The sequence below is a fragment of the Candidatus Poriferisodalis sp. genome (assembly GCF_965219595.1).
GTDB lineage: Bacteria > Actinomycetota > Acidimicrobiia > Acidimicrobiales > Poriferisodalaceae > Poriferisodalis.
On sequence record NZ_OZ244781.1, the window covers coordinates 1,951,354 to 2,007,804 of the forward strand.

General features: G+C 67.0%; 53 protein-coding genes and 1 tRNA gene (2 of these 54 cut by a window edge). 38 read left to right on the forward strand and 16 right to left on the reverse strand.

Features of this window, described 5'->3' with window-relative positions; all coding sequences use genetic code 11:
* The 3 genes from ACOQPE_RS08700 to ACOQPE_RS08710 form a co-directional block, all read right to left on the reverse strand.
* Positions 1 to 210 carry the start of a hypothetical protein gene (locus ACOQPE_RS08700; protein ID WP_420608535.1) on the reverse strand. Its footprint begins 603 nt before the window's first position, so only the first 210 of its 813 coding nucleotides appear in the window; its start codon is at positions 208 to 210; its stop codon lies beyond the left edge, outside the window.
* Complete coding sequence (locus tag ACOQPE_RS08705; protein WP_420608529.1) at positions 161 to 571, reverse strand: hypothetical protein; 411 nt, start codon at positions 569 to 571, stop codon at positions 161 to 163. Before ACOQPE_RS08705 ends, ACOQPE_RS08700 begins: the two co-directional genes overlap by 50 nt.
* A gap of 413 nt (positions 572 to 984) precedes the next feature.
* On the reverse strand, positions 985 to 1,923 hold the full coding sequence (locus tag ACOQPE_RS08710; RefSeq protein ID WP_420608536.1) for a diacylglycerol/lipid kinase family protein: 939 nt from the start codon (positions 1,921 to 1,923) through the stop codon (positions 985 to 987).
* A gap of 188 nt (positions 1,924 to 2,111) precedes the next feature.
* On the opposite strand from ACOQPE_RS08710, the gene ACOQPE_RS08715 reads away from it, so the two are divergent.
* Together ACOQPE_RS08715 and ACOQPE_RS08720 are read left to right on the forward strand one after the other, a co-directional pair.
* On the forward strand, positions 2,112 to 2,891 hold the full coding sequence (locus tag ACOQPE_RS08715; protein ID WP_420608537.1) for an electron transfer flavoprotein subunit beta/FixA family protein: 780 nt from the start codon (positions 2,112 to 2,114) through the stop codon (positions 2,889 to 2,891).
* 72 nt (positions 2,892 to 2,963) lie between these two features.
* Positions 2,964 to 3,926, forward strand: coding sequence for an electron transfer flavoprotein subunit alpha/FixB family protein (locus ACOQPE_RS08720; protein ID WP_420608538.1), 963 nt, complete (start codon positions 2,964 to 2,966; stop codon positions 3,924 to 3,926).
* Here ACOQPE_RS08720 and ACOQPE_RS08725 read toward each other — a convergent pair whose 3' ends face one another.
* The 3 genes from ACOQPE_RS08725 to ACOQPE_RS08735 are packed head-to-tail and all read right to left on the reverse strand — an operon-like array spanning position 3,927 to position 5,897.
* Positions 3,927 to 4,700, reverse strand: coding sequence for an SCO1664 family protein (locus ACOQPE_RS08725; protein ID WP_420608539.1), 774 nt, complete (start codon positions 4,698 to 4,700; stop codon positions 3,927 to 3,929).
* A 58-nt stretch (positions 4,701 to 4,758) separates the two neighbouring features.
* On the reverse strand, positions 4,759 to 5,262 hold the full coding sequence (locus ACOQPE_RS08730) for a DUF3090 family protein (RefSeq protein WP_420608540.1): 504 nt from the start codon (positions 5,260 to 5,262) through the stop codon (positions 4,759 to 4,761).
* Positions 5,259 to 5,897 carry an MSMEG_4193 family putative phosphomutase gene (locus ACOQPE_RS08735; protein ID WP_420608541.1) on the reverse strand — a complete coding sequence of 213 codons (639 nt, stop codon included), beginning with the start codon at positions 5,895 to 5,897 and terminating at the stop codon, positions 5,259 to 5,261. The genes ACOQPE_RS08730 and ACOQPE_RS08735 overlap by 4 nt, the downstream gene beginning before the upstream one ends.
* Before the next feature lie 34 nt (positions 5,898 to 5,931).
* On the opposite strand from ACOQPE_RS08735, the gene ACOQPE_RS08740 reads away from it, so the two are divergent.
* Positions 5,932 to 6,753, forward strand: coding sequence for a uracil-DNA glycosylase (locus ACOQPE_RS08740; RefSeq protein ID WP_420608542.1), 822 nt, complete (start codon positions 5,932 to 5,934; stop codon positions 6,751 to 6,753).
* Between the two features lie 94 nt (positions 6,754 to 6,847).
* A complete protein-coding gene (locus tag ACOQPE_RS08745) occupies positions 6,848 to 7,354 on the forward strand; it encodes a hypothetical protein (protein WP_420608543.1) in 507 nt (168 codons plus the stop codon).
* A gap of 165 nt (positions 7,355 to 7,519) precedes the next feature.
* Here the strand turns inward: ACOQPE_RS08745 and ACOQPE_RS08750 are convergent, their stop codons facing one another.
* Entirely contained in the window at positions 7,520 to 8,704 is a 1,185-nt protein-coding gene (locus tag ACOQPE_RS08750; RefSeq protein WP_420608544.1) for a Coenzyme F420 hydrogenase/dehydrogenase, beta subunit C-terminal domain, read from the reverse strand.
* 118 nt (positions 8,705 to 8,822) lie between these two features.
* Between ACOQPE_RS08750 and ACOQPE_RS08755 the strand changes: the two genes are divergently transcribed.
* Positions 8,823 to 9,239, forward strand: a complete 417-nt coding sequence (locus ACOQPE_RS08755; protein WP_420608545.1) for a TIGR03668 family PPOX class F420-dependent oxidoreductase — start codon at positions 8,823 to 8,825, stop codon at positions 9,237 to 9,239.
* Positions 9,240 to 9,269: 30 nt separating this feature from the next.
* Here ACOQPE_RS08755 and ACOQPE_RS08760 read toward each other — a convergent pair.
* Positions 9,270 to 9,341, reverse strand: a tRNA-Arg gene (locus ACOQPE_RS08760).
* 156 nt (positions 9,342 to 9,497) lie between these two features.
* Here ACOQPE_RS08760 and argS point away from each other — a divergent pair.
* The 11 genes from argS (at position 9,498) to ACOQPE_RS08815 (ending at position 23,058) form a co-directional block, all read left to right on the forward strand.
* Positions 9,498 to 11,165: an arginine--tRNA ligase gene (gene argS, locus ACOQPE_RS08765; protein WP_420608546.1), complete on the forward strand. Its 1,668-nt coding sequence runs from the start codon at positions 9,498 to 9,500 to the stop codon at positions 11,163 to 11,165.
* 21 nt (positions 11,166 to 11,186) lie between these two features.
* Positions 11,187 to 12,563: a diaminopimelate decarboxylase gene (gene lysA, locus ACOQPE_RS08770; protein ID WP_420608547.1), complete on the forward strand. Its 1,377-nt coding sequence runs from the start codon at positions 11,187 to 11,189 to the stop codon at positions 12,561 to 12,563.
* A gap of 88 nt (positions 12,564 to 12,651) precedes the next feature.
* Positions 12,652 to 13,995: a homoserine dehydrogenase gene (locus ACOQPE_RS08775; RefSeq protein ID WP_420608548.1), complete on the forward strand. Its 1,344-nt coding sequence runs from the start codon at positions 12,652 to 12,654 to the stop codon at positions 13,993 to 13,995.
* A gap of 24 nt (positions 13,996 to 14,019) precedes the next feature.
* Positions 14,020 to 15,417 carry a threonine synthase gene (gene thrC / locus ACOQPE_RS08780; RefSeq protein WP_420608549.1) on the forward strand — a complete coding sequence of 466 codons (1,398 nt, stop codon included), beginning with the start codon at positions 14,020 to 14,022 and terminating at the stop codon, positions 15,415 to 15,417.
* 180 nt (positions 15,418 to 15,597) lie between these two features.
* Complete coding sequence (locus ACOQPE_RS08785) at positions 15,598 to 17,031, forward strand: hypothetical protein (protein WP_420608550.1); 1,434 nt, start codon at positions 15,598 to 15,600, stop codon at positions 17,029 to 17,031.
* Between the two features lie 67 nt (positions 17,032 to 17,098).
* Complete coding sequence (locus ACOQPE_RS08790; protein ID WP_323671809.1) at positions 17,099 to 17,356, forward strand: type B 50S ribosomal protein L31; 258 nt, start codon at positions 17,099 to 17,101, stop codon at positions 17,354 to 17,356.
* Between the two features lie 82 nt (positions 17,357 to 17,438).
* Complete coding sequence (locus tag ACOQPE_RS08795; RefSeq protein WP_420608551.1) at positions 17,439 to 18,524, forward strand: hypothetical protein; 1,086 nt, start codon at positions 17,439 to 17,441, stop codon at positions 18,522 to 18,524.
* Positions 18,525 to 18,569: 45 nt separating this feature from the next.
* Positions 18,570 to 19,655, forward strand: a complete 1,086-nt coding sequence (gene prfA / locus ACOQPE_RS08800) for a peptide chain release factor 1 (RefSeq protein WP_419917386.1) — start codon at positions 18,570 to 18,572, stop codon at positions 19,653 to 19,655.
* A 17-nt stretch (positions 19,656 to 19,672) separates the two neighbouring features.
* Positions 19,673 to 21,187: a peptide chain release factor N(5)-glutamine methyltransferase gene (gene prmC, locus ACOQPE_RS08805; RefSeq protein ID WP_420608552.1), complete on the forward strand. Its 1,515-nt coding sequence runs from the start codon at positions 19,673 to 19,675 to the stop codon at positions 21,185 to 21,187.
* 135 nt (positions 21,188 to 21,322) lie between these two features.
* The gene (locus ACOQPE_RS08810) at positions 21,323 to 22,204 is read left to right on the forward strand and encodes a DNA adenine methylase (RefSeq protein WP_420608553.1); all 882 of its coding nucleotides are present in this window, start codon (positions 21,323 to 21,325) and stop codon (positions 22,202 to 22,204) included.
* Between the two features lie 2 nt (positions 22,205 to 22,206).
* Entirely contained in the window at positions 22,207 to 23,058 is an 852-nt protein-coding gene (locus tag ACOQPE_RS08815) for a DUF7687 domain-containing protein (protein WP_420608554.1), read from the forward strand.
* A 203-nt stretch (positions 23,059 to 23,261) separates the two neighbouring features.
* Here ACOQPE_RS08815 and ACOQPE_RS08820 read toward each other — a convergent pair whose 3' ends face one another.
* The gene (locus ACOQPE_RS08820) at positions 23,262 to 26,801 is read right to left on the reverse strand and encodes a DUF4062 domain-containing protein (protein WP_420608555.1); all 3,540 of its coding nucleotides are present in this window, start codon (positions 26,799 to 26,801) and stop codon (positions 23,262 to 23,264) included.
* Between the two features lie 446 nt (positions 26,802 to 27,247).
* On the opposite strand from ACOQPE_RS08820, the gene rpiB reads away from it, so the two are divergent.
* The 3 genes from rpiB to ACOQPE_RS08835 all read left to right on the forward strand — a co-directional run bounded on the left by rpiB (position 27,248) and on the right by ACOQPE_RS08835 (position 30,828).
* Positions 27,248 to 27,721, forward strand: coding sequence for a ribose 5-phosphate isomerase B (rpiB, locus tag ACOQPE_RS08825; protein ID WP_420608556.1), 474 nt, complete (start codon positions 27,248 to 27,250; stop codon positions 27,719 to 27,721).
* 64 nt (positions 27,722 to 27,785) lie between these two features.
* Positions 27,786 to 29,045, forward strand: coding sequence for a serine hydroxymethyltransferase (gene glyA, locus ACOQPE_RS08830; RefSeq protein ID WP_420611377.1), 1,260 nt, complete (start codon positions 27,786 to 27,788; stop codon positions 29,043 to 29,045).
* Between the two features lie 727 nt (positions 29,046 to 29,772).
* On the forward strand, positions 29,773 to 30,828 hold the full coding sequence (locus ACOQPE_RS08835) for a hypothetical protein (protein WP_420608557.1): 1,056 nt from the start codon (positions 29,773 to 29,775) through the stop codon (positions 30,826 to 30,828).
* Positions 30,829 to 31,505: 677 nt separating this feature from the next.
* On the opposite strand, the gene ACOQPE_RS08840 is transcribed toward ACOQPE_RS08835, so the two are convergent.
* Positions 31,506 to 32,297: a recombinase family protein gene (locus tag ACOQPE_RS08840; protein WP_420608558.1), complete on the reverse strand. Its 792-nt coding sequence runs from the start codon at positions 32,295 to 32,297 to the stop codon at positions 31,506 to 31,508.
* 108 nt (positions 32,298 to 32,405) lie between these two features.
* Here ACOQPE_RS08840 and ACOQPE_RS08845 point away from each other — a divergent pair, with 108 nt between their 5' ends.
* From ACOQPE_RS08845 to ACOQPE_RS08895, 11 genes are all read left to right on the forward strand, one after another.
* The gene (locus ACOQPE_RS08845) at positions 32,406 to 32,765 is read left to right on the forward strand and encodes an AtpZ/AtpI family protein (protein WP_420608559.1); all 360 of its coding nucleotides are present in this window, start codon (positions 32,406 to 32,408) and stop codon (positions 32,763 to 32,765) included.
* Entirely contained in the window at positions 32,762 to 33,199 is a 438-nt protein-coding gene (locus ACOQPE_RS08850; RefSeq protein ID WP_420608560.1) for an ATP synthase subunit I, read from the forward strand. The genes ACOQPE_RS08845 and ACOQPE_RS08850 overlap by 4 nt, the downstream gene beginning before the upstream one ends.
* Positions 33,196 to 34,014, forward strand: coding sequence for a F0F1 ATP synthase subunit A (gene atpB / locus ACOQPE_RS08855; protein ID WP_420608561.1), 819 nt, complete (start codon positions 33,196 to 33,198; stop codon positions 34,012 to 34,014). Before ACOQPE_RS08850 ends, atpB begins: the two co-directional genes overlap by 4 nt.
* Positions 34,015 to 34,123: 109 nt before the next feature.
* Entirely contained in the window at positions 34,124 to 34,375 is a 252-nt protein-coding gene (atpE, locus tag ACOQPE_RS08860) for an ATP synthase F0 subunit C (protein WP_420608562.1), read from the forward strand.
* Positions 34,376 to 34,384: 9 nt separating this feature from the next.
* Positions 34,385 to 34,921 carry a F0F1 ATP synthase subunit B gene (atpF, locus tag ACOQPE_RS08865; protein ID WP_420608563.1) on the forward strand — a complete coding sequence of 179 codons (537 nt, stop codon included), beginning with the start codon at positions 34,385 to 34,387 and terminating at the stop codon, positions 34,919 to 34,921.
* 102 nt (positions 34,922 to 35,023) lie between these two features.
* Positions 35,024 to 35,551 carry an ATP synthase F1 subunit delta gene (atpH, locus tag ACOQPE_RS08870; RefSeq protein ID WP_420608564.1) on the forward strand — a complete coding sequence of 176 codons (528 nt, stop codon included), beginning with the start codon at positions 35,024 to 35,026 and terminating at the stop codon, positions 35,549 to 35,551.
* Positions 35,548 to 37,110 (forward strand): F0F1 ATP synthase subunit alpha, encoded by a 1,563-nt coding sequence (atpA, locus tag ACOQPE_RS08875; RefSeq protein ID WP_420608565.1) that lies wholly within the window; start codon positions 35,548 to 35,550, stop codon positions 37,108 to 37,110. Before atpH ends, atpA begins: the two co-directional genes overlap by 4 nt.
* 18 nt (positions 37,111 to 37,128) lie before the next feature.
* Positions 37,129 to 38,097 (forward strand): F0F1 ATP synthase subunit gamma, encoded by a 969-nt coding sequence (locus ACOQPE_RS08880; protein WP_420608566.1) that lies wholly within the window; start codon positions 37,129 to 37,131, stop codon positions 38,095 to 38,097.
* 39 nt (positions 38,098 to 38,136) lie between these two features.
* Complete coding sequence (atpD, locus tag ACOQPE_RS08885; protein WP_419854286.1) at positions 38,137 to 39,594, forward strand: F0F1 ATP synthase subunit beta; 1,458 nt, start codon at positions 38,137 to 38,139, stop codon at positions 39,592 to 39,594.
* Between the two features lie 44 nt (positions 39,595 to 39,638).
* Complete coding sequence (gene atpC / locus ACOQPE_RS08890) at positions 39,639 to 40,022, forward strand: ATP synthase F1 subunit epsilon (protein WP_420608567.1); 384 nt, start codon at positions 39,639 to 39,641, stop codon at positions 40,020 to 40,022.
* Between the two features lie 75 nt (positions 40,023 to 40,097).
* On the forward strand, positions 40,098 to 41,432 hold the full coding sequence (locus ACOQPE_RS08895; RefSeq protein WP_420608568.1) for an ammonium transporter: 1,335 nt from the start codon (positions 40,098 to 40,100) through the stop codon (positions 41,430 to 41,432).
* Positions 41,433 to 41,446: 14 nt separating this feature from the next.
* On the opposite strand, the gene ACOQPE_RS08900 is transcribed toward ACOQPE_RS08895, so the two are convergent.
* Positions 41,447 to 41,884: a phosphoribosyl-AMP cyclohydrolase gene (locus tag ACOQPE_RS08900; protein WP_420608569.1), complete on the reverse strand. Its 438-nt coding sequence runs from the start codon at positions 41,882 to 41,884 to the stop codon at positions 41,447 to 41,449.
* 3 nt (positions 41,885 to 41,887) lie between these two features.
* A complete protein-coding gene (gene glpX / locus ACOQPE_RS08905; RefSeq protein ID WP_420608570.1) occupies positions 41,888 to 42,928 on the reverse strand; it encodes a class II fructose-bisphosphatase in 1,041 nt (346 codons plus the stop codon).
* Between the two features lie 71 nt (positions 42,929 to 42,999).
* Between glpX and lhgO the strand changes: the two genes are divergently transcribed.
* Positions 43,000 to 44,211: an L-2-hydroxyglutarate oxidase gene (gene lhgO, locus ACOQPE_RS08910; protein WP_420608571.1), complete on the forward strand. Its 1,212-nt coding sequence runs from the start codon at positions 43,000 to 43,002 to the stop codon at positions 44,209 to 44,211.
* 25 nt (positions 44,212 to 44,236) lie between these two features.
* Here lhgO and ACOQPE_RS08915 read toward each other — a convergent pair whose 3' ends face one another.
* Together ACOQPE_RS08915 and ACOQPE_RS08920 are read right to left on the reverse strand one after the other, a co-directional pair.
* Positions 44,237 to 44,815, reverse strand: coding sequence for an alpha/beta family hydrolase (locus ACOQPE_RS08915; protein WP_420608572.1), 579 nt, complete (start codon positions 44,813 to 44,815; stop codon positions 44,237 to 44,239).
* 40 nt (positions 44,816 to 44,855) lie between these two features.
* The gene (locus ACOQPE_RS08920) at positions 44,856 to 46,442 is read right to left on the reverse strand and encodes an MFS transporter (RefSeq protein WP_420608573.1); all 1,587 of its coding nucleotides are present in this window, start codon (positions 46,440 to 46,442) and stop codon (positions 44,856 to 44,858) included.
* A 95-nt stretch (positions 46,443 to 46,537) separates the two neighbouring features.
* Between ACOQPE_RS08920 and murA the strand changes: the two genes are divergently transcribed.
* On the forward strand, positions 46,538 to 47,818 hold the full coding sequence (gene murA, locus ACOQPE_RS08925; protein WP_420608574.1) for a UDP-N-acetylglucosamine 1-carboxyvinyltransferase: 1,281 nt from the start codon (positions 46,538 to 46,540) through the stop codon (positions 47,816 to 47,818).
* 42 nt (positions 47,819 to 47,860) lie between these two features.
* Positions 47,861 to 48,826, forward strand: a complete 966-nt coding sequence (gene meaB / locus ACOQPE_RS08930; protein WP_420608575.1) for a methylmalonyl Co-A mutase-associated GTPase MeaB — start codon at positions 47,861 to 47,863, stop codon at positions 48,824 to 48,826.
* A 73-nt stretch (positions 48,827 to 48,899) separates the two neighbouring features.
* Here the strand turns inward: meaB and ACOQPE_RS08935 are convergent, their stop codons facing one another.
* Positions 48,900 to 50,057: an SRPBCC family protein gene (locus ACOQPE_RS08935; protein ID WP_420608576.1), complete on the reverse strand. Its 1,158-nt coding sequence runs from the start codon at positions 50,055 to 50,057 to the stop codon at positions 48,900 to 48,902.
* 182 nt (positions 50,058 to 50,239) lie between these two features.
* Between ACOQPE_RS08935 and ACOQPE_RS08940 the strand changes: the two genes are divergently transcribed.
* From ACOQPE_RS08940 to ACOQPE_RS08950, 3 genes are read left to right on the forward strand one after another with little or no spacing between them, the layout of a single operon-like run.
* The gene (locus tag ACOQPE_RS08940) at positions 50,240 to 51,385 is read left to right on the forward strand and encodes a cysteine desulfurase family protein (RefSeq protein ID WP_420608577.1); all 1,146 of its coding nucleotides are present in this window, start codon (positions 50,240 to 50,242) and stop codon (positions 51,383 to 51,385) included.
* Positions 51,382 to 52,482 carry a tRNA 2-thiouridine(34) synthase MnmA gene (gene mnmA / locus ACOQPE_RS08945; protein WP_420608578.1) on the forward strand — a complete coding sequence of 367 codons (1,101 nt, stop codon included), beginning with the start codon at positions 51,382 to 51,384 and terminating at the stop codon, positions 52,480 to 52,482. Before ACOQPE_RS08940 ends, mnmA begins: the two co-directional genes overlap by 4 nt.
* Complete coding sequence (locus ACOQPE_RS08950; RefSeq protein WP_420608579.1) at positions 52,479 to 52,934, forward strand: hypothetical protein; 456 nt, start codon at positions 52,479 to 52,481, stop codon at positions 52,932 to 52,934. The genes mnmA and ACOQPE_RS08950 overlap by 4 nt, the downstream gene beginning before the upstream one ends.
* Here the strand turns inward: ACOQPE_RS08950 and ligA are convergent.
* Positions 52,931 to 55,228, reverse strand: coding sequence for an NAD-dependent DNA ligase LigA (gene ligA / locus ACOQPE_RS08955; protein ID WP_420608580.1), 2,298 nt, complete (start codon positions 55,226 to 55,228; stop codon positions 52,931 to 52,933). The two genes, ACOQPE_RS08950 and ligA, sit on opposite strands and share 4 nt — an antisense overlap.
* A gap of 125 nt (positions 55,229 to 55,353) precedes the next feature.
* On the opposite strand from ligA, the gene ACOQPE_RS08960 reads away from it, so the two are divergent.
* Positions 55,354 to 56,223: a hypothetical protein gene (locus tag ACOQPE_RS08960; RefSeq protein WP_420608581.1), complete on the forward strand. Its 870-nt coding sequence runs from the start codon at positions 55,354 to 55,356 to the stop codon at positions 56,221 to 56,223.
* A gap of 26 nt (positions 56,224 to 56,249) precedes the next feature.
* On the forward strand, positions 56,250 to 56,451 hold the 5' portion of the coding sequence (gene gatC, locus ACOQPE_RS08965; protein ID WP_420608582.1) for an Asp-tRNA(Asn)/Glu-tRNA(Gln) amidotransferase subunit GatC. Its footprint extends 110 nt past the window's final position; only the first 202 of its 312 coding nucleotides appear in the window; the start codon lies at positions 56,250 to 56,252; its stop codon lies beyond the right edge, outside the window.

A 56,451-nucleotide genomic window follows, 5' to 3' on the forward strand; every position in this document is an offset into this window, starting at 1 on the left:
GTTCTGCATGCTGCTCGCCCACGTCGCGCAAGGGTCAGTGGTCGTGGTCGTGGAGCTACCGCCTCCTGAGCCGCTGCCCGAACCCGAGCCCGAACCCGAGCCCGAGCCGCCGGTGCCGGAGCCGCTGCCCGATCCGGTGCCGGAGCCGCTGCCGTCATCTTCACCCTCCGTCGTCGCCTGAGCTGCCCCCGCCATCGTCGCCGGAGCCACCCGAGCCGGAGCCTGAGCCGCTGCCGTCGCCGCCGGAGTCGTCGTCGCCGCCGGAGTCATCGCCGCCGCCGCTGTCGTCGTCTTTGTCGGCGTTGGGGTCGTGGTTCTCGTTGGTGGACGGGGCCGGGTAGCAGTTCGGGTAGGTGCCGAGCATCCCCTCGCCGCATGTCAGATTTCGCTGTACGGGCGTGTGGTAGTGGTTGTAGCTCGTCTCGTTCCAGCACTGATTGCCCGCGAACGGGTCATAGGCGCAGCGGCGCACGGTGACGCCGTGAGCGCCGGCGGGCGCTGCCGCGATGACAGTGAGCGTGGACGCGGCGACAAGCAGCGCCGCCAGCGCCGCGAGGGTTCGTTTGGTCATGGCGGGAGTCCTCCGTTGCCAATGCAGGTGGTTGTGTGTGATCCACGGCCGCGTCGCCCGATACGGAGGGACCCATGCATCTGTGCCGTCCGTGCGGCCGGCGCGGCCGTGAATCGTTCGTTTTGCGAGCGCGCAAAACGGGCCGCAACGCATGCCTGGGGGCCGTCGGCTGCGTGACTCGGCCAGCAGGGCGTGTCGGCGCGGAAACCCAGCAGCTAGGCGGGTGCTGGTCCCTCGGAGCGCATCGCGCCGAGTCGCGGCGCAGCAGCAGTGCGACCGGGTTGCGGGGCCTGTTGGGGCCGGTTACTATACGAACGTTTACCGACCGGCCAGAAACAGCCTCTGACCAGTGGCTTTAGGTCACAACGAGTCGGAGCTTCGCTCGGTTGTCTGATGCCGGAATGCCGCCGGACTCAACGAGATGTCGTGGGGATGGCTAGGCGCAGCACGTCGGGAACCCACTCGAGCTGGAGCTCGTTGACGGCACCGAGGTGGTCACCGTCGAGCTGGTGACCGAATGGGTGCATCCCTGTCACGGTGACATCGCGCACGTCGTCGATGCGCTGCACGACGCTCGGATCGGTGTCGCTCAGGCTGCCGTTGGCCCGGAATACCGCGGAGAGCACGTCCAGCGCGTCGGCGAATCGGAGCGACCGCAGTCCCACTACCGACAGTCCGGTGCGCAGCGTTGCTGCGGGAGCGATCCGCACCGGACGGCTCCCGAGGAACGTGTATGGGTCGGTGTTCGCCGCGACGACAACGAAGCATCCGTCGATAGTCGCGGCTGCCGGCGCCGTCGTGCGCACGCTCAGCGTGCCGGTCCGGCGGTCGTAGCGGCGCAGCAGCGTGTCGATGCCCGCGAGCAGGAATAGCGGGTGGCCGAGGTAGCGCTTGAGCGTCGGGTGCCGCTCGACCTGCTCCACGATCGCAGCGTCAAGTCCCATGCCGCAGTGGAATAGGAAATAACGGCCCGAAGTGCGTCCGAGCCCCGCAGAGGTGATGCTGCCGCGCTCGAATGCGTCAAGGACGGCCTCGGTCGCCGCCAGCGGGTCGTCGGGTGTGCCGATCGTCCGTGCGAACACGTTGGTGGAGCCGCCCGGCAACGCGGCAAGCACACAGTCGGTGCCGGCGACGCCATTGGCGGCTTCGTTGAGCGTGCCGTCGCCGCCGAGCACCACCACTGCGTCGGTGCCGGTGGTCGCCGCCCCCCGTGCCAGGCGAGCCGCGTGCCCTCGCCGGTTGGTGAAGGCCACCTCGGTGTCGTGCCGCTCCGAGAGCGCCGTGTGGATGAGCACGCGGGTGCGGGCCGTTGTCGACGATGCCGAATCGTTGACCAGCAGCAAGACACGCACCGCGCAAGTCTCGCCCCGACGCGAGCCGGCGAGCGCCATCAAGCAACGAGTTCGGCAATGAGGCCGAGAGTGAATGGGCTGTTGGGCTGACGCGAGCCTGCGAGCGCCACGAGACAAAGCTGGAGCTTGCGAGCGCCATCAGACAACGGGTGTGGCATCGAAGCTGTGAGTCGGCAGACTCTCGCCCCATGAAGGTCGTTGTGTGCGTCAAGCAGATCCCAGACCCGGCTATCCCGGGCGAGTTGGTTCCCGAGACCGGGACGCTGAACCGGGACGACAAGCTGATCCTGGACGAATCTGACTCCTACGGCGTCGAGATGGCGCTGCAACTCGCAGAGGCGGCTGGCGGTGGCCAGGTGTCGCTGGTGTCGATGGCACCCCGTTCGGAGACCAGCGGTCTGCGGACGGCGCTCGCCATGGGCGCCGACGACGCGGTGCTCATCAGCGACGACGCACTGGCTGGCAGCGACGCGCTCGGGACGGCCAAGGTTCTCGGCGCCGCGATAGCCGGGCTCGAAGCCGACCTCGTGCTCGCCGGCGTCGAGTCCAGCGACGGGTACACCGGCACCGTTCCCGAGATGATCGCCGGCGTGATGGGGCTGCCGTCGATCACGTTCGCAAAGCAGATCGAGATCTCCGACGGCGTCGCCAGCGTCCAGCGGCAGACCGAGGACGGTTACGACCAGGTCGAGTGCGCCCTTCCGGCCGTCGTCTCGGTGACCGCGGGCGTGGTCGAGCCTCGCTACCCCTCGTTCAAGGGGATCATGGCAGCCAAGAAGAAGCCGGTCGACTCGAAGGATCTCGCAGCCCTCGGCATCGATGCGGCCGCGGTCGGCGTGGCCGGGGCACGCCAGGAGACGGTCGAGGTGACCGATGCGCCCGAGCGCGAGGCCGGCGAGATCATCACCGACGAGGGCGATGCCCACGCCAACATCGTCGAGTTCCTCACCGAGCTCAAGGTCATCTGATCCGCCCGCCAGCTACCGGCTGACTCAGCTTTCTGATCCACTCACCCACGATCCCGACTGGAACCACCTGCAATGACGCTCGCACAGATTCTGCTCTTCGCTGAAGGCGACGCCGACGGCCCCTCCGGCCTCACGCTGGAACTGGCCACCAAGGCCCGCACGCTGGCCGACACCGTCACCGCCTTCGCGCCGGCACACGGCGAAGCCATGGCCGCCGAGCTGGGCGCGCACGGCGTGTCGACCGTGTACGCACTCGAAGGACTTGGCGACGGGCTGGTCGGCGTGCACGCTGCCGCAGCGCTCGCCGGGCACATCGAAGCCACCTCGCCCGATGCCGTGTTCTTCGGCCAGACCACCGACGGGCGCGACACCGCCGCCCGCCTGGCGGTGCTGGCGGACCGTCCGGTTTCCACCAACAACGTGGGCGCCGAGATTGTCGACGGTGGCCTCGTCACCGAGGAGCCCATCTTCGGCGGCACACAGAACATCTTCACCGCGTACCGAGCACCGGCGCCGGCGCTCGCGATGTTCCGCCCGAAGAGCTTCGAGGCCGAGCCGAGCGGCGGCGGGGCTGCTGCGGTGGAGAGCGTGGCAGCAGTCGACCCAGGTGAGGCGGGGCGCGCGACGGTGACCGGTCGCCATGCCGAGGAGCGCTCGGGCCCGCAACTCGATGACGCCGCAGTGGTGGTGTCGGGCGGTCGAGGGCTGGGCCAGCCCGAGGCGTATTCGATGGTCGACGAGCTGGCGGGCCTGCTGGGGGCCGCGTCTGGTGCTTCGCGCGCCATCGTGGATGCCGGCTGGGTTCCCTATGCCAAGCAGGTGGGCCAGACCGGCAAGGTGGTGAAGCCCAGCGTTTACATCGCTTGCGGCATCTCCGGTGCCACCCAGCACCTGGTGGGCATGAAGGGCTCCAAGAACATCGTGGCCATCAACAAGGACCCCGAAGCGCCGATCTTCGGTGTCGCCGATCTAGGCATCGTCGGCGACGTGCACAAGGTGATGCCGGCGCTGATCGAAGCCCTCAAGTCGCGCTAGTCAAACCAGCGGCCAGGGCCAGCGGCGGCCGCCGTCGTCATCGGGGAACTTGCCGAAGCTGGCGAGCCATTCGGCGCGTTCAGCGAGCGCGCTGAGCTCGTCGGGCCGCAGCCATTGCGCCAGCTCGGCAGGCGGATCGGCGGCCGAGCCGATGGCAGCGCCGAGTTCGTCGTCGAACGGTTCTCCGCCGAAGTCCCAGATGACCGTCCGCAGCTTGAAGTCGCTGGCGAAGCACAGGCCCTGGTCGATGCCGTAGATCGGTCCCCAGCGCGACGCCAAGCAGTGACCCGACTTGCGGTCGGTGTTGTTGGCGATGAGATCGAAGGCGCAGATCCGCCGCAGGTCGCCATGGTGCCGGTCCTCGGCAACCAGCGTGAAGTAGTGCTCTTCGAAGTTGGCGTCGATGAACAGCTGAACCGACCCCACCCCGAGCGGGCCGTCGCGCTCAACTGTCGGCGGGATGACGTGCCATCCCAATGCCTCCGACAGCTCGAACGCGGCGATCTCGCGCCGATACAGGCCAGAGGGAAAATCCCACAGCGGTCGCTCTCCCCGCTCCGGCTTGTAGATCGCGGCCGTCGGCATGGTGGCGTGGTCGATCCGCACCAGGAAGGTGGCGTTGCTGCTGTAGGGCATCCGTCCCAGGATCGAGATGTCGCCCCCCCGCAGCACCTCGAGCACGTCTGCCACAGGCGCATCCCGGATCACCGGCAGCTTCAGCTGCTCGCCGTCCTCGTCGGTCGGCATCAGGTGGTGTGGGGAGGGTGCGTTCACGCGCCGCCCTCATTCATGGGGAGACAGTGCGAATGGGGCCGATCGCGAACCGCACTGTTCATGTCTTGGGCGGACGGTGCCCGTTGCGCATGCCGAAGTCGCGGCCTTCTTCGACGAGCAGCAGTGCCTGCTGCGCGAAGCCGAGCGCCATCGCGTAGTCGAGATGGAAGCGGCCGCGGCCGCCGGTGCGTTCGTCGTCCTCGGGTGACATCTCTCCTGAGGCACCTGCGTCGTCGTCGTCATCATCGTCATCGATCTCGTCGGCGATCACCACGATGACCTTGCCCTCGGTGTCCATGCCGGTGGCGAGGCGGCCGACGGTCCATGCGGCGGTCACCGGTTCGACCAGCTCGCCGAAGGCCGCCGCGGGTCCCTCGTAGCTCTCGCCCTCGAGCAGCTCGCTGAGCAGGTTCGCCAGCGCCCAGACCTGTCCCTTCTCCAGCTTCAGCGAGACCACGTGGCCTGCCTCAGTTGCCTGCAGAAAGAAGATCCGCTGGCCGGCCGGCCCGACCGTGCCCGCCACGAACGTGTCGGGATTGCGGAGGTCGAAATCGTCACTCATGCCGGAGCCAATGCTGCGAGGTCGGACGTGCTGTTGGTCGCCAGCACGACCGGGCCGTCAGCGGTGTACAGGATCGCTGTCACCGAGCACGGCGACACCACGATCCGCTGGAAGAGATCGAGATGGGTGCCCATGGCGTCAGCCACCAGCGCCCGAATGGGGTCGGCGTGGCTGACCGCGACCACGGTTGCGCCGCGGTGGCGGGCAGCTAGCTCGCTCGCCGTCGCCGCTATGCGCGCCTGCATCTGGCGGAACGTCTCGCCGTCGGGGAAACGAAAGCCGCTGGGGTAGCGCTGCACCTGCGACCACGCCGCCAGCTTGCGGAGTTGATTGAGCTTGCGGCCCGTCCAGCGGCCCATGTCTGCTTCGTTGAGGCCGTCATGGGTGTGCACGCGGCGTCCGAGGGCGGCAGCAATCGGTGCCGCGGTCTCCTGGGCACGCTCCAGCGGGCTGGCATAGACGGCTGCCACCCGGCGCCCGCCTGCGGCGATGCGCTCTGCTGCACGCTGCGCTTGCTGCGTTCCGGCTTCCGACAGGTGCACTCCGGGCCGCCGGCCGTACAGCTCGACGCCGGTGGTCGGCGTGAGGCCGTGCCGGACGAACAGCAGCAGCGTGGGTCGAGTTCGGTTCGGCACCGGGCCGAAGCTACTTGCCTGGCACACTCGCAGGGTGAGCGCCCCACCGAGCCAGCCCGGCGATGTCCAAGAGGCGGAGCCGCATGGCGACGCCGTGGCCCGAGTGGCCGGTGAGCGCAGCGAACAAGAGCGGGCAAGCCCCGGCATCGCGGCCTTGCGCTTGCTCAACGACGAGGTCGTGGCATGCAGGCGCTGCGATCGGCTCGTGACCTGGCGCGAGCAGACCGCCGTCGACAAGCGGGCCGCATTTGCCGACGAGGATTACTGGGGCCGCGGCGTGCCTGGCTTCGGCGACCCTGCCGCAGCGGTCGTGCTTGTCGGCTTGGCGCCGGCTGCACATGGCGCGAACCGCACGGGCCGGATGTTCACCGGCGATCGCTCGGGAGACTTCCTCTACGCGGCGCTGCACCGCTGCGGCTTCGCCAACCAGCCGACGTCGGTGCGCGCCGGCGACGGGCTTGCGCTGCGCGACGCCTACATCACCGCGGCGGTGCGCTGCGCGCCGCCGGCCAACAAGCCCACTACCGCCGAGCGGGACACCTGCCGTCCATTCCTCGAGCGCGAGCTGGCGCTGCTGGTCAACGCTCGCATCGCGGTTGCCCTGGGCGCGTTTGCCTACGGCGTGCTGTGCACGATCGGCGGGGTGCGGCCGCGACCCCGCTTCGGCCACGGTGCGATCGCAGAGGTGCCCGCCGCCGATGGGTCAGCCGAGCCTGCGCCGCTCGGCGGCATCTCCCGCATCATCTGCTCGTTCCATCCCAGTCAGCAGAACACCTTCACTGGCCGTCTCACCGCCGACATGGCCGATACGGTGCTGCTCGATGCGCGCCGGCTGGCGAACCTCCCGCCTGGCTGAATCGATGCGGCCCCACCTGAAGCGGGGTGCGCGTCTGGCGGCCGCCCTGCTGGCATCGGCGAGCATGTTGGCGTGCTCAGCCACCGTGATTGAGGTGGAGCCAGCGACCACTGGCGCCGGCTCCGCTGATGCTGACGCGGGGTTCGGCAATCCGGGCACGCTTGCTCGGCCGACCGTCTCCGTCGATGGCGCACCGGGGTTGCTCGCGATCGAACCGCTCATCGCCTTCATGGATGCGTGTGTGGCCGATGCCGGTCTCGTCGGGCCCTGTCACTGTGCGGCCGACCGCATGGAGGGCAGCCTGACGGTCATCGATCTCGAAGTGTTCGAGGACCGCATGTCGGGTGCCCTGGAGTTCTCTCCTGAACTGGCGGGAGCGTTGGTGGACTGCCGTGAGGCCGGGCCGCCTCCCGGATGGTCCGATGTTCAGCGGCAGACGTACCTGGACGCATGCTCTGCCGGTTCAGACCGGTTGAGGAGCCTGTGCGCCTGCTCGCTGGCCCGTGCTCAGGACGTCATCCCGGCTCACCGGCTGACCGAATTCCTCGCGAGCAACGAGATTCAGCCCGGCATCGTCGATTTCCTGAACCTCTGCCTCTAGCAATCCGCGGCCGAGAAATTCATAGGCCTCATCTGACGCAGCGTGCCTACTGTCACGACAGGGCCAGCCTCTCGGGCTCACCACCCATTGCAAGGTGTCTGCCGTAGCCCGGTGAGGCTGGCCTCTGCGCGAAATGCTATACGGCAGCCGCGACTGTCTTCGTCGCTATTTCTTCGTCGGCTCGGGCAGCAGCGCCGGCTTCTCCCACGCGAACTTCGGCCAGCGAACCCGCGACTTCTCGCTGAGCTTGTGCATGAGCGCGATGGCGCCCGGATCTTCGTCGCCGGGCCGTCCGATCAGCGAGCCGTCGGCAAGCATCTTCATGATGATCTCGCGGCCGATGTCGGTGCGGACGATCGTGAGGGTCCAGTCGCTGTACTTGCCGATGCCGCCGGTGGAGATATCGGCGTGCTCGGCGGCGAAGTCGGGACAGTGGTTGCAGCCTTCGCGGGTCCAGGCGTGGCACTCCTTGAGGTTGATCTCGTAGTAGCCGCCGTCGTGGGTCCAGATCTGGAAGACGCCCTTGATGTTGGTCTTGCGGATCCGGTGGCGGTCGAGGCCGTACTTCTGCTCGAACAACTCCTCGAAGATGGCTTCGTCGAACGACTTCGAGCACAGCAAGCCGATGTTCAGCACGAAGCGGTTGCCGACCTTGCCGACCTTGCGCGACTTGGCGACCGGCACGATCGAGCTCTGGCAGCTCATGCCGACCAGCGCGATCTTCTGTGCGCCGGCCTCCATTGCCTCGTCGTAGGCGAGCGTGTTGGCTGAGTACGTGTAGCGGCTGCCCGCACCGCGCAGCACGTCGTCGCGGTTGAAGGCCACGCCCGGCGAGGCGGTCCACTGGTTGCCCTCGCCCTCGCCGACGTACGACGTGAGGGCGGCGTCGATATAGCCATGGTCGAGCGCCCAGATGAGGATCGCCGACACCAGCCCGCCGTCCTGACCGATCTCGTGGACGAAGTCGTCGGACGCCCTGGTCAGGATGATGTCCTTGAATACACCCGATGGCTCGTCGACGGTGCGGTGGCGGCCGAACATGAAGTCGTCGGCCTCGTCCTCCCATGTACGGAAGCGAGGGCAGGCACGGGTGCAGCTCGTACAGCCCTTCTGGCCGTGGCCGCAGTCTTCGAGACCGAGTTCCTCTTCGAGGTGGAATGGCGTGAACCCGCCCTGCACGTGCTCGTAGCCGATGACATCGTGCGGGCAGGAGATCACGCAGCCGGCACATCCGGTGCACAGCCCGGTGGTGATGACCTCGTCGTACAGCTCCTTCCACTGGAAGGTCCAGCGCTGCGGCGCCCCGTTGGATGCAGGAGGGGCCTCGGTCGTTTCCCCGGTCATTGCCATGTCGCCAGACTACGGCAGGCGTCTCGAGAACGAACAGCGACGACCTCGCAGGGCGACACGATCGGCCTAGGCCCGCGGAGCGCTGAAACCGCTGTTCAGGGCTCTAGGGTGGCGCGCCGTGACAGAGGCTGAACTGCTGGAGCTCCTTGAGCAGGGACGGGTGGCGACCCTCGCGACGATCCGGTCCGACGGTCGCGTCGACCTGGTGCCATGCACCTACGCGTTCGAGGACGATGTGGTGGTGACAGCGGTCGACCACAAGCCCAAGACGACCATGGACCTCAAGCGGCTCGACAACGTTCGGCGCTTCCCCGAGGTCACGATGCTGATCGAGCACTACGACGACACAGACTGGGAGCGCCTGTGGTGGGTGCGCCTGCGAGGGCGCGCTGCGGTGCACACCGAGGGCGCGCAGCACCGGTATGCGATCGAGCTGTTGTGCAAGCGCTACCCGCAGTACGCCGCCGAGCCGCCCGTCGGCGCCGCCATCGTCATCCAGCGCACCGAGCTCACTGGCTGGTCCGCCACGGGTTGAGCGCCCACAGCCGGCATGGTGCCGGCGCAGCGCCCTCGGCAGGATTCGAACCTGCGCACATGGCTCCGGAGGCCACTGCTCTATCCCCTGAGCTACGAGGGCTGAACGCCCGGACAGTTGCCCAGGCCCACCGCCCGGTCAAGCTACCGACCGCCGTCGCGCCCCACTCCGGCGACGAGGCCGAGGCCGGCGCCCAAAATTGTCCCGAGGTTCGGCACCCGGCAGGGATAGGTTCGCTTCGGTGACGGAGCTGTGGTGATGGAAGCAGTGCTGGCTGGCGCTATCTCGACAGCGTTGACGCGCCTCGGCGTCGACGCTGATCCGTCGCGCATCGGCCTCGAACGTCCGGCTCGCACCGATCACGGCGACTGGTCCACAAACGCCGCGTTGGTGAGCGCGAAGGGAGCGGGGTTGCCGCCTCGCGAGCTGGCCCAGCAACTCGCCGCGGAGCTCGACGGTGCCGGCTTGCCGCATCTCGAACGAACCGAGGTGGCCGGTCCCGGATTCGTGAACCTGCACCTGGCGCCGTCGTGGCTGCACGAGGTACTGGCCGAGGTCTTGCTCGAGGGAGTCGACGGGTACGCGTGCAGCGACAGTGGCAGCGGACAGACCGTCAATCTGGAGTTCGTTTCTGCCAATCCCACCGGCCCGCTGCACGCTGGCGGGGGCCGCTGGGGCGCATTCGGCGACAGCCTCGCCCGCCTGTTCCGCCGCTGCGGCTATGCCACCGTCACCGAGTACTACGTCAACGACCGCGGCGCGCAGATGGAACTGTTCGGACGGTCGCTGGCGGCTCGCTTGGCCGGCGAACCGGTGCCCGACGACGGCTATCGCGGCGAGTACGTCATTGAGTGGGCGAACGAGTTGGCCGTCGAGCTTGAGGCCAACTCCGCTGTTGGCGATGCAGGTCCTCTGGCCGTAGTTGAGGCCCGGGGTGGCACCGCCTTCGCGGCATCGTGGGGTCGCGAACGGGCGTTGCGCGACGTCGCAGAGTCGCTGGCGGCCATGAACGTGGGCTTCGACCGTTGGCAGAGCGAGGCATCGCTCGTGGATTCGGGCGCCATGGACGATGTGATCGAGCGGCTTCGCGATGCGGGGCGGGTGTACGAACAGGACGGCGCCGTCTGGCTCGCGACCAGCGAGTTCGACGATGCCAAGGACCGGGTCTTGCGTCGCAGTGACGGCGAGCCCACGTACTTCGTGCCCGACATCGCTTACCACCACGCCAAGTTCGGCCGCGGTGATCGCGTCATCGACGTGCTGGGCGCCGATCACCATGGCTATGTGCCGCGCATCGCGGCAGCCATGCAGATGCTCGGGCACGCGCCCGAGTCCTATGAGGCCATCGTCGGCCAGAACGTGACCCTCATGCGCGACGGCAAGGTCATCGAGCTGTCCAAGCGCACCGGCACGATGGTCGAGGTGCGCGAGCTCATCGACGCGGTGGGTCCCGACGTAGCACGCTTCGCGTTCCTGCTGCAGTCGATTGACTCGCGTCAGACCATCGACATCGACCTGCTGTCGGCGCAGGCTGCGGAGAATCCGGTCTTCTACGTGCAATACGCGCACGCCCGCATCGCATCGGTCGCCCGCCGCGCTGAAGCGGACGGCGTTGCTTCCGTGCCGCCGCAAGGCACGGATCTCTCACCGCTCAGCGGCGACCGGGAATTGGCGCTCTTGCGGGCGCTCGAAGTGCTGCCGTCGGTTGTGGAGATCGCATTGCGAGAGCGCGCGCCGCACAAGGTGACGACCTGGGTGCGCGACTTGGCGGCTGCGTTCCACGGCTTCTACCACGACTGCCCGATCCTGCACAGCCAGATCCCGCCTGAGGTGCGAGACGCCCGGCTCTGCCTCACCGAGGGCACGCGCATCGGCTTGGCGATCGGCCTCCACTTGCTCGGCGTGGACGCGCCCGAGGCAATGTGAGCGGGAAGCGACGGTCCGGCGATGACTACTGAGCCGCACAGCGCGGCAGCCGCTGAAGGCGAGGTGCCGGGTGATGATCCCAGCGGTCCGATCCCGTTGCGCCTGCTCCCCGACACAGCTCGCGTGTCCGGGCAGGGCCACCTGCACATCGGTGGGTGCGACCTCGTCGACCTCGCTGCCGAATTCGGCACGCCGCTGTTCGTGTACGACGAAGCACACTTGCGCGCCCGCTGCCGCGAGGCCGTGGGGGCCTTCGACGGGGGAGCGGCCTATGCCGCCAAGGCGTTCCTCTGCGCCGCCATGGCTCGGCTCGCGATCTCCGAGGGCATGGACATCGACGTAGCCAGCGGCGGAGAGCTGCAGACGGTATTGCGAGCGTTCGACGATGACGTGGCGCAGCGCGTCGTGCTGCACGGCAACAACAAATCGGTCGCCGAGCTGGCAATGGCTCGCGAAGCAGGCGTGGGCCGCATCGTGGTCGACTCCTTCGCCGAGCTGGACCGTCTCGACGAGCTGCACCGTGCCGATGGGGCAGTACCGCGGGTCCTGCTGCGGGTCACTCCGGGTGTCCGGGCCGAGACACACGAGTACATCTCGACCGGGCAGGCCGATTCCAAGTTCGGCTTCGGCATCGGCCAGGGCGTCGCGATAGCTGCCGTTGAACGTGCGGCTGCGATGTCGTCCATCGAGCTCGTGGGCATCCATTGCCACATCGGCAGCCAGGTGTTCCGCGTGGAGAGCTTGGCGAGGGCGCTCGACGTCGTCGCCGAGTTCGCAGCACCGCTGTTCGGCGAAGCCGGTCCGGCCGCCGGCCGCCTCGAGGAGCTGTCGATCGGCGGCGGACTCGGCGTCGCGTACGTCGAATCGGAGCAGGCGCCCACGATCACCGAATGGGGAGATGTCCTGTCGAGCAGGTGGGCTGCGCTCGCTCGACAGCACGGCCTTGGAGCACGGCTCGTTGCCGAGCCGGGGAGAGCCATTGCCGCAGCGGCCGCCGTGACGCTCTACACGGCGGGCAGCATCAAGGAGGTGCCGGGCGTGCGGACCTATGTCGCCGTCGACGGCGGCTATGGCGACAACCCGCGCCCGATGCTGTACGGCAGCGACTACACCGCATTCATGCCCGCTCGTGCGGGCGAGCCCCGTCCCGATCGAGTGCGGCTGGTGGGCAAGCACTGCGAGTCGGGCGATGTAATCGTGCGCTCTGCCCCGATGCCGGCGGGACTCGCCCCGGGCGATCTCGTTGCCACGCCGGTGACCGGGGCCTACGGCTATTCGATGGGCGCGCCCTACAACCGCATCGGTCGCCCGGCAGTCGTGTTCGTGGGCGGCGGCGACGCCCGGCTCGTCATCCGCCGCGAATCCGTCGACGACATGCTCGCCCTCGACGTTCGCTGAGATTCGGCGGTCTCGCGCATCGGCGTCGGGATGAGCGTCGCAGAAAACGCTGCGGGGGTGCGGGTGTGCTGGCGGTACCGTTTCGGCCGTGCCTGAAGCTGCTGTCGAGCCTGCGCCGTCCTCTGCCGCTCATGCGAGCGGGCCGCGGCCGCTGCGCGTCGGCATCCTGGGTTGCGGAAACGTCGGTGCCGCGCTCGTTGCGATCCTGCGGCGCGACGCTGCGCATCTGACGAGCCGCACTGGATTGGACTTCGAAGTCGGCCGGGTCGCGGTCCGCAATCTCAGCGCCGAGCGCTCGGTGGAGCTGCCCGACGGCGTGCTGACCCGCGACAGCGAGTCGCTGGTGGCGGCCGACGATGTGGACGTCGTCGTTGAGGCAATGGGCGGCATCGAGCCCGCCCGGCACTTGGTCAGCGCCGCGCTCGGTGCAGGCAAGCCGGTCGTGACGGCCAACAAGGAGCTCATCGCCAATGTCGGCGAGGAGCTGTTCGCCCTGGCTGCTGCCAACGGCGTCGACCTGGCATTCGAGGCGGCTGTCGCCGGCGGCATCCCGCTCATCGGCGTGCTGCGCAACTCGCTCATCGGCGAACGCATCACCCGCGTGATGGGCATCGTGAACGGCACCACCAACTACATCCTCACCCGCATGACCGAGGACGGGGCCGACTACGCCGACGTGCTGGGCGAGGCGCAGCGGCTGGGCTATGCCGAGGCCGATCCGACCGCTGACGTGGAGGGCTTCGATGCGGGCGCCAAGGCGGCGATCCTGGCCATGACGGCGTTCGGCGCCAAGGTGGTGGCCGGCGACGTCTACCAGGAGGGCATCAGCGGCATCGGCAAGGGCGACATCGCAGCAGCCGCCCGCATGGGCCATGTCATCAAGCTGCTTGCCGTGGCCGAGCGTCAGAACGGCGAGATCGCGGTACGGGTACACCCGGCGATGGTGCCGGTCGACCACCCACTGGCCTCGGTGCGCGATGCCTTCAACGCGGTGTTTCTGGAGGGTGAGGCTGTCGAGGACCTGATGCTGTATGGGCGCGGCGCAGGCGGGTTCCCCACAGCCAGCGCCATGCTGGGCGACCTCATCACCGTGTCGCAGAATCTCCGCCGGGGAGTGTGCGACGGGTTCGGCCCGTTGAGCGCTGCGCGGCTGCGCCCAATTGACGAGACCTACACCGCCTACCACCTGCAATTCGATGTCACCGACAAGCCAGGCGTACTCGCCGCGGTGGCCGGTGTGTTCGGTGAGCACGGAGTGTCGATCCGCTCGGTTGAGCAGACCACCCGGGCCGGAGCGGCCGACGACATCGCTCACCTGGAATTCATCACCCACCGCGCCCGCGAAGCCGATGTGGCCTCCACGCTGCGGGATGTGCGCGAGCTCGACGCGGTGCGGCGTATCGGCAACGCGATACGCGTGATCGGCGAGTAACTGCCGGGATCTGCCGAGGCGACCATGCGCTACGTGAGCACGCGGGGTGACGCCCCGGTCCTCGAATTCGGCAATGTGCTGCTCGAAGGCTTGGCCGCCGACGGCGGGCTGTACGTGCCTCGCGAGTTCCCTGTGCTCAGCGTGGGCGAGCTGCGGGAATTTGCCGGGCTTGAGTACCACGAGGTGGCGACACGGGTGTTGGCACCGTTCGTGGCGCCGTCGCTGAGCGTCGATGATCTGGCGCCACTGGTGCAAGACGCCTACTCGACGTTCGCGCACCCCGATGTTGTTCCTCTCAGCGCGCTGGCGGCCGGCGAGCACCTGGTGGAGCTGTTCTGGGGGCCGACGCTGTCGTTCAAGGACGTCGCCCTGCAGCTGCTGGGCCGCCTCTTCGAGCACGAGCTGGCCCGGCGCAGCAGTTTCATGACCGTCGTGGGAGCCACCTCGGGAGACACCGGTTCGGCCGCCATCGAGGCGTGTCGGGACCGGGCGGGCATCGAGTTGGTGATGCTGCACCCGGCTGGCCGGGTCACCGAGATCCAGCGACGCCAGATGACCACGGCGGACAGCCCGAACATCCACAACGTGGCCATCGACGGCACGTTCGACGACTGCCAGGACTTGGTGAAAGCGCTGTTTGCCGACCGGCCGTTCCGCGAGCAGATGCGATTGGGCGCGGTGAACAGCATCAACTGGGCTCGTGTCGCGGCGCAGACCGTCTACTACGTGACGACTGCAGTCAGACTCGGCGCGCCTGGGCGGGCCGTCTCGTTCTGCGTGCCGACCGGCAACTTCGGCAACGTGCTCGCAGGCGATGTGGCCCGGCGCATGGGTCTGCCCATCGACCGGCTCGTGGTAGCCACCAACCACAACGACATCCTGGCCCGCACCCACCGCACCGGCGAGATGGTCATCACCGAGGTCCGCCCCTCCACCAGCCCTGCGATGGACATCCAGGTGTCCAGCAACTTCGAGCGGCTGCTGTTCGAGCTGAACGGCCGCCGAGGTGCCGTACTGGCAGCCGACATGGCCCGATTCCGGACCGAGGACTCGCTCGCACTGACGCAGGACGTGCTAGCAGGCCTGCGTGCAGGCTTCGATGCGGGTTCAGCTACCGAAGGCGAGGTCACGGCCACCATCGCGGCAGTGAACGAAGCCGACGGTCGCCTCATCGATCCCCACACGGCGGTAGCACTGACCGTCGCGCGTCGAGATGCTCCCGCTGGCGGCTGGACCACACCGATCGCCGTGATGTCCACCGCGCACCCCGCCAAGTTCGGCGAAGCAGTACTCGAGGCCACCGGTCGCCAACCCGAGCTCCCCCCGCCGTTGGCGAGCCTTGCAAACCGGGACGAGCACGTCACCGCGCTTCCGAACGACCTCGCCACGCTCCGCGATTTCGTCAGGTCGGCTGTGCAGTAGTGGCGTCGGCTGGGTGGCGGTAGCGTCGGCGCCGATCGACGGTTCCCTAGTGCAGGGTTCGCTCGGGCGTCGCGGGACCGGATCGCTGGGTCGGGCGACAAGGCCTGTCACAGCAAACACAGACTTACTTCGCTGACCCGCCGGGCGCAGCGAGAGCAGGCTGGAGCTTGCGAGGAAGCAATGTCAGACATGCCGGATCGTGCCTTGCTGGAATCCAAGGAGCGAGACGAGCTGCTGCAGATCGCCGCAGCACTCGGCGTCGAGGTCAACCCCCGCGCCCGCAAGAACACCATCATCGGCGCGATCTTGGCCCCCGACGGCGAGGCGGGCACCGGTGAGGAAACCGGTGACGGCTCTGCTGAAGCCGAGCCCGTGTCCAAGGCTCCGGCAGTCACCAAGCGCACCCGTACGCCAGCACCGCCAGCCGACGCCGCACCTGCAACCGGTGATGACGCCCCTGCAGAACAGCCAGCCGAGGCGAACGACCCAGGTGCGTCAACCGAAAGTGCCGCCGAAGCGGAGGGGGAAGCTGGCGAAGCAGCCGACGCCGGGGCGGCCGCGCCCGATGCTCCGGTAGCCGAGGAAGGCAACCGACGGAGCCGCCGGCGAGGTCGGGGGCGCGACGACACGCAGATCGTCGGCGAGACCGTTCACTGCGACGGCCTGCTCGACCTGCGCGACGAGGGCTACGGCTTCCTGCGCACGAACGGCCCGCTGCCGTCGGCCGACGATGTCTACGTCGCAGCCCGCCAGGTGCGCCAGTACGACCTGCGCCGCGGCGACCGGATCACCGGTGTCAGCCGCCCGGCCGCCCGCAGCGAGCGCAACCCTGCGCTGCTGCGCCTCGACACGCTCAATGGCGAGCCGCCGCCCGAGCAACCTGAACGACCGCTGTTCGACGACCTCACGCCGGTGTTGCCCACCGACGCGTTGCCGCTGGCCGGCGAGCAGGGCGCCGGCGCCCTGGCAGCCATCGACCGTCTCTCGCTGATCGGGTTGGGATCCCGCGGGCTGCTGACGGCGAGCGGGACGCGCTCGGCATCTCCGGTGATCGCCGCCATGGCCGCTGCGGTCGGCGATCAGCATCCCGACATTCACCTGATCGTCCTGCTCATCGCGGAGCGGCCCGAGGACGTCACCGACATGACGCGCCGGCTCGAGACGTCCGGCGAGGTTCTGGCATCGACCTTCGATCGGCCTCCCGAGGAGCACCTTGCGGTGGCCGAGCTCACGCTGGAGCGCACGAAGCGCATGGCAGAGGCCGGTGCCGACGTGGTCATCCTCTTCGACGGCTTGACGCGGCTCGCACGTGCTTACGCCGCCGGCGGGAACGGGCGGCACCAACCGGCCGACGCCGTGGGTACGGCCATCACCTCGACGCTGAGATTCTTCGGCGGCGCCCGCAACCTGGAAGACGCAGGTTCCATCACGATGGTGGCGACAGCGCGTACTTCGACGGGCAACCAGGTCGATGACCTCGTGGCGGCCCGCCTGCGAGAGGCTGCGAATCTGGAGATCGCGTTCGGCGAGGGCCTGCCGGGGATCGCTGAGCTGGACGCCGGCGAGGTTGCCCTCGACGGCGACCGCAGCTTCAGCCTCGGCGACCACCGCTGAGCAACTCGTCGCAACGGCCAAGAATCCTTAGGCTGATGAGCCAAGAGCCTTCGAATCAGGAATCACGATGAAGAGCGACATCCATCCGAACTACCGGCCCGTGGTCTTCCGCGATGCCAGCGCCGATTTTGCCTTCCTGACGCAGTCCACGATCGAGACCAGCGACACGATCGAGTGGACAGACGGCAACACGTACCCGCTGGCCAACGTCGAGCTGTCCAGCGCCAGTCATCCCTTCTTCACCGGCCAGATGAAGATCGTGGACACGGCGGGCCGGGTGGAACGCTTCGAGCGCCGCTACGGCCAGCGCAAGCGGCGGAGCTGACGCCGTCGGGCCACCACGCGGCCCCAGTGCGCGGCGAGCGTCGCGAACGGTCAGGCACGACTCGTGACGGCCGGCAGCCGCGATGACACTTGACGCCGATCGCATCCGGGCTCTGCACGCGGCCAAGCTGCGAGCGTTGGCCCGCAACGTGCTTGATGTGGAGTTGGCCGAAGTCTCAGGTACCGACGACGGCGCGCTCGCTGTAGCCGGCGGTGCTGAGCCTGCGGTGGTGTGCCTCGCGCAGGAGCGCCCGGAACGTGCGCTCGGTGGAGCGCTGGCATTGGCAATTCGCAGCGGGTGCGACGCTGCGCATGTCTTCGCCGACGATCACAGCGGCCTGCTGGCGAGGCGGGCAGCCTGCTTCTCCCAGCCGCCCGTGGTGTGGCAGATCCGCGGCGACACTGCGGTGCCTGCTGAGTCGTTGCCGAGACCGACCGAGCCGGCCCCGCCGCGCGTGCCTGAGCTCGTGTCGCTGCTCGCCAGCGCCGGTGTCGAGATTGCGGTCGAGCACGGCGTCATCACCGGTGAGGTGGAGGGTCTCGAAGTGGCCCGCATCGTCCCCGCTGCGCCGGTTGGCGAAGCCAGCGGCGCCGGTGAGGGCAGCGGCGGCATCGACCCTGACGACGACTACGAACCTGCGACTGCGTGGCAGATCGAGGTCGGCGTCGGTGCGCATGACCGGGAGGCCTTCGCGCTGCTGCACGCAGACGAGCCCACCGCCGAGGCCATCGGCCGGGTCGCCGAGGTCGTGCGAACTCACCGCTCGCCAGGCGCATCGCCGCATCCGCTCAACCGGATGGGTGCCGCCCGCTGGCTGCGCTCTCTGCTCATCCGCCAGCCAGAACTTGTCGACGCGGGCCGCCTGCGGGCGGCGTCGTCGCCAGTGCCCCGAGGGGGCCCGAAGGACCCGGCTCCGGCGGTGGCCTACGGCCTGACGCCCGACGGCCGCCGCCTGATCGTGGTCGTCTGCGTCGGCATCGACCTCGACGTGGTGCCATTCGCTGCAGACGCACGGCTCTTCCTCGACCCCGATGCCGAGCTGACTGTGGCCCTGCCGCGACGCGACGCCCACGAGGTCATCAGAGCCATGGCGGCCAGGCTGGACAGTCCTGCCGAGATCATCGAGATCGACGACGAATGGCGCACGCTGTCCACCGCGGGTGCCTGATCCGGCCTGAAACCCCCCAGTTAGCCTGAACGCGTGTCGGGCGCCTTGGAATCCCTGCGGCTGGACGCGCTGGAAGCCGAGCGAGCCGAACTCGAACGGAAGCTGGGCGAGGGTGCGGCATCCGGCGATCGTTCGCAGTTCGCCGATCTCGGCCGACGGCTCGCGCGCATCGGCGAGATCATCGATGTGGCTCACGAGGCCGGCCAAGCCCAAGCTGATGCGACGGCCGCCAAGGACCTCTTCGATGCCAGCGACGGCGACGACGCGGTCGAAGCCGCCGAGATGCTGGAGGCGGCGACTGCGCGGGAAGCTGAGCTCGACGAGCGACTCAAGGTGCTGCTGCTGCCGCAGGACCCGAACGACAAGCGCGATGTCATCGTGGAGATCCAAGGTGCCGAGGGGGGCGAAGAAGCCAACATCTGGGCACGCGATCTCTTCGAGATGTACCGGGCGTATGCGTCGGCGCAGTCCGGCTGGTCGCTGGAGCTGCTGGGCAGCCAGGACAGCGACATGGGCGGGTTCACGAATGTGGCCTTTGCTGTGCGCGGCCCTGATGTCTGGCGCTCGCTGAAGCACGAAGGAGGGCCGCACAGGGTGCAGCGCGTGCCGGTCACCGAGTCCCAAGGCCGCGTCCACACGTCATCCGCGACCGTCAGCGTGCTGCCCGAAGCCGAGGAGGTCGACATCGAGATCGATCCGAACGATCTGGTCATCGACACGTTTCGCTCGTCGGGGCCGGGCGGCCAGTCGGTGAACACGACTGACTCGGCGGTGCGGATCACTCACAAGCCCACCGGGGTCGTGGTGTCGATGCAGGACGAGAAGAGCCAGCTGCAGAACCGGGCCAAGGCAATGCGTGTGCTGCGGGCCCGCCTCCTGCAGCTGCAGCAGGAGGCGCACGCTGCCGAGGTTGCGGCTCACAAGCGCGACCAGGTCCGCGGCGGCGGCCGATCCGAGAAGATCCGCACCTACAACTTCAAGGAGAACCGCGTCACCGACCATCGTGTCGGGCTCACGATCTACAAGCTCGATCGGGTGCTCGCCGGCGAGTTGGACGAGATCATCGACGCCCTCGCGAGCGCGGAGCGCGCCGAGCAGCTCGCCGCTGCGGTCGCCGACGGCGGCGGGTGAGCCGACCCGGCTCGACTATGTCCTCAAAGGACGGGCTGACGCTGGGCGATCTGTACCGGGGGCTGCGCGAGCAGTTCGCAGCAGCCGGCATGCTCGAGCCCGAAGTGAGCGCGCGCCGCATCGCGGCGGAGGCCAGCGGTACCAGTGCCGCCGAGGTTGCACTGGCACCGCAGACTCCGATGACCGTGCGGATGGTGGCGCACGCCGACGCCATGGCCACGCGTCGGGTGGCGGGCGAGCCGCTGCAGTACGTGCTCGGCAGCTGGGGATTCCGAGAGCTCGACCTGGCAACCGACCGGCGGGCGCTCATTCCTCGCCCCGAAACCGAGGTGGTTGCGGGCTTCGCGATCGACTGGCTCAATGAGACAGCCCGGCATCGGCATCCCATCGGATTGAACGTGGCCGATCTCGGCACGGGCTGCGGCGCGATCGCCATGTCGATAGCGCACGAGGTCCCCGACGCCCGGGTGTTCGCCACCGACAGCTCCGCCGACGCGCTGGCGCTGGCCGCAGCCAACCTGGCCGGCTTGGGAAGTGCGGCGAGTCGCGTCTCGCTCCATCACGGAGATTGGTTCGACGCACTGGGGGGCGTCCAGGATCCGCACACAGACGGCCGCGTCGCAGGGCCGCTGCGCGGACGGCTCGATCTCGTGGTGTCCAACCCGCCGTACGTGGCCGACGGCGATGTGCTGGCTCCTGAGATCGACGACTGGGAACCGCACGAGGCGTTGTATGCCGGGACTGACGGGCTGAGCGCGCTCCGCACGATTCTCCGGGATGCCCGCGGCTGGCTGGCGCCGGGCGGCCTGCTGGTGCTGGAAATCGGGGCGACGCAGGCACCGGCGGCCACCGCCATGGCCATCGCCCGCGGCTACGAAAGCGTGCGAATCGAGCGGGACCTGGCCGGCTCCGATCGAGTGCTGGTTGCGTCGCGCCCGCAGTCTGAGCCCGATGCGCTCGAGCTGAACGCCGCCGTCGAATGGCTGCGCGAGGGCGGGTTTGTGGTCGTGCCCACGGACACCCTCTGCGGGATCATGGCTCGCTACGCCGACACCGAAGCTGTGGCCCGGGTATGCGAAGCCAAGGAGCGTCCTCGCACCGAACCGATGCCGATCCTGGTCTCGGGGCTGGCACAGGCCGATGAGCTGGTAGAGCTGAGCGCGGCTGCCCGCGCGCTGGCCCAGCAGCACTGGCCCGGCGGCCTGACGCTGGTCGCGAAACGCCGGGGCGGTCCCGACCCGCTGCACGGCCGCGAAACGCTGGGCGTGCGCGCACCCGCGCTGGGCTGGCTGCGTTGGCTCATCGACGATGTCGGGCCGGTCACGGGCACCAGCGCGAACCGACACGGTGCCGAGACCCCCGCTGATGCCGCGACAGCGGCCACCGGCCTTGCGACACCGGCCGCCGCGGTGATCGCAGGCGTCGCTCCCGGCGGCGTGGCTTCCACCGTGATCGACGTCACCGGCCCCGAGCCGATTGTCTTGCGCGAAGGCGCGGTTCCGCTAGCGGAGATCGTCGGTGACAGCACGTGAGAACCGTGCAGCGCGAAAGACTCAACTCCGGGCAGCTGACCCGGCGGGCCAAGCGGCGTCCTGGCAGGCATCTGCGCGTGCCCTGACCCGCGGAAATGACGGTGCCGCGAGGAGCCGCAGGGTTATGCTCGCTCCGTGTCACAGCTGTCGCTCCTTGCATCTGACGAGCAACGACCGTCTGTGGCACCGTTCAAGACGCAGCTACTGAAGTGGATTGGCAACAAGCAGCGGTTTGCGCACGAGATCATTGACTATTTTCCGACTGGCTTCGGCACGTATTTTGAGCCGTTTCTTGGCAGCGGCGCCGTACTAGCGACGTTGGCGCCTGAACGGGCGGTAGCTGCTGATGCCTACGAACCTCTCATCGGCATATTCATGATGCTACACAACCGCCCCGACACTCTTCGTGAGTGGTACCGGGAACGGTGGGAACGGATGCAGGTCATCGGCAAGAAGAGTGCCTACGAAGAAGTACGAGCGTCATATAACTCGTGTCCTAACGCTGCCGATCTGTTGTTCTTAAGTAGGGCATGTTATGGTGGCGTGATCCGGTTCAGACGGGACGGCTATATGTCGACCCCCTGCGGCGTTCATTCGCCAATCAGTCCTGAGTCATTCTCGCGTCGCGTTACCATCTGGTCAGAGCGTACGTCAGGCACTCGGTTCAGACATCTTGACTTTAGGACTACTATGGCGCTTACCGCGCCTGGCGATTTAGTTTATTGTGATCCTCCGTACTCCGATACGCAGAGGATTCTCTACGGTGCACAAGCATTCAATCTTGCTGATCTCATTGGTGCCATCGAAGATTGTAAGCGCCGTGATGTGTATGTCGCTCTGAGCATCGATGGAAGCAAGAGCTCCGGACGCAATGTCATAGAATTCGATTTTCCCTCCGGGTTATTCGCGCGCGAAGTGCCTGTGAACTGTGGCCGTTCGATGCTCAAGCGCTTCCAGATGGCAGGACAGTCTCTTGAGCGAGAAGTAATCACGGATCGTCTGCTGCTGACGTACTAGTTGTGCAACCCGACGCGCGCTACCAAGGCCAACCCGAGTCATTCTGGGCATACGTGCGGGCAGTAGGGGAAGCCAAGGGCTACTCAATTCGCGGCCAGTCGATGGTGAAGGCTCCAACTGTCCAGGATCTTGACGAGACAATTGCAGATCTGGGCATCCCACCGGGACGCGTGCGAGGCAGTACCGGCTTAACTGACTTTGGGGAAACGCTGCTGTCCTACTTCCAGCATCGCGCGAATGTCCTGAACTCTGTCGTACGTCCTTCACTAATGGATGTAGATGAAGCACGTCGCATGTTTGAGGCGAAGCGCGCAGAACTACAGCCCAGATGCCCACTGCCGATGAACAAGCAGCGAGGCGCGAAAAAGGCACCTGCATATTTCACCGGCCTCATCAATATGCTGATCGAGTCTGCACTCGAAGGCGAGGACTGCGATTACGATCCGAAGCAGCTGACGAAACTCACCGACGAATCTGGATTGCTGCGAACCTTGGCCCGACGCGTTGACGGAGCCTGCCCCTCAGCCATCAACCCTGTCGCCATCTGGGAGATCAAGGAGTACTACTACACGACGACGTTCGGAAGCCGAGTTGCCGGCGGCATCTACGAAACGCTGCTCGACGGTATGGAACTCAAGAACCTTGCCGAATCGCACGAAGCGAGAGTGCTGCACTATCTGTTCGTGGATTCGCACCGAACATGGTGGCTATCTGGTAGATCGTACTTGTGCCGACTGATCGACGCCCTCCATATGGGTTACGTCGACGAAGTTCTATTTGGACGTGAAGTCCTCGAAAGATTGCCGATGCTGGTAGACGAATGGCGCCGAATGTTGAGATTTCGCCCCGCCTAGGACAGGCGACAGTCCATTCTATGTCCGTAACGGAGTCTGTCGGTTCGTCGGCCAAAGTTGAGGCCGCTAGTCAGACTGCTGCAGTCCAGGTGCGAGCATCGCCATCTCAGCGGGTATCCAGATCACGAGTCAACGGTCTACATGTCCGGGTAGTCTCTGGGGAAGAGATCAAGGCGAAGCTCGTTCCGACAGTGCCCGTGGGATTAATCTTCGCCATCGATTGACAGTAGGTGCTTCATCGCTGACGGGAGTGGGTCAGGTCCGTCGCCCAAGGTGAGTTCGTTCATTGCGTAACGCGCTGCGAGAACTAGCCCTCGTGTGTCGGCGGACTCGCCGATGACGCTGATAGTGGTCGCGAGCATTTCGCTCACTACTGCTAGTCGGTCGTCATCTTCACCCGTGAGCGCTTTGCCTGTGCATGCGCTATAGAGCAGGTTCGGGATGCTCTTGCCATTCTCGTGTTCCGACAGGTATGTCACGCGGTGCAGGAACCAGGCCATCGTGTTTGAGGCGTTAAGCATCCATTCATAGGGACGCCGCAGCAAAGCCGCGATGCCGATATCTAAGTCCGGGTCGTCGCGAGCTTGCTTGACTAGTTCGGAAAGCAACACGGGTACATCGGATACTTGTGCGCCCAGCAGCGCCATTTGAAACTCTCTGATGTCGGGGAGCCAAGCCCATTCGGCCGAAGACATGAGTGCTTCGTACAGTGCCCATGTTCCGAACGCGACGACACCATTCTCGCGCGCAAACCGACGCAACGCCAAGTCGTCGCACCATAGCGGAATATTGCGCGATTGGGCTACGCGAACTGCCGCGTCCCAGTGCCCATGGTCGATCTCAGACGCGTCTCCGGTGAGGCGAATCGAGACACTGTGGGCATTTTGGCATGCTTCCATCAATTCGAGCAGCTGTGCCGGACTTTCGCGCATCGCAGCTCGGTCGTCGTCGTTGTATTCTTGTATGAAGCGCTGACCAGAACCGACATCGTAGATAAACGAGCCTGTTGGCGAGAGTCGCGCTCTTTGCAGTGCAACGCGCCCATCGAAGAGCAAGTCCTCCGCCAACAAGACGGCCTCGAATGCCTCGGCAAGTCGCGCGAAGTCACTGTTCGCCCAGAAGTTGAGAACGATAGCGCTTGTATCCACGGCTACGGCGCTACGCAACGCCCCGTGTGCGACAACAAGCTCTTGTTGCCGTTCTTGAAGATCGATCGGGATGGCTGCCATACCACCCGCTGCGCAATTCAACAACACGTATGCATATGACTCGCCGAGGCCGCGCGCCAACTGCCCGTAGGACCCCGCTGCGTGCCTAACTATCAACCCGAGTTCGAGCAACATCACAGCGCGCCGCCGAGCAGATTCCGTCATCTGTTCTGCCATATCGTCCAGTCCTTGGAAAGCACGTTGCTGCACCAATGAGCTGTCGGGAAAACGGGTAATGTGGTCTTCCAGCAGAGCCTGTATTCGTCGCTGCTGTTTCTCGCTGGGTTGGGTATCAGATCCCAGCTCCCACAATGCGAGCAGCGCTGTGCCGGTTGCGTCCTCAGAGTCGCGGAACCGTTCGCCCAACTTCAGGACTTCGTCTTGCTCTTCGCGCAACATGCCAGCGCCGCCGGTAACTGCGATGGACAGACTCGCTTGGCTTCCGTTAGACGGCACAAGATCATGGCTGACCCGGAAAGCCCATGCCTTTCTGTTCAGCACTTGTCGATGTAACGCATAGACGATGGCCCACGGCGCGTCGGCGTCATCCGGAAACTCATCGTACAGAGCACGCGCTCGGGCTTCGGCGGTCATCCAATCGGACTGCCTTTCCGCAATGTGGACCAAGAGACGTTTCAGATGACGGCGTTCCCGGCTGGCGGAGACTCGTGCCAAGAGTTCTTGGGCGAGTTGTTCGGCGTCGCTTAGCTGTCCAGCGTCTACTAGGCATTCTGTTGCGTTGACGCGCAGCGAGTCAGCGTTCAGGTTTTCTGCGGCATCGAGAAGGGTACTCGCGGCACCATCAGCATCATCGGACGACATTTGCGCTCGCGCATAGCAATCTGCATGTAGCACAGTGCTCAGGCGAAACGGAGCTAAGTGCTCCATCGCTTGCTCGAACTCTTGACGGGAGCCTGCAGCGACTGCTCGAAGGAGTGCGACATCTGGTTGGGGCAGCGAAGCTGCTCGTGTTTCGTCTGTTTCACCGCAGAGAGCAAGTCCCAGAAGTGCACGCTTGAGGGCGGGCTCGTCTTCGGCTTCACTTACGGCAATCCTCATTCGCTGAGGTGCCGCCTCGTCGCCGACGGCGTGTGCCTGCATGGCACGCAGGTACACGAGGTCTTGATGCTCGACTGCTTCGAAGTTCAAGGTGTCGATTCGGTCAGTTTCCCCAAGCATCAGACATGCATGTGCGAGCATCAGCTGAACATCGCCGAAGCTCGACTCCTTCTCTGTTGCCTCACCATCAGGCGCTGAAGTGCCGAGTGCTACAGCTCGATCAGGGTCGCCCATCGCAAGTGCCGCTTGCATCGCCAATGCCACAGGTTTCGGTGACGGACCGTTCCACTCGCGAAACATGTCCCGCGCCCGGAGCATCTCAGCCAGGACCGAATTGAACAGCTCGTCACTCCCGGCAGAGTCGATGCCTCGTTGCTCTATGAGAGCGAGCGTGGCGATTCCTTGGTGGAATACGAGCGATGCGCGTCCGGCGAAGCGTTCATTGGCGCGTCGCAGCATCTGGCGCGCCGCGTCAAACTGCTCCAATTTGAAATAGGACCACCGGAGCATCATGATCGCTTGAAGCGCCATCTCTCGGTCCTCGGATAGATGCAGACGAGTGGTCTGCATCTGATCGACGACCGCCTCGGGTTCGTCGTCGAACATGGAGTGCAAAGCGACCGTCAGAGGGTGGTCCGCGGGCATCGAAGCAGCAATCTGACGCGCAGAGTCCAGATCTTCTGAATCGAACTGGGTGCCGGCCAGTTCTGCCCTAATGACTACGGCGTTTGGCGATCCGAGTTCGAGGGCACGTTCTCGTGCCGCATCGCCTCCCACGAGGTCGTAGGCATCAACGAACTTTGCCAGCACTTCCCAAGCTGCATAGTCAGCTGCTTGCAGCCAATCCGGAGGCTCGTCGATCATGCGCGCGATCACACCCGGCTGCCTCGCTGAAGGAGACCCAACCAAGCTCAGGAGCTGCTGAGCGAGCGTCGGATTGGATGATCGAACAACTTCGATGTGCTCTCGACACGAAGGGGGCAGGGACTCCAAGACGCTCGGCGACTCTGGCGCGGATGATGTGGTCGCGTGATGAGACAGCGCTGTGACAACCTCGCGAAGCACGTCCTCGGGCGTGCGAAATCGTGCCCAGTGCCTTCCAGTTCGGAAGTCCTCGACTTCGTCGATGAACCTCTGCTGCGGGGGCTCGATGTCAGCACTCTCCATGTCTTCTTTGAACACGATGACTGCTTTGCAGAGTTCTCTTGCCTTGTCCCATTCCTGGTGGGTCGCCGATTTTTCGCCATCGACGTACCCGTATTCTCTGCCCAACAGGAAGATCACGATGTCGCACTCGGCAACGGCATCGAGACAGGCTCGCTGGGACGGAGCGTCCTGCGCCGGCACGGTCAATCCGACGACCACCGCTTCGTGCTGCAGGGCTTCGATCGCGTCTCGCGCTGCTCGGCGCAACTCGCCATACCTGCCCCGCATCACCGACGAGACGAAGACCCTCCGGCGAATGTGCTCAACCATCTTCCGCCCTGCCCGTTCAGCAGCGTGACTCGGCTTCAACAGACACGTCGACAGCACGGCGCTGCACAGCGAAGCGAATCGATCGAGCGCCCCCAGGTGCCGCCGGTCGCGTGCCGTCCTGCATGACCCGTGAATGTAGTGAGCAGCGGCTCGTGGCAGACCGCAATTTCGCTGGACACTCCAGCTGCACGGCACTCTCGATGACAGGACGAATTTGCGGCCCGCGCTTCGTGTCCGGCAGCTCTAGGGTTCCTGCCCCATGAGCAACACTGACCAACCCTCCTAGCTTCGGGGGAAAATCCACCGGCTTGGGACTAAACGGCCCCGATGGCTCCCGCCGGGGGTTTCCCATCTCTCGCAGTTGCAGGACCCGAAGCGCTGGAATCTCCTGAAATTCCTACCGAAACCGGCACCTGAGCGGCGGCGACCGCTGCGAGACTTGCACGGTGGCTCACGGCGACACGCACACCCCTACGACGCTGACCATTGCGCTCGCTGCCGATCACGCCGGCTGGGAACTCAAAGACCGCTTGGCGCAGCACTTGCGCGGCAGCGGATACGAGGTGGTCGACCTGGGCACCAACGGCCCGGAGTCGGTCGACTACCCCGATTTCGGCGAGGCCGTCGGAATGGCGGTGGCGAACCGGACGGCAGACCTCGGTGTGGCCGTGTGCGGCAGCGGCATCGGCATCGCGATGGCCGCCGGCAAGGTGGCCGGCATCCGTGCGGCCACCGTGCACGACGAGACATCGGCCCGGCTCGCTCGCGAGCACAACGATGCCAACGTGATCTGCCTCGGCGCCCGTCTGTTGGATCCCGGCGGCGCGGTAGCGGCGCTCGATGCGTACCTCGCAGCGGCGTTCGAAGGCGGACGGCATCAGCGACGGGTGGACAAGATCGACGCACTGGGCCGGCGCTGAAACCGCCCCGGCCTCCGAGGGCTCACCGAGGAACACCGCAAGGAGACACAGCTTCATGACCCGAATGCACCCCACTGCAGCGAGCTGGGCACCGCTCGGCGATCCCGAGATCGATGCCGTGCTGGCAGCCGAACTCGAGCGCCAGATGACCACGATCCAGCTCATCGCCTCGGAGAACTTCGCCTCGCCTGCGGTCATGGCGGCCACCGGCAGCGTGCTCACCAACAAGTACAGCGAGGGCTACCCCCGCCGTCGCTACTACGGCGGCAATGCCAATGCCGACACGGCCGAGCAGCTGGCGATCGACCGGGTGAAGGCGCTCTTCGGCGCAGAGCATGCGAACGTGCAGCCCCATTCAGGGTCGCAGGCCAACGCCGCGGTGTACCTCGCGCTGCTCGACATCGGCGACACGGTGATGGGCATGAGCCTCGATCACGGCGGTCACCTCACCCACGGATCGCCGGTGAATGCCAGCGGCAAGCTCTACAACTTCGTCAGCTACGGACTGACTCGCAGCGACGAGCGCATCGACTACGAAGCCATGGCCGGGCTGGCTCGTGAGCACCGGCCCAAGCTGATCGTGGCAGGCGCCACGGCGTATCCCCGCCGCATCGACCCGGCACCGTTCCGCGAGATCTGCGACGAGACCGGAGCGGTGTTCATGTTCGATGCAGCCCATATCGCCGGGTTGATCGTGGGAGGGGTGCACCCGAATCCGGTCCCGTTCGCCGACATCGTCACGTTCACCACGCACAAGACGATGCGCGGGCCGCGCGGCGGAGCGATCCTGTCCACCCAGGAATACGCCAAGCGCATCGACTCGGCGGTGTTCCCCGGCAGCCAAGGCGGGCCGCTCGACCATGCCGTCGCGGCCAAGGCGGTGGGCTTCGCCGAGGCCGCCCGTCCTGAGTTCGCCGACTACCAGGCGCGTATCGTCGCCAACGCCGCGGCGCTGGCCAATGCGCTCGGCAATCACGGTTTCCGGCTGGTCTCCGGCGGAACCGACAACCACCTGCTGCTGATCGACCTGCGCACCTTCGACGCCGACCTGACGGGCAAGGTGGCCCAGGAGGCGCTCGATGCGGCCGGCATCACGCTGAACCGCAACGCCATCCCCGACGACCCGCGTTCGCCGTTCGTGACGAGCGGCTTGCGGATGGGCACCCCATCGGTCACCACCCAGGGCATGGGGCCAGACGAGATGACGAAGATTGCCGAGTTCACCGCGCGCGTGCTGAGCGCCCCCGACGATGAGGCCGTCATCGCCCAGGTGCGCGCGGAAGTCGCCGAACTCTGCGCCGCCCACCCGCCCTACGGCTGTTGAGTCGCTGACCCGCGATCAGCCGTGCTGACTATCTCCATGTATTTTGATATATCTGGTTGCCTGTCACGCCGGAGCTTCGGCTGAGATGCGTCTCGGCGAGCGTCCAGCAGGCCGTTCCGCTCGCTTCGAGGCGGTCTGAAGCCGCTGGTCAGAGCAGGTTTTCGAGCGTTCTGTAAACGTTCGTATAGTACCTCGCCCGAACAGGCCTCACAACCCCGCCGCCCGGCGTAGACCGGCCGCCGCGCGGCGGTGCCCGCAGCAGGCCCCGAACCCGCATGCCTGCTGGGCTTCCGCTCTGCTGCTGCCCGCCAGGCTGGCTCGGGCACCGAGGGCCTGAATGTGCATGTCTCGGTTCGGTTTCGGCGTCCGCAAAACGAACGATTCGCGACCGAGGCCCCGCAAGGGGCCGTGCCGGCCCTGCGGGCGGCAACAAATTGCATGGGTTCCCTCCCAGCGGCCGGCGCGGTCGTGGATCACCCGCATCCACCCGAACCGACCCAAGGCAGTCCCCATGACCAAACGAACCCTCGCAGCGCTGTGCGCGCTGCTCGTCGCAGCGTCCACGCTCACCGTCATCGCCGCGGCGCCCGCCGGCGCTCACGGCGTCACCGTGCGCCGCTGCGCCTATGACCCCTTCGCCGGCAACCAGTGCTGGAACGAGAACGTCGCCCACAGCCACGGAGCCGGCGGCGGCGGTCGCCGTCCCGCGCCCTCCTGCGGCGAAGGGATGATCGGCACCTACCCGAACTGCTACCCCGCCCCGTCCACCAACGAAAACCACGACCCCAACGCCGACGGCAGCGACGATGGCGGCGGCTCCGATGATGGCGGCGACGATGACTCGGGTGGCAAGAGCGGCCAGAAAGGGACGCGCTCAAACCGCCAGACCGACGGCTCGGGCGACGGCGGCGACGACAGCGGCGACACCGATGACGGTGCCGACTCTGGTGACGGCAGCGATGACTCCGGTGGCGGCGATGGCAGCGGCTCCGGCTCCGGTTCCGGTTCGGGCTCGGGCGGCTCGGGCTCGGGCAGCGGCTCAGGCTCCGGCACAGGAACAGGTACCGGCGGCAGTACCGACCCCTGCGGTGATTATGCGAGGGCGTTGATCGAGACGATCAACAAGAACGATGCCAACACTGGTACGCATTACGCGCCGCCTGCACGTCCGGCACAATGCCCAGATTCGGACGTACTCGGGGCCATCAAGAACGTTGGGGACAGCGTTGCAAGGAAAGTCCGTGACATTCTCAACAAGATTGCTGAAGACACCGGTGAATCAGCGTTGCAAAACGCCGAAATAACAGCAGAATTTGGTAAAGAGATGCAGCGTGTTTGGGACAAAACACCTGAACCCGTGCAAGTATTCATTGTGAGCTTGGCCACTACTGCGGGCTGCACTGCATTGGTTGCATTAGCTGTCAAAACGACCGTTGCCACAGGGGGCGCAGCAGCGCCAGCTTGGGTTTCATGGACGATAGGCGGGGGCGCAGGTGTATGTAGTGCCACGGTGGCTGGAGCGCTTGTTGCTTTTGGGAACGGTCACCCAAGTGGCAACGATGACGGCGAGAGCGATGACGGAGACGAAAGCAAAGCTGAAGACGATGACTCCGGCATTCCCGGCGACTTCAATCACAACGGCCGCATCGATGACTACGACGTAGACAAAGCCACGCAGAAGTGGCTGGCGGGCCAGCTCGACAAAAACGAGCTGACGCGGATTCAGAACGAGCGCGATTGTGCCGACGGCTGGGCCGACGCCTGTGAGGCGTTAGGCCGATGACTGCTACCTGCTATCCTGAATTCATGAGTGCTACGGAGGCACCACGGAAAACGCGTACAGGGCGGAAATATATGCTCGTGTATTTTTGCGTGGCTTTTGCAAGTTACTGGACAGTTGTTGTCTTGCTTGGCCTAGGTGTTCCGATGTTGGTGGTTATTGCTGCTGTATTGTGCGGCGGCGGCCTTTGTCTCTGGCGTGCTGTCGTGTTGTATCAGCGTGATGCTAAGGATCCGCCACGGGTCAAGCCGAGTGATCTCAGTCGCTGCAAGGGGCTTAGTGCTTGACTCTCAAGCAAACTACACGCCCGAACCTATCCCGCGGCGGGTCCTAAGCGGCAGCGTCGCGAGGCAGCTGTTGGGGGCCTGTCGGGCTGAGCGTTGGGCGGGCTGTCGGTGCGCCCAAGTGCGCGGTAGCGCCCTGTCCCGGGCGGGCTGCAGCCTCCTCTTGCGGAAGTCCTTGGGGTCGGCGCTGAGGGGTTCCGCGCGTGTCACGTTGGGTTGGTGCCGCAGGCCTCGCGCGCAGACCGGCAGCCGCATTGGCGGGCGTCGGGGTGGGTTCCGTGGTTTACACACGATGTCCTGCGTGCGCTCGGGGCCGCACTGGGGCGGTCAGCAGCCGCAGCCCGGTACGAATGAGCTTGATGGCGGTGGCGAGGCTGCTGTCGTAGGGCGTACGGACTAGCGGCAGTCGCTGAGCGTGTTGTCGCTGCCGGTTGTGGCGGTGTGGGCTGCTTTGGCGGCAGCTCGGCGGTCGAGTCGCAGGGTGTGCAGGGCGCGTTTGACGGCCATGGCGTTCCATGGCCGTTGCCTATCGCCAGTGGCGCGGGGCAAGCCCTCCGCAGTGAGCGCGTCCGCGACGGCGCGAAGGGTGAGCCCGTCTGCTGTCAGCTGCTCGGCACGCTGTGCCGCTGACCGCGTCTGGTCGCTGACGGGGCGCCCCAACCGCACTCCTGCGGCGGCGCGTTCGGCGAGCGCCAGGCGGGTGCGCTCGGCGGTCATGTCGCGCTCCATGCGGGCCATAGAGGCCATCACAGTCGCGATCATGAGTCCGGCGGGGGTGGTGGTGTCGACGTTGAGGTCGAGCATCACCACCGACCAGCCCTCCCGTTCCGCGCGGTCCATCAGCGCGAGCACATCGATGACGCTGCGCCCGAGTCGATCGAGCCGCGACACCACGAGGGTGCCGGCCGGGTCGGCGGGATCGGCCAGCCGGTCCAGCAGCACGCTGAGCACAGGCCGCTCGTCGGGCGCGAGCATGCCGCTCGTGCCGTTCTCGCTGTGATGCTCTACCGCGGTCCTGTCGGGGCGGCTGGCGGCCCAGCCGTCGATGGCGGACTGCTGCGCTGCGATCCCCAGCCCGCTGCGGGACTGCTCGACTGTGGACACACGCGAATAGCCCAGCGCTACGGCGTCGGGGGACGGTGAGTCGGTGCCGGAGTGATTGGTCGGGATATCAGGCTCTGATGACATGACATAACGATATACGGATCTATAGCAATTCTCGCCGGGTTGCGTGACGTCGCCAAGTCCTGTGCCGACTACCCGCCTCGCAGCTGTTGACGCTCGTAACCTGTGCGCATGGCACGCAGCCCCGTCGGCGGCAAAGGCAGTGAGGACGGTCTGGCCAAGGCCTTCGAGATCGTGATGACTCCGGCAATATTCGCAGCGGCGGGGTTCGGCTTGGATCGCTGGTGGGGCACCGGGCCGTGGCTTGCGCTGAGCTTCGGTATGACCGCGTTCGTCGTGAAGCTCCTCGTTGAGTGGTATCGCTACGCCGAGCGAATGCAGATCCATGAGCAGGAGCTGGCTGCGAGCCGTCCCTCCGATCGACGGGGCATCCATCGCGACAGCGACCTCGACGTTCCTGCATCGCTGCCGGTCGGCGTATCGCTCGACGCCTCGGAACCGCCCGAACCGACTCCGCCCGTGGCAGCGTGAGTTCCGCCGCCGTCGACAGCTCTCCTGAGCGCGACCTTGCGTTCGACATGGCGCGCCGCAGTCTGTGGGTGTTTCCGGCCTGGGTTGTCGTCAGCGGGTTCATCTGGGGCATAGGCGGGGCGCTCTCGTCGGCACTCGGCTATGTGCTGGTCATCGGCAATCTCGCGGCAGCCGCAGCGCTGATGGCGTGGGGCGCGCGCACCTCACCGGTCGCGCTCATGGGCGCCACGCTGGGCGGCTTCATCGTGCGGCTCGCAGTGCTCGCCGGCATCGTCCTCGCGGTCAGTCCGCTCGGCTTCTTCGAGCCCGTGCCCATCGCGATCACCATCGTCGCGAGCCATCTCGGTCTGCTTGCGTGGGAGATCCGCTATGTTTCCCTGCGGCTCGCAGCCCCAGGCCTTGATCTCCAACGTCCCGGCAAGGAGCAGAAGTGAACCTGCTAGCGCTGACCTTCCCCGACATCGGGCACCTCTTGGAGTGGCCGGGCCTCTTCGGGCACGACGATGGAACCAACGCTTGGTACGCGCTGAACAAGGTCGGCATCATCTACCTCTTCGCCTGCGCGGCCTCGCTGGCGATCTTCGTGATGGCCAAGCGTCGCTACGACCGGTCGGAGGTCATCGTCGCTCCCCGCGGCATCCAGACGGTGGCGGAGACGTCAGTCGGGTTCGTCCGCGAGAACATCATCATGCAATCCATCGGCCCCGACGGGCTGCGCTACCTGCCGTTCCTGCTGTCGATGTTCCTGTTCATCTTCTTCTCGAACATCACTGAGGTTGTGCCGCTGATTCACTTCCCGGCCAACGCGCGCATGGCGATGCCGGCCACGCTCGCGATCTTGGTGTGGCTGGTGTTCAACGGCATCGGCATCAAGCATCACGGCTTCTTCGGCTACCTAAAGAACGTGGCGATCCCGCCGGGCGTGCCCAAGGCGCTGCTCCCGCTGGTGGCGCTCATCGAGGTCGTGTCCACGTTTGTCGTGCGGCCGTTCTCGCTGGCGGTGCGGCTCTTCGCCAACATGCTCGCCGGCCACCTGCTGCTGGTGACGTTCGCTGTGCTGTCTCACACCGTGTTCTGGCTGGCGCTCACTGACAGCACGCCCACTTGGCTGGTCATCATCACGCCTGCTCCGTTCCTCATGCTGATAGGCCTCACGGGGTTTGAGATCTTGGTGGCGGTCCTCCAAGCGTTCATCTTCACCATCCTCACGGCCGTCTACATCGGTGCCGCACTGCACCCCGAGCACTAGGCCCACTCTCAGTTCAGATCATCCAGTTCCCACCGACCACCGGCCGCACAGTGCCCCGGCGCTTTGGCCCCTGCCCCAAGATCCGATACAACACAGGAGAAAACGAGTAATGGACTTGCTCGCACAAGCGGATAACGCAGTTGACGGCCTCAAGGCGCTCGGCGCCGGCCTCGGCTATGGCCTCGCAGCCATCGGCCCGGGCGTCGGCATCGGCCTCGTCGTCGGCAACGCCATCACCGCGATGGCTCGCCAGCCCGAATCAGCAGGCATGGTCCGCACGACCATGTTCTTGGGCATCGCGTTCACCGAGGCACTGGCCCTCATCGGTTTCGTGGTGTTCATCCTGCTCAACTTCGCGTAGGAGGCGGCAGTGAACGCACTGGCATCCGGCCTGCTCGCAGCGTCCGAGGGCGAGTCATCCAACCCGATCATCCCCGAACTGTTCGAGGTGGTCTGGGGCACGATTGCGTTCGCGATCTTGCTCTTCGTGATGTGGAAGTTCGCGCTGCCGCCCATCAAGCGGGCGATGGAGGCGCGCACCGAGCGCATCCAGGGCGACCTCGACGCCGCAGCCACCGCCAAGACCGAAGCCGAGGAGCTGCGTGCGTCCTATGACGCTCGCCTGGCCGAGGCCAACGCGGAAGCGGCACGCATCATCGAGGAAGCGCGCGCGCAGGCCGAGGAAGTCCGCCAGGAGCGGCTGGCGGCCATCGAGCCCGAGATCGCCGAGCGACGTGCGCAGGCCGAGGCCGACATCGAGGCCGCTCGCGAACGCGCCATGGCCGAGGTGCGGGCCGACATCACTTCGATCGCGGTAGGTGCCGCTGAGCAGGTAGTGATGGCCAGCCTCGACGAGGCGGCGCATGCCCAGTTGATCGAGGACTACATCGAGCGGGTGGCGAACTGAGCCATCCCGCCGAAGGTTCCCGCCGTCGCCCGCAGCACCGCCATGGCTGCAACGGCAGGCGGCGGACCCCACAGGAGTTGAACTGATGATCAGGATCGACCGATGAGCGAGCGAACCGAGGGCTACGCCGGTGCCGTGGTCGCCATCGCCCAGGCCGAAGACGTGCTCGACCGGGTCACCTCTGAGTTGGCGTCGGTGGGACGGGCTGCATCGAGCAACGAAGAGCTGCGCCGCGTGCTGTCGGACCGTTCCGTCCCTGCCTCGCGCCGCATCGGCATCGTGGAAGACCTGCTGGCTTCTACTGCCTCACCAGTCACCCTGAATGTGGTGGCGATGCTGGTGGGCGCCGGCCGGGGCGGCGACCTCGAGGCCATTGCGGCCGAAGCGTTGGAGCTGGCTGCAGCCACGCGAGGCGAGGCAGTAGCCGAAGTTCGCTCGGCAGTCGCGCTGACCGACCAGCAAATCGCCCGCGTGGCCGACGCACTGAGCCGTGCCAGCGGCCGCAACGTGACCGTCCATGTCGTAGTCGACACCGAGATCATCGGAGGACTGACCGCTCAGATTGGCGACACAGTCTTCGACGGCTCGGTTCGCACCCGGCTCGACCAGATGAAGGAGCGCCTGTCGTGACCGATCTTTCCATCAACACAGCCGATATCACCTCTGCGATTCGCCGGAATCTCGAAGGCTTCGATCCCTCGATCGAGTCGGGCACCGTCGGACGCATTCTCGAAGTCGGTGACGGCATCGCCCGTGTCTCGGGCCTGCCCGGCTGCTCGGTGAACGAGATCCTCGAGTTCCAGAGCGGCGATGTGGGCCTGGCGCTGAACCTCGACGAGGAGTCGATCGGCGCTGTCGTGCTCGGCAGCGTCGAGCACATCGAGGAAGGCCAGGCAGTGCGGGCCACGGGCCGCATCCTGTCCGTGCCGGTCGGCGACACAGTGCTGGGCCGGGTCGTGAACGCGCTCGGCCAGCCGATCGACGGCCAGGGCGAGATCACCGGGGCCGTCGAGCGGCGCATGGAGATCCAGGCTCCCGGCGTGATGGGCCGCAAGCCCGTGCACGAGCCGCTGCAGACGGGCATCAAGGCCATCGACTCGATGACACCCGTCGGGCGGGGCCAGCGCGAGCTCATCATCGGCGACCGCAAGACCGGCAAGACGTCGGTCGCCGTTGACACAATTCTGAATCAGGCCGGCCTCGGCGTGAAGTGCATCTACGTGGCCATCGGGCAGAAGGGCTCGACGGTTGCGCAGGTGGTGAACACGCTGCGTGAACGCGGCGCCATGGAGTACACGGTGGTGGTGTCGGCGCCTGCGTCAGACCCGGCGCCGTTCAAGTATCTGGCGCCGTACGCGGGCTGCGCCATGGGCCAGCACTGGATGGAGACCGGCGATCACGCCCTCATCGTCTATGACGACCTGTCCAAGCAGGCCGAGGCCTACCGCCAGCTGTCACTGCTGCTGCGTCGCCCGCCCGGCCGTGAGGCCTACCCGGGAGACGTCTTCTATCTCCACAGCCGGCTGCTCGAGCGTGCCGCCAAGCTGTCCGATGCCAACGGCGCGGGCTCGCTCACGGCGCTGCCGATCATCGAGACCAAGGCAGGCGACGTCTCGGCGTACATCCCGACCAACGTGATCTCGATCACCGACGGCCAGATCTACCTGCAGGACGACCTATTCAAGTCCGGCGTGCGGCCGGCGGTGGACGTGGGAATCTCCGTGTCGCGGGTGGGATCTGCTGCGCAGACCAAGGCGATGAAGAGTGTGGCCGGCACGCTCAAAATCGACCTGGCCCAGTTCCGTGACCTCGAGGCATTCGCCACGTTCGGTTCCGAGCTCGACGCCGTGTCAGCGGCGCAGCTCGGCCGCGGCTACCGGCTCGTCGAGCTGCTCAAGCAGGGGCTCAATTCGCCGATGCCGGTCGAAGAGCAGGTGGTGGTGATCTATGCGGGCACCAACGGCTACGTCGACGGCATCGAAGTCGACGATGTGAACCGCTACGAGGACGAACTGCTGGCCTACATGAGCACCCGCCACAGCGCATTGATGTCGGACATCCGCTCCACTGGCGATGTCGACGCGGCCTCGCTGCAGGCGGCCGTCGAGGCATTCACCGCCCAGTTCGTGGGCACTGCCGAAGGCAGCGACGGTGCGGCAGCCGATGCAGACGCCGGCGGCGAGGACTGAGCGAGGGACTGAGCACCGATGGCAAGCGGTCAGGAGCGCATTCTCCGGCGTCGCATCAGGTCGATCGACGCCACCAAGAAGATCACGCGCGCCATGGAGCTGATCGCTGCCTCACGCATCGTCCGAGCCCAGGCCCGAGTGCGGGCAGCACGGCCCTACAGCGACAAGGTGACCGCGGTCATCGCCAACTTGGCGTCCGCCGGCGGCGAAGCTGACCACCCGCTGCTGCGCGAGCCGGCCGAGGTGACCAAGGTCGCCTACGTGGCCATCGCCGCAGACCGCGGTCTGTGTGGTGGGTACAACAACAACGTCCTGCGGGCCACTGAGCGGGCCATCGCTGCTGACGCAGCGGAGGGCCGTGACTACGAGCTGGTGCTGTCAGGGCGCAAGGCGCTCGGGTACTTCCGCTTCCGCAACTATCGCATCGCAGCAGGATTCGAGGGCTTCAGCGACCAACCCAGCTACGCCGACGCTCAGCAGGTTGCCGCGGCGGCGACGGAGCTGTTCGAGAACGGCTGCCAGCGGGTGATGCTCGCCTACACCCAGTTCCACTCCATGGGAAATCAGTCGGTGGCCATCGTGCCGTTCATGCCGCTCGACACGGGTGAGCTCGACGAAGCAGACGGCGCCGAGAGCTCGGCGGGCGGTCCCGAGGGCGGCTATGAGTTCGAGCCCGAACCCGCTGTCATCCTGGAACGGCTGCTGCCGCGCTATGCCGAAGCCCGGCTCTACTCGGCGCTGCTCGAGGCCTCAGCGTCGGAGCATGCAGCCCGCCAGCGGGCCATGAAGGCGGCCACCGACAACGCCGAGGAACTGAAGATCAACCTGACGCGCGTCATGAACCGTGCCCGCCAGGACGCCATCACCACCGAGATCATGGAGATCGTCGGCGGCGCCGAGGCGCTTGCACAGACCGGCGGCGAAGTCGACCTGCTCTCCGACACCATCGAAGCCCGCACGGCGGACTTGTTCCGTGCACGCGAGTAACCCCACCGAACCTCCGCTCTGCTCCAAGGAGTGACAGACATGACGATGACCGAAGAACGAACTGCGGGAGACGCAGCCGAGCACGCCGATGGCCGGGTTGTGGCCATCGCCGGGCCGGTCGTCGACGCGGAGTTCCCGCCCGGCGAGATCCCCGAGATCAATACCGCCGTGGAGATGCACGTCGAGCTCGAGGGCCAACCGGTCACGATCACTGGCGAGGTCGCCCAGCAGATCGGCGACAACCGTGTCCGCATTGTGTCGATGAAGGCCACCGACGGGCTCACACGCGGCATGGCGGTCGTCAACACCGGCCAAGGCATCACCGTGCCAGTCGGAGACGGCGTGCTCGGGCACATCTTCAACGTGCTCGGCCAACCGCTTGACGGTGCCGATGTCACCGACGACATCGCCGACCGCTGGGAGATCCACCGCCCGGCGCCCGCGTTCGACACCTTGGAGCCCAAGGCCACCATGTTCGAGTCGGGCATCAAGGTCATCGACCTGCTCGAGCCCTACGTGGAGGGCGGCAAGATCGGCCTGTTCGGCGGTGCCGGCGTGGGCAAGACGGTGCTCATCACCGAGATGATCAACCGCGTCGCCTCCCAGCACGGTGGCGTGTCGGTGTTCGCCGGGGTGGGGGAGCGCACCCGCGAGGGCACCGACCTCTATCTCGAGATGGAGGAATCCGGCGTGCTCGAGAAGACGGCGCTGGTCTTCGGTCAGATGGACGAGCCGCCGGGTGTCCGGCTGCGAGTGGCGCTGTCGGCGCTCACGATGGCCGAGTACTTCCGCGACGTGCAGGGCCAGGAGGTGCTGCTGTTCGTCGACAACATCTTCCGCTTCGTGCAGGCAGGCTCCGAGGTGTCCACCCTGCTGGGCCGCATGCCCTCGGCAGTGGGCTACCAGCCCAACCTCGCCGACGAGATGGGCGAGCTCCAGGAACGCATCACCTCGACGTCGGGCCACTCGATCACGTCACTGCAGGCCGTGTACGTGCCCGCCGACGACTACACCGACCCGGCGCCGTTCACCACCTTCACGCACCTCGATGCGACCACCGAGCTGAGCCGGCAGATTGCCTCGCTGGGCATCTACCCGGCCGTGGACCCGCTGGCATCCACCTCCACCATCCTCAGCCCTGAAGTGGTGGGCGACCGGCATTACAACGTGGCTCGGCGCACCCAGGAGATCCTGCAGCGCTACAAGGAGCTACAGGACATCATCGCCATCCTGGGCCTCGACGAGCTGTCCGAGGAAGACCGCATCACCGTCGACCGGGCCCGCAAGATCCAGCGCTTCCTGAGCCAGCCATTCTTCGTGGCCGAGGTCTTCACCGGCCTGCCGGGCATCTTCGTGCCGGTCTCGGAGACCATCGAGTCGTTCGAGATGCTGTGCAACGGCGATCTCGACGACCTGCCCGAGCAGGCGTTCCTCAATGTCGGCAACGCCGAGTCGGCGATGGCCAAGGCCCGCGACCTGGCGCAGGCCGGGGCCTGAGCGGCGCGGACTCCCCGAGACGGATCCGATGAAGGTCGAGCCACATGCAGGTTGAACTTGTCTCGCCCGAAGCGGTGCTGTTCAGCGGCGAGTGCAGCCAAGTGGTGACGCGCACGGTGGATGGCGACATCGCTTTCCTGGACCACCACGCAGCCTTCATCGGCGCACTCGACATCGGCCAAACCCAGCTCTGGGCATCCGACGGCATCGTGACGCTGGCGCTCAACCGCGGCTTCGTGGAGGTCAGCAACAACGTGGTGACGATCCTCAGCGACGCCGCGTTTGCGGCCGACGAGATCGACGTGGCTGCTGCGCAGGCCGACCTCGAAGCGGCGCAAGCCGCAGTCGCGGCCGACGCCGACGATGACGAGGCCAAGGCGGCCCTGGCATGGGCCGAGACACGCATCGCAGTTGCCAGCGCCGACTGAGCGCAGTCGCCGCATCTCCCAGAGCCGCTACGCGTAGCCGCTGATCGCGGCCTGGCCGTTTGGTCCAAGAATGTCGTGGCGTCGGAGTGGTGCCTGCAAACATATGAGAGTCCTGCGACAGCCCGGAAAGGACTTCTCATGATCGAGCCCACGGGTCAGTTCGTCCTCAACACCTTCATGTTCCTGGTGTGGGGCGCGCTGATCATGTGGATGGCCGCCGGCTTCACGATGCTCGAAGCCGGAGCCGTCCGCACCAAGAACGCGTCGATGATCTGCCTGAAGAACATCGGCATCTATTCGATCGCCGGCCTCGCGTTCTATTTCCTCGGCTACAACCTCATGTACGTCGACGTCGGCGACCTATGGGGCTCATTCACGTTCCTGTATGGGCCGAGCGGCGACGAACTGGCCTTGCTGGACGGCGACGCCGCTGCCGAGGCGGCAGTTGCCGCCAACGGTTATTCGGTCATGTCGGACTGGTTCTTCCAGATGGTGTTCGTGGCGACCGCGGCGTCGGTGGTCTCGGGAGCCATCGCCGAACGCATCAAGATGTGGTCGTTCTTCGCGTTCACGCTGATCCTGACTGCCATCATCTACCCGATCGTGGGGGCGTGGACCTGGGGCGGCGGCTGGCTGTCCCAGCAGGGTTTCCAGGACTTCGCGGGCTCGACGATCGTGCACAGCACCGGCGGCTGGGCAGCCCTGGCCGGCGTGCTGGTGGTAGGTCCGAGGCTCGGCAAATTCCGCAAGGACGGCTCGGTGCGACCCACACCGCCGTCGAACGTGCTCATCGTGACGCTGGGCGTCTTTATCCTGTGGCTGGGCTGGTTCGGCTTCAACGGCGGTTCGCAGCTCGCGCTCGGCAGCGTGGTCGACGCAGTGGCGATGAGCAACGTGCTCGTCAACACCAATCTGGCTGCAGCCGCAGGGGTGGTCGCCGCGCTGGCGGTGTCCCGCAGCTTGCTCGGGCGCATCGACCTGTTCGCCGGGCTCAATGGTGCCCTCGGCGGCCTGGTGTCCATCACCGCGGGGCCAGCTATCACCGAGCACTGGTGGGCGATCATCATCGGCGCCATCGGCGGCGTGATCTGCACAGCCGCCATCAAGGGTCTCGAGCTGATCAAGGTGGACGACGTGGTCGGCGCCATCCCGGCGCACCTCGTCTGCGGCATCTGGGGAACACTGGCAACAGCGATCGCGGCGGGTGCTCAGCTCCACATTCAGCTGCTCGGCATCGTCTCCGTCGGCGCCTTCGTGTTCATCTCATCGTTCATCGTCTGGAAGGTTCTGGACCTCGTGATAGGTCTGCGAGTCTCCAAGACGGTGGAGCAGCTTGGGCAGGATTCCGGCGAACTCGGCATCGAGGCATACCCCGAGTTCGTGCTGATGCCGGAGGACTTCGACGAATAGCCGCGCCCGCTCGTTCAGCCGTCCAGGTGGCGCAGCTCGGTGGGGCTGTCGACGGCGCGGTAGTAGCAGCCCGGCCGGGAGTTGCCGTTGGCGTCGCGGGTGTGGCACGCGCCGCCGCCGTCGCGCCGCACCCGGTACAGCAGCGAGTTCTGCTCGCAGTTCACACGCACGTCGACGAGTGACAGGGTGTCACCCGAGGTGGCGCCCTTGTGCCAGATCTCGTTGCGCGACGTGGAATAGAGCACAGCGCTGCGTCGCTCGAACGTGAGCCGCAGCGCCTCGTCGTTGGCGTAGCCGATGAACAGCACGTCGCCGCTGTCGGCGTCCTGCAGCACGACGGGCACGACCTGGTGGCCGTCACGGCCGATCTGGGCCACCTTGCCGAAGTCGATGTGGGCGTCTGTGCCTTCTTCGAGATCGTCGGGCGCGGGAATGTTCGCGGAGGCTGCCATGGCTCAGGTGAAGTCCACCGCGGCGTAGGCGCTGAGCTTGTCGATGTCGTGGGTGGCCTTGATGTGGCGCACGGTGCCGCTGCGGGAGCGCATCACGAGCGAGTCGGTGGTGGCGCGATGCGCGGTGAACTTCACGCCGTGCAGCAACTCGCCGTCGGTGATGCCGGTGGCAGCAAAGAAGACGTCGTCGGACTGGACGAGATCGTCGATGTGCAGCACCCGGTCGAGGTCGTAGCCGGCGGCGACCGCTGCCTGGCGCTCGTGGTCGTTGCGGGGCCACAGCCGGCCCTGCAGCTCGCCGCCGAGGCACTTCAGCGCCGCTGCGGAGATGATGCCTTCGGGCGTGCCACCGATGCCGAACAGCACGTCGGTCGAGTCGCTTGCGGCCGCGGAGATGGCACCGGCCACATCGCCGTCGGGAATGAGCCTGATGCGCGCGCCGGTCTCGCGGATCTCCCCGATCAGCTCGGAATGGCGATCGCGGTCGAGCACCACAGCGGTGAGGTCGCGCAGACCCTGCCCGGTGGCTTCCGCGATAGCCCGCAGGTTCTCTGCGGGCGACCGGTTCAGATCCACCACGCCCTTGGCGTCTGGACCCACTGCGATCTTCTCCATGTAGACGCACGGGCCGGGATCCAGCATGGTGCCGCGCGGCGAGACGGCGATCACCGCGATGGCATTGCCCCTGCCCAGCGAGGTCAGCGTGGTGCCGTCGATCGGGTCGACCGCAACATCGGTCAGAGCCCCGGTGCCGTCGCCGATCAGCTCACCGTTGAACAGCATCGGCGCTTCGTCCTTCTCGCCCTCGCCGATCACGACGATGCCGTCCATGGGCACGGTCGACAGCACCACCCGCATGGCGTCCACCGCGGCGCCGTCAGCGCCGTCTTTGTCGCCGCGGCCCATCCAGCGTGAGGCCGCCATTGCCGCTGCCTCGGTAGTGCGCACGAGTTCGAGTGCCAGGTTGCGATCGGGGGCCTGACGGCTGAGATCTGGACCGCCGGCGCGACCTCGATCGCTGCGGAACCTGCGATTGTCATTCATTGCCGCCGACCCTAGAGGATGAGTCGAGAGTTGAGCCTGCTGATTAGGCCTCTGGCGGTAGCTTCGCCCCGGTGACCAGCGCCTCGACCTCGCCGGCCCGCGCCGATCTCGTTGTCGTGGGGGCGGGCATCATCGGCTTGGCCACAGCGCACAGGTATCTGGCAGACCATCCGGGCCGGCGAATAGTGGTCTGTGAGGCCGAGGAGCGGCCGGCGCTGCACCAGACCGGCCATAACTCCGGCGTGCTGCACTCGGGCGTGTATTACCGGCCGGGGTCGGCCAAGGCCGAGCTGGCGGTTGCAGGGCGCAGCTCGATGGTCGAGTTCTGCCGGGAGCGGGGCATTGCGCACGAGGTGTGCGGCAAGGTCATCGTGGCGGTGGACAGCTCCGAGCGGGAGCGGCTGGCAGCGCTCGCTGAGCGTGCGGCCAGCAACGGCGTGGTCTCAGAGCTGATCGACGCCCGCCGCCTTGCTGAGCTTGAGCCCTATTGCGCCGGTGTGGAGGCACTGTTCATCCCGAGCACCGGAATCGTTGACTACACCGCTGTGTGCCACGCGCTCATCGAAGAGATCGCCGCTGCCGGCGGCGAGCTGCGGATGGGCACCGCTGTTGTCGGGCTCGCTCCTGCCGCAGACCGCGTCCGGATCGCCACCACCTCCGGGGACCTGGAAGCGACATGGCTCGTGAACTGCGCGGGGCTGCGGTGCGACCAGGTGGCGGAGCTTGCCGGTGCGGCGGATGGTTACCGGATCGTCCCGTTCCGCGGCGAGTACTACGAGTTGGTGCCCGAGCGCTCGCACCTCGTCAACAACCTGATCTACCCGGTGCCCGATCCCAGCTTCCCGTTCCTCGGGGTGCACCTGACCCGCATGATCGACGGCACGATCCACGCCGGCCCGAACGCGGTGCTTGCACTGGCCCGCGAGGGCTACGGCTGGCGCGACGTCAGCAGGGCGCAGCTGCGTGAGCACATCACCAATCGCGGCCTGTGGCGACTCGCCCGGCGCTACTGGCGCACCGGAGCCGGCGAAGTGTGGCGCTCGCTGAACAAGGCAGCGTTCACCCGGGCGCTGCAGCGGCTCGTGCCCGACATCGAATCGCGCGATCTCGTGCCGTCGCCCGCAGGTGTGCGTGCCCAAGCCATGGATCCCGCCGGCGAGCTCGAGGACGATTTCGCTATTACGGTCGCCAGCCGCAGTACCCACGTGCTGAACGCCCCGAGTCCTGCGGCCACCTCGAGCCTGGAGATCGCCAAGATGATCATCGATCGAATCGACGGCTGAATCGAATCGCGTCTCGCCGCTGCGCTCAAACTCCGAGCGTGTCGAGCCAGTTGCCGACGTATTCGACTACGGCTTGGCGCGCCGCGACCGAGTTGGGATCGTGCCGGGCGCCGTCGATGAACTTGAGTGTGACCGAGCCCCGGATCGCCCCGGCGTGCTCGCTCAGCTCGTCGGGAGTCGCAAAGGGGTCTCGCGTGCCCGAGACGAACAGGCAGGGCACGCCGATCCGGTTGAAGTGCTCGGTGCGGAGGCGCTCAGGCCGCTCGGGCGGATGCAGCGGGTAGCTGAGCAGCACGAGCCCCGCGGCCGGTGCGCCATCGGCGACTGCCATCGAGCAGACACGGCCGCCGAACGAGCGGCCGCCGATCACCACGCCGTCGGGCGACACGCCCAACTCGGCAGCAATCTGGGGCAGGTCGGCCACCATTTCGGAGGCGACGCTGGGGGCGCGCGGCGGTGCCCGTCGCCCGGCTCGCCGGTAAGCGAAATCGTGCCTGCGCACGGGCAGGCGGCCCGACAGCGCTTCGTCGATGTCGACGAGCGTGCGATGATCCGCGCCGCCACCGGCACCTGGCGTCAGCAGGAGTGCTTCGGCAACGCGCATTGCAACCTCATCATGTCCCGGCGCAGTCTCGCGACATCGTTCAGCAGCCGTGCGACCATGGACCCTCGGGATCTGCTGCGGCATCGGCGGGGTGCAGCTCTTCGAGTTCCTGCCCGCTGCGCTCGGTCAGCCACAGCACGGCGACGGCGGCTGCCACCAGCGGGCCCACCCACAGCAGCGCGATTACATCGCCGAAGCTGCCCCAGGCGGTGCGCAGCGCGCCCGCGACGAGCACGCCGATGGCAGCGCCGACGACGCCCATGGCACCGGTGATGGTTGCGGCGCGCGCTCGCAGGGCAGTGGGGAACAGCTCGCCGCGGTACACCCCGAGCGCAGGCAGCAGTCCCGCCGACAGCATTGCCCCGACGAGGCCCGCGAGCCACAGCGCGGCGCCGGACACGTTGAACAGTGCCACCAGCGAGCCGAGCCCGAGCACCGAGGCGACGGCGAGGATGATGCGGCGTCCGCGGGAGTCGGCGAGTCTGCCGGCCGCGTAGACGGCGAGGCCGGCGGGCGTCGCGGTGCCCAGCACGAACAGCGACACCGACGCCGCGCTGAAGCCGTGCTCGTCGCGCAGGTACTCATTGCGGAACCAGTCGATGGGACCCAGGAACAGGCCGAATGCCAGGTAGATGGCACCCAGCAGCGCAATCGGTCGCCAGTAGCCGCGCAGCATCACACCGCGGCCGCGCTGCTCGAACCGTCGACTCTCGGGCAGCCGCCGGAGCAGCGGCCGAGCGGCCGCCAGCGCGATGAGCGGGAATGCGAACAGCAGGCGCCAGGCCCACGGCGCGAGATCCGAGATCGGCTGCAGCCACACCACCACGCCCGCTCCGAGTGCAGCCGACATGGCCAGCACCGACAGGCACCACGCCCTGCAGCCGGCGGGCATCTCCTCCAGCGCCATTACGACGACGGTCGCGCCGAGCGCCGCGTTTGCCGTCCGCCCGATCAGCAGGAACGCGCCCAGCCACACCATGCTCGGCGCAAACGCTGCGAGCGCGGCGGCAGCGATGCCAACGCCCATGGCGCCTGCCACGACGCGCCGGCGGCCGTGCCGGTCGGCCAGCACAGACACGCCGATCGCCAGCAGTGTCCCGATGCGAACGACGGCACCCAGCACTCCCTGGGCGGCTTGATCCGCACCGAACTCGTCTGCGGCGTAGGTATGCAGTTCGGAGGGCGCGTTCGCGAGGTAGCCGCTCAGCATCGCCGCAGCAGCGAGCATGGCCATGACGGTTGCGGCGCGTGGGGTGAACCGCCGCGGAGGCGCCCAGACGGGCTGGCTGCCGTCGCCGCTGCGACCGGTGCGCATTGCGCGCCGCACCGCGATGTTGAACACCGGGCCGAACCACGGCACCGCCAGACGCCACTCGACCGTCTCGGTGACATGGTGGCGCGACGCGACGCTGCCTGTTGCGCTGTGTGGCTGGCCAGCCTCCTGCTCCGCAAGCGGCGAGATCTCGACCAGCCGCGAGTAGCTGGTGAACGGCCCCTCCGCCAGGCCGAAGCGGTGGTTGCCGTCGTGCGTGCTCACCGGCGTCTCGGCCACGATGTCGTTGCGGGGGCGCAGCAGGGCATTCACCTCGTCGGCATCGGCCACGAACGTGCGCACGAGGCGGGTCACGGCGGCGGGCCTAGCACACGCACCGGCCCTGCATCGGCATCGCCCGACAGCAGCGCGTTACCGCAAGCACCCTCAATGGTGGTATCGCTATGCCGGTGGACATTGCCGTAAGCGGCGAGCGCGACACGTTCGTGACGCGGCGTAGCGGCGCGCTCGACGGCGAAGTGCACATCGGCGGCGCCAAGAACAGCGTGCTCAAGCTGATGGCGGCCTGCCTGCTGGCGGAAGGGCGCCATGTGCTGGCCAACGTGCCGCACATCTCCGATGTGTCGCTCATGTGCGAGCTGCTCGAGGCCATGGGCGTGACCGTGACGCGTGCCGATCACCGGCTCGTCATCGACGTGCCCGCCGAGCTCAACACCGAGGCGCCCTACCACCTGGTCGAGCGCATCCGTGCGTCGATCGTGGTGCTCGGCCCGCTGCTGGGGCGCTTCGGAACCGCGCGGGTGGCACTGCCCGGCGGCGACGACTTCGGACCGCGGCCGATCGATATGCACCTGCGAGCACTCGAGAGCCTGGGTGCGACGTTCAGCACTGCTCACGGCGACATCTCGGGGACCGCAGAGGTGCTGAGGGGCAGCGAGGTGGTGCTCGAGTACCCCTCGGTCGGCGCGACCGAGAACGTGCTGATGGCCGCGGTGCGAGCCAAGGGTCGCACGCGCATCGTGAATCCGGCCAGGGAACCCGAGATCGGCGATCTCGTCGAGTTCCTCAACCAGATGGGTGCGCGGATCGGCTGGTCAGGGGATCGCCTGACGGTCGACGGCGTGGAGCGGTTGGCGCCTGCCCCCTCCGGCGACGGCTTTCGGGTGATTCCCGACCGCATCGAGGCGGCCACGTTCCTTGCGGCGGTCGGCATGTGCGGCGGGTCGGTGTTCCTGCGTTACGCGGTGGCCGAGCACATGACCATGCTCATTCGCAAGCTCACCGAGATGGGCATGCACATCGTCGTTGAGGATGCGGGACTGCGGGCAACCGTGACCCAGCCGCTGGCGTCAGCCGACATCTCCACCTTGCCGTTCCCGGGTCTCGCGACCGACTACAAACCGTTCCTCGTGTCGATGCTCACGACGGCTTCCGGCGTGGGAATCGTCACCGAGAACATCTTCACGGGCCGGTTCCGCTACATCGACGAGCTGCGGCGGATGGGCGCCGACATCCGCACCGAGGGGCACCACGCTGTTGTGCGCGGCGTGGAGCGCCTGTCGGGGGCGCCGGTGCGTGCTCACGACATCCGCGCCGGCGCAGCGCTGGTGGTGGCCGGCCTCTCCGCCGCGGGCGAGACGGAAGTCGCCGGCGCTGCCCATATCGACCGCGGCTACGAGGATTTGGCCGGCAAGCTCGCCGGTCTCGGTGCCAGCATCACGCGTCGCTGAAACGTGCCGCCCTCGGCGCGTGTCGCTACCGTCGGCGCGCCGATGACACCACCCGACGATCCGCGCACCGCCGATGTGGCGGAGCTCCTCGAAGCTGCGCGCAGCGGACAGCGCCGCGCCCTGGCACGGGTGATGTCGTTGGTCGAACGCGGCGGCTCGCAGGCGCGCGCGCTGGGCGCAGTCACGTTCGCCCAATCAGGGAGCGCGCACACGGTTGGCGTCACCGGTGCGCCCGGGGCCGGCAAGTCGACGCTCAACTCCGCCGTCGTCGGCGTGGCACGCGAGCGGGGCGAGCGGCTGGCGGTGCTGGCGATTGACCCGTCGTCGCCGTTCAGCGGCGGCGCAATCCTGGGCGACCGTGTGCGCATGTCCGACCACACCTTCGACGAGGACGTCTACATCCGCTCGATGGCAACTCGGGGCCACCTCGGCGGCCTGACATTGGCGACACCGCTGGCCGTACGGGTGCTCGACGCACTGGGTTGGCCCTGGGTGCTGATCGAGACGGTCGGCGTCGGCCAGATCGAGACGGAGATCGTCGGTGCGGCTGACACCACCGTGGTGGTGGTGAACCCCGGCTGGGGCGACTCGGTGCAGGCCAACAAAGCGGGCCTCATGGAGATCGCCGACATCTTCGTGGTGAACAAGGCCGACCGGCCCGGCACCTCGGAGACCTGCCGTGACATCCGCCAGATGCTGGATCTGTCTGCGCCGGGCGATTGGGACCCGCCGATCCTGACCTCAGTGGGCACCACCGGCGAAGGCGCAGCGGAGTTATGGGATGCCATCTGTGCGCACCGCGACCACTGCACAGTCTCGGGCGAGCTTGAGTCTCGCCGCGCGGCCAGGGTGCAGACCGAGCTTGATGAGGTCTTGCGGGCCACTATTGCCGAACGCGTAGCGGCCCTCACCGAGGGGCCTGCTGCGGAGCGCCTGCGCCAGCAGCTGGCCCGCCGAGAGCTCGATCCCTACGCAGCCGCCGAGATGCTCCTCGGCCAGGATCGCTGACACACACAGAGTCGACGGATTGCGGCAGGTGGTTTCCCGACTCCGGCAAGTCAGGACGACTCAGGCGATCTCGTCAGTCGAGTTCGCCGCGGGCGAGCGCGAAGACCGCCTCGCGCTCGTTGGGATGCAGGTTGCGGTCGAGGAGCCGCAGGTCGGCCGCCGCTCGTAGGTTCGAGAGGATCGCGTCGGTGCCGAACTCCTTGAGAAATGCGCGGGCGAAGCGGGTGCGAAAGGCGTTGATGACCGCTCGGGCGGCAGCGTGGTTGTCTGGCGCGGCGGTGCGCAGCCGCACGTAGGTGGAGGCGGCGTCGAATGCGGCGTCGCCCGCTGCGGCATTCGACCAGTCGATGACGACGGGGCCGTCGGGCGTGAGCTTGACGTTGTCGGGCTGAAGGTCTAGATGCACCACCGAGCTGCCACCCGAGACCTTGACCCAATTGCCGGGGGCGGGCACGTCGCCAAGCAACCGATGCAGCCGTGCTAAGCCCTTGACGTGGCGCGACAGCAGCCACGGCTTGGCCGCCAGCTCGTCGAGCATCGTCGGGCCCGTCAGACGTTCCATCACCACCGAATGGCTGTCGGGCTGCTCGATGACCTCCGGCGCGGGGAATCCGTGCGCCCGCACGTGACGCATTGCGGCCGCCTCATGGCTCAGATCGCCGCCGCGCAGGCTCATGCGAATGATGTGCGGGCCGTAAGCGCGCATCTCCGAGTCGCGGCCCATTCCCAGCAGCGGACCGGGCTCATGGCCGGTCGGACCCTGCTGACGTTCGAGCATCCGTGCCCGCAGGTTCCGCAGGTTCTTGCGCCAAACCCGTTCGAGCACCAGGGAGGCGGGTTGCTGGCCAGCCCGGGCGCCGAAGTACCACGGCAGCGTCAGATCTTCGCTCCAGGTGAAGCGGGTGCCGTCTTCAATGGGCTCGAGCGCGAAGCGGCCAGTGCCCGTCACGGCGCCTCGATGGGTGATGCCGAGCGTGTTCGGTGGGTCCCACTCGGTGACCTCGATCTTGTCCGTGGTTTTCATCGGGCCGACCTTGGTGACGCAGTCGAACGTCGTGCCGACGCCCTCGGTCTGGGCAGATGTGAAGGCGATCGACTGAGCGTCAGCCATCCACTCGACGTTGCTCGCGATATCGGCCACGTAGTCCCAGAGTTCCTGCGGCGGTGCCGGAATGTCGATGGAGACCTCGATGCCCATGCCCGTGATTGCCCTGTCGATGCCTGCCTGCACGCGAATCGCGTCCCGGATCGCTGGTGCACTGCGTCACGCCGACGTTCGTTTCCAGCGACCGGCAAGTGTGGCACCGCATACGGCCGTTGTCACACCGCACCCGGCGCAGCAGCGGATTCTGCCTTGTTGACTGCTTGAAGGGTCCGGCAGGAGGCTTCGGGCCGTGCTCGTAACCTCAGCGTGTGACCGCTGATCGGAATCGCCCTGCGTACCTCGACTGCGCTGCGTCGACGCCGATGCGTCCGTGCGCCATCGAGGCCATGACGCCCTACTTGGAGCAGCAGTTCGCCAATCCTTCGGGAGCGCACCGCATGGCCCGCAAGTCGCGCGCCGCCATTGACGACGCACGCGAGATCGTCGCCGAGGCGCTTGGCTTCGACCCGCACGGCATCGTGTTCACCAGCGGCGGGACTGAAGCAGACAATCTCGCGGTACACGGCGTCACCTCCGCAACGGGCACCGCGGCGCTGTGTCCCGCAACCGAACACCACGCGGTGCTGCACCCCGTCGAAGCGGTCGGCGGCCGGTACGTGCAGGTCGACGCCGGCGGCGAGGTCGACCTCGACCACCTTGCTGCACAGTTGGCGCCCGATGCGGGCCCACCGGTGGGGTTGGTGTCGGTGATGCTGGTCAACAACGAGTCGGGCGTCATCGCCGATCTTGAGGCCGTGGCAGATGTGGTCCGGCGCCATGCCCCCGAGGCGCTGCTGCACACCGACGCGGTGCAAGGGGTCAACTGGGTCGATACCGCTGCAGCGGCGCAGCCGGCAGATCTGCTGTCGCTCAGCGGCCACAAGTTCGGTGGGCCCAAGGGCGTGGGGGTTCTTGCCATCCGTCCCGGCGTGACGCTGTCAGCGCAGCAGCTCGGCGGCGGCCAGGAGGCTGATCGGCGCAGCGGCACGCACAACACAGCGGGCATCGCTGCGCTCGGTGCCGCGCTCGGCGAGTTGAACGAGACTCGCAGCGAGGACATCTGCCGGATCAGGGAATTGGCGGACCGGTTGGCCGACGGCCTGCTGGTGGCTATTGACGGGTGCACCGAGACGGTTGCGCGGCCTCGGCGAGCCGCGGGCATCTGCCAGCTGCTCATCGACGGCATCGAGACCGAGGCGCTGCTGGTGCTGCTGGACCGGTTCGATGTGATGGCATCCGCGGCGGCCTCGTGTGCGTCGGGTGCCATGGAGCCGAGCCATGTGCTCGCAGCGATGGGGGTTGAGCGTCACGCCGCAGCCGGTTCGCTCCGCCTCTCGCTTGGCTGGTGTACCGAACCTTGGGAGATCGAGCGAGCCATCGACGCCATCCCCAACTGCGTGGAGCAGCTGCGATGACTCCCGAGCGGCATGACGCCACGGAAACCAGCCCCGAGCGGCATGGTGCCGTTGCAGGGAGCAGGGTGCTCGTCGCGATGTCGGGCGGTGTCGACAGCTCGGTCGCTGCGGCGTTGTGCTTGCGCGCTGGGCACGACGTGGTCGGCGTCACCCTGAAGCTGTGGGGCGGCCCGCAGGATCAGGGCTGCTGCGCGGTCTCCGACGTGGACGATGCCCGACGGGTGTGCCAGCAGCTCGGCATCGACCATTTCGTCTTCAACTATGCGGCCGAGTTCGAGCGCGATGTGGTCGAGCCGTACGTCGACGCACACCGGCGGGGCCGTACGCCCAACCCGTGCATTGCCTGCAACCGGCACGTCAAGTTCGACGTGCTGCTGGACCGTGCCCGCCGCCTGGGCTTCGATCGCCTGGTCACTGGTCATCACGTTCGCATCAGCTCACTGAGCGGCAGGCGACGGCTGCAGCGTGGCGCCGACAGCGCGAAAGACCAGTCGTACGTGCTGTACATGCTGTCCGAAGCCGACTTGGCGGACCTGTGGTTCCCGGTCGGCGACTACCGCAAGCACGAGCTGAGAACGCTCGCAGCCGAGCTCGGGCTGCGAACTGCTCACAAGCCCGAGAGCCAGGATGTCTGCTTCATCACCGAGGCTGCCGGCAGGGAGCGCTTCCTGGTCGAACGCATCGACCTGCATCCGGCGGAGCTGGTCGATGCGGCGGGTCAACGCGTTGGCACCGCTCCTGCGGTGGAGCTCGTGACTGTCGGCCAGCGCAAGGGTCTGGACCTTGGCGGCGCACCGCAGCGGCGCTATGCGGTCGACGTGGACATCGCCGCTCGCCGTGTCACGGTGGGCGGGGCCTCCGAGCTGGCGGCACCAGGCGTCCGGCTGGTTGATCATCGCTGGGCCGTCGACCCCGTCGAGGGCGAGGTTCTGGCCCAGACGAGCGCCCACGGTCCGGCGTTGCCGGCGCACGTCGATGCCGAGGGCCAGTTGCGGTGGGCGGAGCCTCAGCGCCGCGTCGCGGCCGGCCAGGCGGTCGTGTTCTACAAGGGCGACGAGGTGCTCGGCGGCGCGACCGCCGCCGGACATCTCACATGAGCCGCGACGGGTCCGCCGACGGCCAGCCGAGCGTGCCTTGGGCACTGCGCAAGGGTGTCTCCACAGCCATCACGCTCGGTGCGCTCATTGCTGCTGCGGCCGTTGTTCTGGCGGTGTGGCTGACCCGCGGGGGCGAGCCCGCACCGGCCTACCCGAGCGGCTTGCAGGCAGTCACGCCGGTGCCCGGCGCCCAGGTGCCGCACCAGAGTCCCATCGGCGCTCGGCTCGAGCCCGGCTGGAAGCTGACGCTGGTCATCAATGGCACCACCGTTCCTGCCAGCGAGCTCGACGCAGGCACGATCCAGCTCGGCGAGTACTTCTTTTCGCCCGGGGACGGCAAGGTCATCGAGAAGCTGCGCACCGGGCGGTCGTGCGCCCGCCTGATCGCAACCCCCACCATCGATGTCGAAGCAGCCGACTTCACCTACGAATGGTGCTTCACCACCTTCTAAGGCTCAGAAGCGTCGACCGTTCCCGCGGAGAGCAGGGTTCGCAGACCGTCCTCGTCGAGCACCGGCACACCTAGCTCGGCGGCCTTGTCCAGCTTGGCTTGCCCGGCGCGTTCGCCGGCGACCAGCGCGTACGTACTCTTGTTCACCGACGAGGTGGACTTGCCGCCGCGCTGCACAATGGCCCGTTTCGCGTCGTCGCGCGCGATGAACCAGCCGTCGAGGTTGCCGCTGACCACCACTGAGCGTCCGGTCAGCACTTGGGGTGTGTCAGCGCTGTCGTCACGACCCTCGACGACATCGAAGCGCACACCCATGCGCCGCAGCTTCTCCACGAGTGCCCGGTTGTCGTCGTCGGCGAAGAAGCCCGTGACGCTGGAAGCGATGATCGGGCCGATGCCGTCGATCTCTGCGAGGTCCTCGTCGGTGGCCTTCATGATGGAGTCGAGAGAGCCGAACCGCATGGCGAGCAGCTCCGAGGCCGTCGGACCCAGGTGCTCGATACCCAGACCGATGAGCAACCGGGCCAAGGGCGACTGCCGTGCTTCGCTGATCTCTGCCACCAGGCTCATAGCGGACTTCTCTGCAAATCCTTCGAGCCCGACAAGGGCGTCTGCGGTCAGGCCGAAGAGATCTGCCGCATCGGCAACCAGCTGCTGCTCGTAGAGCAGGACCACGGTCCGCTCGCCGAGACCTTCGATGTCGAGCGCGCCCCGGCCCACGAAGTGCCCGATGCCCTGGATGATCCGCTCGCGGCATGAGCGATTCACGCAATAGGTGTTGGCGTCGCCCTCCTCGCGCACGAGACGGTGGCCGCAGACCGGACAGACGGTGGGAAACGTCCACTCGGGCAGCCCGTCTGGACGCTCGGCGAGCACGGGGCCGACCACCTCGGGAATGACGTCGCCGGCCTTGCGCACGATCACGGTGTCGCCCGGGCGCACATCCTTGGCGGCGACCTGATCCTGGTTGTGCAGCGTGGCCAGCGACACTGTCGATCCGCCCACGAAGACGGGTTCCATATAGGCGAACGGCGTGGCACGACCGGTGCGCCCGATCGAGACCATGATGTCTCGCAGCTTGGTCGTGCGTTCCTCTGGGGGGAACTTGTAGGCCACCGCCCATCGCGGCGCACGGCTGGTGTAGCCGAGCTGAGATCGGAGTTCGAGGTCGGCCACCTTCACCACGACCCCGTCGATCTCGTAGGCGGGCTTGTGGCGGTCGCGTTCCCAGCGCGTGCAAAATTCCTCGACCTCGGCGAGCGTGCCGAAGGTCCGTATTTCGGGGTTGACCGGCATGCCGAGCTTGCCCAAGTACGCGAAAACCTCGCTGGCCTCACTGAGCTCGGGCCCGCCGGCCAGCCCGCCGACGTCGTAACTCCAGAACGACAGTCCACGCGTCGCGACGATCGAGGGATCTTTCTGGCGCAGGCTGCCCGCAGCCGTGTTCCGGGCATTGGCGTAATCGGGATGGCGGCGCTGCACATCGACGGGCGTGAGCTTGGCCAGAGATTCGAGTTTGCGACGCTCGCTGGCCGGTATGTCGTCGGAGGCCTCGGCGATCCGTTGCCTGGCGTTGTCCGCGGCCGCGGCGAGGGCTAGGCGAGCCGCGGCCTGCGACTCGTTCAACTCGCGGAACCTGTCCAGCGGCAGGAAGATCTCGCCGCGCACTTCGATGGCCTCGGGCACCGGCAATGCCGTGCCCAGTTCGCGTGGGATGTCCGCGATGGTCACGACGTTCGCGGTGACGTCTTCGCCGACGCGCCCGTTTCCGCGAGTCGCCGCCTGAACGAGGCGTCCCCGCTCGTATCGGAGCGACACTGCCAGCCCGTCGAACTTGAGCTCGCAGATGAGCTCCGGTTCGGGCAGGCTCACCTCGCTGCCGTTGTCGGCGCCGCCGTCACCGTCGGATTCGTCGGGGTCCGCGTCGTCGAACAGCGTCGGCTGCGTCGCGGCAAGGCCGCGCATGACGCGGCCGTGCCACGCTCGCAGCTCGTCGAAGCTCATGGCGTTGTCGAGCGACATCATCGGCCTGGCATGGACGACTTCGCTGAAGAGCGCTGACAGCTCGGCGCCGACGCGCTGGCTGGGCGAATTCAGATCCGCGAAGTCGGGATAGCGCGCTTCGAGTTCGATGAGTTCGCGCTTGCGGGCGTCGTACTCCCCGTCGGGCACCGACGGCGAATCGTCCCGGTGGTATTCCACGTCGTAGCGATTGATCAGGCTCGTCAAGTGCCGCATGCGCTCGAGATCGCGCTGCTGGCGTTCGCTTGTCGAATCGTTGCTGTCGGCGGGCATCGCACTGCCGAGAGTACTGAGGGGCTGTTGCATGTTTGGCTGCAGCATGGCGGGGTGTCACGGCATCCAGCGGCGAGACTTCGCCTGTGGGAGCAACGCTGCGAGCGCACCCGACTCTGTGGTTGATGCGGCTGTTGTGGCTGGTGATGCCGTGGAGCGTGGGTGCCGCAGCGGCGGATGCGCTCGGCGCCTGCTCGGAAACCTCGGCGCGCGTCCTGAGCGCCGAACTCTGGGCTGCCTGGGCGCTCGTGCTGACGGCAACCCTGGTGCGCCGGCCGTGGGCGCTCACCGTCGTGCGCATCGCCGCGCCGGCTTCTGTCGGTGTGGCAATCGGCGCCGTCGTGGCCGCAGCGGCGTGGGATGCCGACCTCGCCGCCCCGCGTGCCGCCGCAGCCATCGCGGGAGCCGCCATCGCGACCGCCGTCGCGCTGCTGCCCGAGACCGGCAACTCCATGGTCGACGGCCTCAGCTACGGCAACGAGCGGCGCATGCTGCTGCGCACGCCGTTCCTGCTGGCGATCGCTCCCGTCCCGCTGGTGTGGGCAGCCGTGGTTGCCGGCATCGTGGCGCCGGCGGTGCTCTGGGCCATCGAGCAGTGGATCTGGGCCGTCGTTGTTACGGTCTCCGGGCTCACCGCGGCCGTGTTGGGTTTCCGCTCCCTGCATCAACTGGCGCGCCGCTGGGTGGTGTTCGTTCCCAACGGATTCGTGTTGCATGACCGCATGGCGACGCGTGAGCCGTTCCTGCTGCGGCGGGCCGACATAGCGTCGCTCGGCGCTGCGCCCGCCGACATCGATCTTGCAGCCGACGACCTGGTGGATATCAGCGGCAACGCCATCGGTCCGGTGCTGCTGGCCGCTTTGAACGGCCAGGTCGAGGTGGTGCCGCGCACCACCGGCACCGCACAGGTGCTGTCGGTGTCGCGGGTGCTGTTCAGCCCGACTCGCCCCGGCGAGATGCTGGCAGAAGCCGCCCGGCGACGAATTCCCCGCTGAGGCCGCGCCGGTACCCTGCCGCTGCAATGGGAGAGCCGACTGCAGCGATCAGCACGGACCAGGTGGCGCATGTGGCGCGGCTAGCCCGGATCGAGCTCACGCCGGATGAGATCGAGCACTACACGGGCCACCTGGGACGTGTGCTTGAGCATGCCCGTGAGCTGGAAGATCTGGATCTCGCCGATGTGCCGGCGCTCGCGCACCCCTACCCGCTCCGCAACGTGTTCC

What these genes read in the sequence shown, in the direction of transcription:
- argS (WP_420608546.1), top strand. Translation starts at nt 9,498, where the DNA reads ATGGAAGCAGTGCTGGCTGGCGCTATCTCGACAGCGTTGACGCGCCTC.
- ACOQPE_RS08915 (WP_420608572.1), bottom strand. Translation starts at nt 44,815, where the DNA reads ATGCGCGTTGCCGAAGCACTCCTGCTGACGCCAGGTGCCGGTGGCGGC.
- glyA (WP_420611377.1), top strand. Translation starts at nt 27,786, where the DNA reads ATGCACCCCACTGCAGCGAGCTGGGCACCGCTCGGCGATCCCGAGATC.
- ACOQPE_RS08840 (WP_420608558.1), bottom strand. Translation starts at nt 32,297, where the DNA reads ATGTCATCAGAGCCTGATATCCCGACCAATCACTCCGGCACCGACTCA.
- ACOQPE_RS08795 (WP_420608551.1), top strand. Translation starts at nt 17,439, where the DNA reads ATGACACTTGACGCCGATCGCATCCGGGCTCTGCACGCGGCCAAGCTG.
- meaB (WP_420608575.1), top strand. Translation starts at nt 47,861, where the DNA reads ATGACACCACCCGACGATCCGCGCACCGCCGATGTGGCGGAGCTCCTC.
- ACOQPE_RS08785 (WP_420608550.1), top strand. Translation starts at nt 15,598, where the DNA reads ATGTCAGACATGCCGGATCGTGCCTTGCTGGAATCCAAGGAGCGAGAC.
- ACOQPE_RS08835 (WP_420608557.1), top strand. Translation starts at nt 29,773, where the DNA reads ATGATCGGCACCTACCCGAACTGCTACCCCGCCCCGTCCACCAACGAA.
- ACOQPE_RS08950 (WP_420608579.1), top strand. Translation starts at nt 52,479, where the DNA reads ATGAGCCGCGACGGGTCCGCCGACGGCCAGCCGAGCGTGCCTTGGGCA.
- ACOQPE_RS08715 (WP_420608537.1), top strand. Translation starts at nt 2,112, where the DNA reads ATGAAGGTCGTTGTGTGCGTCAAGCAGATCCCAGACCCGGCTATCCCG.
- lysA (WP_420608547.1), top strand. Translation starts at nt 11,187, where the DNA reads ATGACTACTGAGCCGCACAGCGCGGCAGCCGCTGAAGGCGAGGTGCCG.
- thrC (WP_420608549.1), top strand. Translation starts at nt 14,020, where the DNA reads ATGCGCTACGTGAGCACGCGGGGTGACGCCCCGGTCCTCGAATTCGGC.
- atpC (WP_420608567.1), top strand. Translation starts at nt 39,639, where the DNA reads ATGCAGGTTGAACTTGTCTCGCCCGAAGCGGTGCTGTTCAGCGGCGAG.
- ACOQPE_RS08790 (WP_323671809.1), top strand. Translation starts at nt 17,099, where the DNA reads ATGAAGAGCGACATCCATCCGAACTACCGGCCCGTGGTCTTCCGCGAT.
- atpE (WP_420608562.1), top strand. Translation starts at nt 34,124, where the DNA reads ATGGACTTGCTCGCACAAGCGGATAACGCAGTTGACGGCCTCAAGGCG.
- ACOQPE_RS08820 (WP_420608555.1), bottom strand. Translation starts at nt 26,801, where the DNA reads ATGGTTGAGCACATTCGCCGGAGGGTCTTCGTCTCGTCGGTGATGCGG.
- ACOQPE_RS08960 (WP_420608581.1), top strand. Translation starts at nt 55,354, where the DNA reads ATGCGGCTGTTGTGGCTGGTGATGCCGTGGAGCGTGGGTGCCGCAGCG.
- prmC (WP_420608552.1), top strand. Translation starts at nt 19,673, where the DNA reads ATGTCCTCAAAGGACGGGCTGACGCTGGGCGATCTGTACCGGGGGCTG.
- atpD (WP_419854286.1), top strand. Translation starts at nt 38,137, where the DNA reads ATGACGATGACCGAAGAACGAACTGCGGGAGACGCAGCCGAGCACGCC.
- ACOQPE_RS08880 (WP_420608566.1), top strand. Translation starts at nt 37,129, where the DNA reads ATGGCAAGCGGTCAGGAGCGCATTCTCCGGCGTCGCATCAGGTCGATC.
- ACOQPE_RS08730 (WP_420608540.1), bottom strand. Translation starts at nt 5,262, where the DNA reads ATGAGTGACGATTTCGACCTCCGCAATCCCGACACGTTCGTGGCGGGC.
- atpH (WP_420608564.1), top strand. Translation starts at nt 35,024, where the DNA reads ATGAGCGAGCGAACCGAGGGCTACGCCGGTGCCGTGGTCGCCATCGCC.
- ACOQPE_RS08720 (WP_420608538.1), top strand. Translation starts at nt 2,964, where the DNA reads ATGACGCTCGCACAGATTCTGCTCTTCGCTGAAGGCGACGCCGACGGC.
- glpX (WP_420608570.1), bottom strand. Translation starts at nt 42,928, where the DNA reads ATGAATGACAATCGCAGGTTCCGCAGCGATCGAGGTCGCGCCGGCGGT.
- mnmA (WP_420608578.1), top strand. Translation starts at nt 51,382, where the DNA reads ATGACTCCCGAGCGGCATGACGCCACGGAAACCAGCCCCGAGCGGCAT.
- ACOQPE_RS08900 (WP_420608569.1), bottom strand. Translation starts at nt 41,884, where the DNA reads ATGGCAGCCTCCGCGAACATTCCCGCGCCCGACGATCTCGAAGAAGGC.
- ACOQPE_RS08750 (WP_420608544.1), bottom strand. Translation starts at nt 8,704, where the DNA reads ATGGCAATGACCGGGGAAACGACCGAGGCCCCTCCTGCATCCAACGGG.
- ACOQPE_RS08705 (WP_420608529.1), bottom strand. Translation starts at nt 571, where the DNA reads ATGACCAAACGAACCCTCGCGGCGCTGGCGGCGCTGCTTGTCGCCGCG.
- ligA (WP_420608580.1), bottom strand. Translation starts at nt 55,228, where the DNA reads ATGCCCGCCGACAGCAACGATTCGACAAGCGAACGCCAGCAGCGCGAT.
- ACOQPE_RS08845 (WP_420608559.1), top strand. Translation starts at nt 32,406, where the DNA reads ATGGCACGCAGCCCCGTCGGCGGCAAAGGCAGTGAGGACGGTCTGGCC.